The sequence below is a fragment of the uncultured Alloprevotella sp. genome (assembly GCF_963536905.1).
In the GTDB taxonomy this organism is placed as follows: Bacteria; Bacteroidota; Bacteroidia; order Bacteroidales; family Bacteroidaceae; genus Alloprevotella.
Genome location: NZ_CAUTBW010000013.1, coordinates 1 through 54,400, shown reverse-complemented (window position 1 = coordinate 54,400; position 54,400 = coordinate 1). Strand labels below are relative to the sequence as shown.

Below are 54,400 nucleotides of genomic sequence, written 5' to 3'. Positions count from 1 at the left end.
AGACGGGAGAGTAGGTCGCCGCCTTTTTTCAAATAAGAGACTCCTATCAGAGCAAAATCTGATGGGAGTCTCTTTTTTTTGTGTTTCAGGCAGAGGCTTGTAGATTCGTTTCTAAGTTTTATTGAAAGGCAATTATTTTAGAAGAGGTATCCAATGGAGAATTGGATGTTTCTATTTTGGGAGAGGGTTACATTTTTATATGTGTTATTTAGGCCATGGATATAACGTGCTTCTAAAAGGATATTGTTAGAAAATTTATAGCCAAGTCCGCAAAATAGGCTTAGATCAATATGGTTAGGTTTGAGTGGTATGTATTTAGTTATGTTTCCTTCACCTTGTATCTTATGCTTTTTTGAAATAAGGAAACCTATTTGGGGGCCCATTTCTATATATAAATGTTCTAAGGGATAGTACTTTATTGCTATGGGTAGGTTGATATAATTGCTGCGAATAGAATAAATTGTCCTATTGTTTTCTATTGAAAATAGATGTTCTTTGTATCCTTGTTGCGAATACATGAGGTTACCTTCTAATTCCCATTTTTTATTTATGGAGTAGGTTACGATTCCACCAATATGAAATCCCTTGCGGAACTCCTTATCAAAGTCCTGAACTTGTCGTTCTACTTCTGTTTTTGTTTCTTTTGAGAGGTTTATACCTGTCTTTATACCAAAATGAAAGTTTTGGGCTTTTACAGTAATTACTGCAGTTGCCATCAAGAATGTTATTACTATTTTTTTCATGACATAGGATGTTTTCTTTTAAATAACGTTCTATTATTTCTTTTTATTTTGTTATAAACTTTTATTTTTGTCTTTCTAAGTCCAGAATACATGCTCCTTGCCTTTTGATATCATGGACTTTTATGACTTTTTTATGTGCTTCTTTGATGAGTCTATTACGATAAAAGTCCGACAAAGAATTATCAATAATGATCAGTTTGGGGGTTATATGTTTTAGTGCATTATCGAGGTGTTGTTTATAGCCTTTGCAGATATAGAGAAGATCCACATTTATTTGTCCATTAGTTTTATATGACATATTTTCTTGTAGGACAATAATCGTTTTGCCACTAAAGTTGAAATAGCTATAATTTTCGTTCGTATTGCTTTTTGCTGTTATAATATATGGATTTAATTGATATTCTTTCCAAAACGTTTTTTTGATGAATGTGAGATTTTTACTGTTTTTTGCAGAATCGGATATCCATATTTGAGAGCGATGATTGTTACTTATGAAGTGTATATTAGGGCACTTGTATAGATTGTATATTATGATTTTAGGAGAAAGTTTGTGTTGTTCCGCATTTATGATTGTCCCGATGAAGAGTAATGTCACATAAAAACTTATTCCATATATTTTCCACGCTCTATGAGTAAGAAAGAATGAATAGATTTGATAAATGAGTAGGTATATAATGACAACTATAAAAATAGAAGGGTATATATCTATATGTGAGTAGGGAAAATCGTTGATAAATGTAAGACTAAGTTTTAGTATTCTTATAGAAGTGTGTAGTAAAAAAGCCAGAGAGGGTTGTGCAAAGGAGATGACGAAGAATAGAAGTGAGGTTAATAAGATGATGCTAGCAAGAGGGATGACTATAATACTAGATATAATGCTATACGTTGGGAATATGTGAAAGTATAGGCCTATTAGTGGTGCTGTTCCTATTTGTGCACATAGAGAAGTGGTGAGGAGTTTGTAGATGGCTTTTAGGACTTTGTATTTTTCTATGGATTGAAAATGTGGCAATATAGGACTTATTATGACAATGCCTATAACTGCTGAAACTGATAGTTGGAAACCTATATCAAAGAGTGCTTGTGGATAAAGCAGCAAAATAGTCACGACAGCCAGTGATAGGCAGTCGATAGCTGTCACATTTCGTCGGAGGCATCCAGCTATAAGACCTATTGTGGACATAAGTGCAGCGCGGCAGAGTGACATTGGTGCACCCACTAACCCCACGAAAATCCATATAAGTATTAGTGTTATGGTAGTAAGAATCACTCGTGCCCATTGTTTCCTTGTATGTCGAAGTAGGTAGAATACAAGCATAAAAAGAATACCTAAGTGCAAGCCGCTAAGAGCCAGAATATGAGAGGTCCCAGTTTCTGAGAATAAATCTTTCGTGTCCGAAGTTAGTAGCGACTTATCTCCAAGAGTCATAGCAGCAATCACTGCTAGATCCTCGCCATATAGATAATCTTTATACTGCCGAATGAGTTTTTCTCTAGCATTCTGAAGGAAAGATAAATTTTCTGCAGTTTCTGATATTTCCCAATTATCTGCATAACAAAAACAAACACCTTTATAGTCTTGTCGTCTAAGGTAAGTAGCATAATCAAATTCCCCTGGGTTGCCATTGTTGTATGGCTGTCTTATTTGCGTATTAAGCAAGATTTTATCTCCCAAATGCGGCCGATTTTTACCTTTTAATAGTGTTGCTCGTACTTTCTCTTTTCCTATCCATACATCTGCAATCCAGCTTTTCTCCTTTTCTTTTGGCACTTCACGAATGCTACCAATATAAGCTTGTTTCTCTTTTGGCCATTCGTGAATATCATCTATTCTATCAATACTTAATCGCATAGCCCCAAAAAGAATTAGAGCAGAACCAATGCAGAAAAGAGCTATTTTTTTAGAGTAGATAGCCGATAAAAGGAGACTGATGACAATACATGCAAGTGGCAAAAGCTGTGAACGAATATGTGGAAAAGCAATATCTCCAATCAGTATTCCTACTCCTAATAGTATGGATGTAGGAAGTAGGGGTGTGTCGAAGCAAATGTTGTTAAATGTAGGTTTCCTGAGATTTTGCATGGCTTGAAATTCCTTTAGGATGCGAACCTGCAACATAGGCAGTAAGCACACTAATTCTAACTCCTTCTACTTCACATAGTTTCTGAGCACACGAGAGTATTGTTGCGCCAGTTGTAATCACATCGTCAATCAGTAGTAGATGTTTCCCGCTTATTTCCTCTCTTCGTTGTATTTCAAAAATATTCTGCACATTTTCTTCTCTTTGCTGTGCCGTCAATCGAGTTTGTGTCGCGTTGTCAGTTTTTCTAATGATTAAGTCTGTAGCTATTGGTATTCCTGTAATTTTAGAGACACCCTTGGCCAACATCTCACTTTGGTTGTAACCTCTCTTTTTCAATCTGCTACTCGAGAGAGGTATGGGGACAATATAGTCAATAGCAGTAAAAAACTCAGAGTCGATGAGATCTTCTGCCATACATTGTCCAAGGTAAATCCCCATTTCTGCATTATTTGCATATTTGAGTTGTAAGATGGGAAGAATAGTGTAGTTGTTCGCCTGATAATGTATGAACGAATTTGCTCTGACAATTGGAATTTTTCCCCAAAATATTCTCTCGATGCCATTTCCTTGTTCTCCGTGTATGTTTGTAAATGGAAGTAGTGCCCAGCATTTTATGCAGAGTTGTTCTTCTTCTGCCTTGAGCCTTCTTCCACAGATGCAGCAATGGCGAGGTAGGATGATGTCAGCTATGTCTCTCAGTAAGGTTAATATGCGGTCTATCATATTGAGCAAATATAGGACTTTCTTTTCGTCTGACTTTAAGAAATGCTGAAAATGTTATAACTTCGCGAACCAAATGAATGAAAATGCAGAATAAGAGCCAACAACTATTTACAAGTTTTGTTGTAAAAACAGCTACAACACTTTTACCCTTTATTCAACACTGCTTGACTGGCATTAGCAGGAATAAGGCTAAATCCATTATGACAGGTGGAGGAGTAAGAGTGGATTGTGCGGTTGTAAAACAATTTGATTATGAGTTGCAGCCAGGAATGCGTGTGGAAATTAGTCGTCGTAAGCCAAAGAATGAGCTATCGAGTAAATTTGTACGCATTGTTTACGAAGACTCTCAAATCATTGTTATAGAGAAAGCTATTGGTATACTTTCAATGGCATCGATGAATCATCCCTATTGTGTGAAAACAATTTTGGATGAATACTTTCGCAGGACTCATCAAAAGTGTACAGCGCATGTTGTCCATCGTTTGGATCGCGACACTTCTGGGCTTTTAGTTTATGCTAAGACGCAGCGTGCAGAGCAAATATTAGAAAATAATTGGCAAAGCATTGTTACCGACCGCCGTTATGTGGCTTTAGTTTCTGGACGCATGGAAGAAAAAGAAGGCGTTGTTAGAAGTTGGCTAAAGGACAATAAGGCCTATTTCACTTATTCTTCAGAAACCGACAATGGTGGTAAGTATGCTGTCACACATTTCAAGACTATAAAGGCCGCAGATAGATATTCTCTGGTAGACCTAAAATTGGAGACAGGGCGTAAGAATCAGATTCGTGTGCATATGAAGGATTTGAATCATCCTGTATGTGGCGACATAAAATATGGTAATGGTGATGATCCTATAGGTCGTTTAGCTCTTCACGCTTTTCGTCTAAATTTTTTCCATCCTATTACAGGCGAACCTCTCCGTTTTGAAACTCCTTATCCCAAAAACTTTTTAAGTGTATTTCATTCGTCTGCTGACTGATGCGAAAAAGCTAGTAGCGATAAGGATAATTCTCTCGAAAATTACAATAAGGAAATTTGAAAATACAATAAGGCTGTCAGCTGACAGCCTTATTGTGTCAGTTGACACAATAAGGACTTTTTGAGTTTGCTCTAAAGTGTTGAAAAATGTTAGTTATTAGCTGATTTTCATTTTTTTTAGATCATGAGAGGGCATACTTCTGTTTTTTATTAGAGGTAGTGCAATCTTGAACAAAAAAATAGGCTTACAAGTTTTTCTTGCAAGTCTATTTTTTACGAGAACGCGGAAATATTTTTCTGAAGCTTTTAAATATTTTGTAGCCAAACAAGACACCGTCTACAATAGCTGCAGTTTGTTGTGCCTTGTTTATTAAATTTTCAATCATATTGTGGCTTGGAGGAGGTGGAGCAAAGAGAGTTGAGAAGTTTTGCTGAATATCTTCACGCTTTTTTTGCATTTTCTTTTCCAACTCCAATTGGCGTATGCGAAGCTTTTCGAAATCGAATTTATTCTGTGCCATCTAATTTTTCTTTTATTGATTCATCAGATTTAAGAAATAATTCTCCTATAAAATTAGCAATGGGGTTGAGAATCCAAGCTGTTCGCTTTGCATAAATTAGGCATCCTAAAAGTAGATAGCAAGCGGCCACAATTAAGCAAGATATAGCTGTTCCGCCAACATGGGGAGCCAATGCCAACGCCAAAGTTCCGGAAAGAAAAAAAATAATAATGGCGACAAATACGAAAGCTAAACCTCCCACGATAAGCGCTGTTATGAGGATGGACAACTTACGGATGATTCCAATCTGAACAGATTCGGCTTTGAACTCAGCGTATTCTTTCAGATTTAGGACTAATTCACGGATGGTCTGTATGTTCTGGTCGGATGATAACATTGCAAGTAAAAATGATTTATAAAAGGAAGAAGATGTCCATTATAGACACCCTCTCCCTATTTCTCTGCATTTTACTCGTTAACAGGTTTGAGTTCTTCTGCAATGTCGTCGACCATTCCTTCCATGTCTTCACGACTGAGCTTTATGCCATTACGCTTCAAAGTCTCGTTAACGCGATCTGCAATCTTTGTGCCCTGATCTAAAAGTTTTTTACGCGTATCAGCACCTTTCTCTGGTGCCAATAAAAGGCCTACTGCTGCACCTACAGCAGCACCGCCCAAAAATGATACAAGAATACTTAAACCTTTCATATTTAGAAATATTAAAATGTTTGATAGGGCGAAGATAAGGCTTTTTCGACAAATTGAATCAAAAAAACGAGTTATATTTTTGAGGAATGATATACTTTAATGTAGTTTAACGTACTAAAAACTTGAAAATACAGTTTTAGAATTGTATTTTTGCAAAATCAAAATGTAAATATGAGGTTTGTAAACGACCCCCTTTTATAAAAATACTAACAAAATATATCTATAAATGAAGAAAACTCTGTTTTTGGCTCTTGCGGTATGCTTTGCTACGGCATTGACATCTTGTAAATCAAAAGAAAGTGCTTGGCAACAAGCTTACAACCAAGCTACAGCAGCTCAGACTACTGACGATAATACAGTAGCCGTAGCTCCTGTAAACCATGATGTGACAGTAACCCCTGTTACTCCTACGCAGAATTCAAACGCTACAGTAAATGATCCTGACGTGCGCACTATCAATGGTCCGTTGACTGTTGTGAGTGGTAATCCGCTGAAGACATACAGCGTAGTAGTGGGTAGTTTTGTAAATCAAACAAACGCACTTAGTCTTAAGGAGCAGTTAGCAAATGGGGGGTATGATTCTCGCGTGGTTAAGACCAATGAAACAATCAATGGCCAGACAGGATGGTATCGTGTTATCGCTAGTTCTTTCAACGATAAAAATAGTGCGATGCAATCACGTGGCGAATTGCGTGGAAAATATGCTGGAGCTTGGTTACTCTATACAAGATAATTTGAGTTTTAACAGAATGTAAAAAAAGAACTACTTCTTGCCGAGAAGTGGTTCTTTTTATTTATTGTATTGACTTGATTATTCCGTCACAACAATCTTCTATCAAGTCTATCGCCCATTCAAAATCTTCTGGCCCTCCATAATATGGGTCGGGAATATTCAGTGTGTCGTATTGAGAAATAAATGCCGTGGCACGATATATTTTGTCCCGATCAGCATCATTACGCACAAGTTTTTCAAGGCTTCTCACATTGTTTTCATCCATTGCTATGATGATATCAAAATTGTCGAAGTCCTTAGTACGGACAGGCCTAGAGTGGTGTGTTAGTTGATACCCTCGTCGAGCAGCATGCGCCCTCATTCGTGAGTCGGGAAGCTCTCCCTCATGATAATCAATAATGCCAGCAGAGTCAACAAAGATATCTATGCCAGCTTTCTTTGCTTTTACCCTCAGTACTTCTTCTGCAGTGGCAGATCGACAGATGTTGCCAAGACAGATAAACAAGATTTTTCTTTTCATATTTGCAAAGATATAACATTTGTCAAAAAGAAATGAATGATACGTTTCCTTCTTTTTCCTTTTTGCTCTACAAGATAAAGTATTTGCGTATATTTTTGTAACTTCGCTCCCAAATGAATACTCGAATGACAGAGTCATTAGCAATGAAACCAGTTCTTCTTGGGTTAACATTGGAGGAACTGAAAACAATAGTTACAGACTTAGGTTTACCTGCTTTTGTTGGAAAGCAACTCGCAGGTTGGATTTATGGGCATAAAGTGAATAGTTTTGACCAGATGACCAATCTGTCTAAAAACGCTCGTGAACGCTTGGCTGCCAACTACGAAATTGGTAGTCGCGCTCCTATTGATGCTCAATACTCGAAAGACGGTACAATTAAATATCTTTATCAAACAGCCAAAGGAGATTATATTGAAACAGTATATATCCCTACAGCAGATCGCGCTACACTGTGTGTATCCTGTCAGGTGGGATGTAAGATGCATTGTGCCTTTTGTATGACGGGACGTCAAGGCTGGACCGCTTCCTTGTCTGCGGCAGATATACTGAATCAAATATATAGTCTTCCAGAGCGTGAGAAGTTGACGAACATAGTCTTTATGGGACAAGGGGAACCCTTTGATAATTTAGACAATGTGCTTCGTGCAACAACTGCTCTAACGGCTGAATGGGGATATGCTTGGAGTCCTAAGCGTATCACTGTAAGTAGTGTTGGATTGGCAAAAGGATTAGTACGCTTCTTAGAAGAAAGCCAGTGTAATTTAGCCATTAGTCTTCATCATCCAATACCTTCAGAGCGTTTAAAATTGATGCCTGCGGAACAAGCCTTCGGTATTACAGATGTTATAAATGTATTACGCCAGTACGACTTCTGTAGGAAAGATCCAGTTCGTAGGGATGCACCGAAACAGCGTCGCTTATCGTTTGAATACATCGTGTTCGATGGTATTAACGACTCTAAAGAGCATGCGCAAGCAGTTGTAGAATTGCTTCGAGGCTTAGATTGTCGTATGAACCTTATACGTTTCCATGATATTCCAGATACGTCGTTGCGTGGAGTGAATGACGAGCGCATGATCAAGTTTCGTGACTATCTGACTAACCATGGTGTTTTTGCCACCATTCGTTCGAGTAGAGGACAAGACATTTTTGCAGCTTGTGGACTACTCACTACAAAAAAACTAGAAGAAGAGAAGAATCAAAAATAGCAATTTCTTTATGGAACAAAAAAATATTGAGGCTGAGGTTTCTCGTAATATACTTGACGATTCCAGGCCGAAAATCAAAGTAGGTATCACACATGGCGACACCAACGGTGTGGGCTATGAACTGATTTTTAAGACCTTTGCTGATAGCGGTATGCTTGAATTGTGTACGCCAGTTGTTTATGGGTCAGCAAAACTAGCTTCTTTTCACAAGAAAGCGGTGGGAGCTGATGTAACCTACCACGTTGTTGAAAGTGGTGCAGAAGCTCGTCCGAATCATCTCAATCTCGTGAATTGTTTTGATGAAGAAGTGAAGGTGGAATTCGGTTCTTCTAATCCTGAAGCTGGGCATGCAGCTTTCTTAGCCTTAGAGCGTGCTACAGATGAGTTGAAAGAAGGTAAAATTGACGTACTCGTTACGGCACCTATCAATAAGAGTAGTATTCAGAGTAGCAATTTCCATTTTTCGGGTCATACGGAATATTTAGAAGAACGCTTAGGAAGTGAACACGGCACACTTATGATTCTCACGAATAGTTTGATGCGTGTGGCTTTAGTAACGACTCATCTCCCAGTACACGAAGTAGCGGAGGCGATTACACCTGAATTAGTGGAATTGAAGTTACGTCTGTTTCAATATTCCTTGCGTCATGATTTCCTTCTCTCAATGCCTCGTATCGCTGTTCTTGGTTTGAATCCACATAACGGTGATTCAGGAGTCATTGGGAAAGAAGAAAGTGAAATTATCAAGCCAGTGATAGAAAAACTGGTGGGAGAAGGTAAGCACATCTTTGGGCCGTATTCTGCAGATGGTTTCTTTGGTGCAGGTCTCTACCAGCATTTTGACGGTGTTCTTGCTATGTATCACGATCAAGGCCTGGCACCCTTCAAAGCACTTTCGATGGATGATGGCGTTAACTTCACGGCGGGGCTTCCTTTTGTAAGAACTTCTCCTGATCATGGGACAGCGTACGATATAGCAGGCACCGGTACAGCAAATCCAGATTCTTTTCGTCAAGCAGTCTTTTCTGCTATAGATATTTATCGTAATCGGCAGAAATACAAAGAAGCTACAAAGAATCCGCTTCCAAAACTGTATCGAGACAGACGTGAAGATGGTGAGCGTCCCCGTCGTTTTTCGCGCGAGAGAACAGATATGCCCTCAAGTAATAACGCTTCTGATCAGAATAGTAATACAGGGCAAGAATGAGGTATGCAATAATCGCAGCGGGAGAAGGTTCCCGTCTTGCGCAAGAAGGAATATCATTGCCAAAGCCGTTGGTGAAAATCAACGGCGAGGCAATGATTGATCGCCTTATTCGCATCTTCCAACTCAACAAGGCTGAAGAGATTGTCATCATTGTCAACACGCTGAATCCGATGACAGAGCAGCATATACGCAAGTTGATGGAAACAGATAAAATTTGTAATATCCGGCTTGTTGTAAAAAGCACTCAGAGTTCGATGCATAGTTTCTCAGAAATTGCTCCTTATCTGCGAGAGGGAAACTTTTGTCTAACAACTGTTGACACTATTTTCCGAGAAGAAGAATTTGCTGAATATATTCGAGCCTTTGAATCATCCTCTTGTGATGGTATGATGGCTGTGACAGATTTTATTGATGATGAATGTCCACTTTATGTAGAAGTAGACAATCAGATGAAAATCATAGATTTTCTTGATGTGAAAGGAGATGATTGCCGTTTTATATCTGGTGGTATTTATGCACTGACGGACAGATGCCTACTAACTCTTGATCGTTGTATGAAAGAGGGACAGAGTCGTATGCGAAATTTTCAGCGAGGCTTGATAGCAGATAATTGCCACTTGATAGCTCGTCCTTTCTCAAAGATTCTTGACGTCGACCATGCTGGCGATATTCAGAAAGCAGAGGATTTTCTCAACTCATAAGTATATGATTTTTTTAGGAGTAAGCAGATCTGCGATCTTCTCTCCTCACTCAGAGGAACGCGATGCCGCCATTTTTTTTGCTGTAGTGGATGGCCTAAAAGATGCGGGGCATACTGTTTATACGGTTTCGGAAGACAAGCTAACGCAGGTTCCTACTCAGTTGGATGGTGTCTTTACAATGTCGCGTAGTAAGAAGGCTTTGCAACTTCTCAAAGTTGCAGAGACCCGTGATACTCCCATTTTAAATTCTCCTACGAGTCTCTTGGAAAATACTCGAACAAAAATATCAGAACTTTTTGATAACGAGTGTATCCCAATCCCAAGATGTTATAGTATTACTCGCGCTGGCTTGTCTTCTTTATCTTATCCTTTTTGGATAAAGCGCGGAGATGCTTGTGCGCAAGATGCAACGGATGTGTGCTTTGTGGCATCAGAAAAAGAGTCTAAAGAAGCTCTTCGGCAATATGAAGAACGCAATGTAATGGACCTCCTGGCTGTAGAGCACCTTGAGGGAGATCTTGTAAAGTTTTATGGTGTTGAAGGAACCGACTTTTTCTTTTCATACTATCCTACTTTGGAGCAACAATTTAGTAAGTTTGGTTTGGAGGAAATCAATGGTCAGCCAAGATTGTTCCCTTTTGATGCGTCAGCTCTCAAGCAAGAAGCAGATAGAGCTGCGCGACTTACAGGTTTTGTTATTTATGGCGGCGATTGTGTGATAAGTGCCGATGGTTCTTTTAAGATTATAGATTTTAATGACTGGCCCAGTTTCTCTTTATGTCGAGAACTTGCTGCTCGAGCGATTGTTGAGCGAATAATAAGTAGTTATGGCAGATAAACAACTTAATTCCACTCTCAAGTCAATGGATACAGAAGAGTGGCTGGATATACATTTTACGCGCCCCTTAGGCTTTATGTGGGCAAAGTTTTTCAACTATTTTGGGATACATCCTAATGTTGTTACCATTTTAAGTATAATTCTTGGTGTCGCAGCAGGTGTTTGTTTTTATTTTGAAGATATACACATCACGCTCTTGGGTATCTTTTTGCTTGTATGGGCTAATCTCTACGACAGTTGCGATGGGCAGTTGGCGCGTATGACTGGGAAGAAAACGCGTTTGGGCCGTGTCTTGGACGGTTTTGCTGGGGATGCGTGGTTTTTTTCTATTTACTTCTTTATCTGTCTTCGCCTAGCTCCAATATGGGGTATTTGGATTTGGTTGCTTGCTGCTGTTTCGGGTTTGATTTGTCATGCTAAACAATGTCAGCTTGCAGACTATTATCGCAATATTCACCTCTTTTTCTTGAAGGGAGTAAGCGGGAGCGAACTTGATAATGCAGATAAGCTGACCAATGAGTTTCAAGGGCTTTCATGGAAGAGGGATTTCTTGTGGAAACTTTTTCTTTTCTTCTATCGCAACTATACCCGCTCTCAAGAGAAGTTAACGCCGAACTTCCAAAGCTTGAGCAAAGCTTTGAAAGAAAAGTTTGGCAATGAGGCCTTACCGCAAGCACTGTGCGATGACTTTCGCAAAGGGAGCTTGCCTTTGATGAAATGGACAAATATTCTTACGTTCAACACGCGTGCCATCTTTCTCTATCTCGTTTTGCTCTTGGGGCAGCCTTGGCTTTATTTTGTGTTTGAACTTACAATAATGAATCTGATATGTTTCTATATGCGTCAGAAGCATGAGCAGCTTTGTAAACAGATTCTTTCCCAACTTGGAATTTATTCAAACCCATAAATTATGCGTCCATTATATAGAAATTTATTTTTGCTCTTTGGCATCGTCAGTGTTATCATTATGATGTATGGTTTCGGTGTTGATTTCACCGACCTTCATCAGCGGATAGCCAGAGTAGGGCTCTATCTTCCTGCCGTTGTAGGTATTTGGGTTTTTGTTTATGCCTTTAATGCAGGGGCTTTTTATGAGATTGTCAATAGTGGAAACCATGATAAACATTTGTCCTACCTCCATGCCTACAAACTTACGGTGAGTGGCTTTGCTTTTAGTTATACTACTCCTTTTGGCTTTGGAGGTGCACCTTATCGTGTGATGGAATTGAGTAGCTACATTGGAACTCCGCGTGCAATGAGTTGTACTGTGCTGTATTCAATGATGCATATTCTGTCTCATTTCTTCTTGTGGATGACAGGAGTTATAATGTTTATTATTCTCTATTTCGACAAGATGAACCCCCTCTTTGCAGCACTGTTCGCTATCTTCACATTGGTGTTCTGTATCGTTATATATTTCTTCTACTATGGCTATAAAAATGGAATGATAGTAAAGCTTTACGGTATTCTGTTGCATATTCCTTTTGTGAAGAAATATGCTAAGAAATTTTATGAAAAGAATATCGAAAGCATGAAGCAAGTAGATCAAAACATAGCCTATTTGCATAGTCAGCCACATGCTTTTTATTCGGCACTGGTGATGGAATATGTTGGACGTGTTATTAACTCCTATGAATACTACTTCATTCTTCTGAGTCTTGGATTTCCTGTATCGTTCGGTGATGCTCTGTTGGTCTTGGCTTTTTCTTCTCTCATAGGCAATGTTTTATTCTTTTTCCCGATGCAGTTGGGTGCGCGTGAAGGGTCGCTAGCCTTTATTGTGAAACTTTTAGGTTTCGGTACTCTCTCCATTGGACTCTTTGCGAGTTTCTATACACGTATCCGTGAACTTTTTTGGATCATTGTGGGCGTATCGTTAGTGAAAGTAGGAACTAAAAAGATAATGAAGTGATTAAGTCTGTTATTTTCGATTATGGCGGCACGCTCGATACGAATGCACGGCATTGGGCTCATGTACTTTGGGATGGATTTCAGGCAGTGAAGGTTCCAGTTACAGAGGCACAGTTTCGTGAGGCCTATGTATTTGGAGAACGTGCCTTGGCAAAAGCACCTATTATAAACTCTGATGATGATTTCTACGCCTTGCTCTGCAAAAAAGTGCGTCAAGAACTGCTTTGGCTGGATTTTAAAGAGTATTTCATAACAACCAAGTCTGAACGCTTACAGCTCTCTCAACGTATTGCCACCTTCTGTAACGACTATGTTTTACAGCAATTACTACAGACTCGAAGTGTATTGGAAGAGTTGCAAAAGAAGTATAGACTTGTGTTGGTTTCAAATTTCTATGGGAATATAGAAACCATTCTGCGCTCCTATCAGCTGGAGTATTTTTCTGCGATAATTGAAAGTGCTGTGGTCGGAGTGAGAAAGCCAGATCCACGTATCTATCAGTTGGGAGTAGATGCCTGCTGCTGCAAGGCATCTGAAGTATGTGTCGTAGGAGATAGTTTCAGTAAGGATATTCTCCCCGCATCGAGTGTGGGCTGTCAAACAATTTGGCTGAAAGGCAAAGGTTGGACAGACAAAGAAGAAGATGAGTCAATCCCCAATGCCGTTGTGACAGATTTGAAAGACCTTCTGCAGTATCTCTGATAAGTTGAAAACTTCATTTGAACTATTCTATGAATAACTGTGATACTTATTTTGTAAAAAAATCTCGCATTCTATAGCCTCGAGAATCGCTTAAAATCCAGCGTTGTTGCCTGCGGTTGAAAATAACGTAATCTCGACGCAACATTAAATTAGGACTAAATTCATGCTTTCGGTAGAAAAATGCAATTTCTCGCCGAGAAATTTTATTTTCTATACTACAAATTTTATTTTCTATACTACAAATTTTATTTTCTATACTACAAATTTTATTTTGTCCTATAGAAAATTTGAATTACAATAAGGAAAAAATCAAACGCAATAAGGATATCAGCTGATTGCCTTATTGTATTTTTAGACAGAATAAGGAAAAAAGCGACTTTTCAGTACGTTTTGATTGCCATTTTTGTGTAAAATTATCATTCATCCCTGTCTTTTACCCTAAATTTTGGAGTAAGGTCTTCAATATTTCTTCCTTTTCTATTTCCTTTCGTGCTTTTTTTGAAAAAAATAGATTCTTTCACATCTATCTCAAGAAAATGGATTGTCAAATAAAAGGGCGGTAAATATAGTCGTTGGTGTGTAGAGATTTTACCTTTTGAATAGATAGATTTTAAGGAGCTTTTGTAATGATGAAAACGAAGTTTTTTCTCATAGTATAAAATGCACTATGATGCAAGTAGATAACAAGCAAATATTACTATTAGCCCCAATTCGATTTAATGAAATTTTCTATTGTGAGTCTCAAACCGAATTGGGGGAGAGTGTTTGTTTTTTTGTTTTTATTGGAGATACGGATTCTGTCGTTTTTCTTCTCCAACGGTTGTTGTGTCGCCGTGTCCTGGACATACGGTGACATCTTCTGGAAGCGTAAGGATATTGTTTTTTAGGCTACTGATAAGGCTGCCGTAGTTACCCCCAGGGAAGTCTGTGCGGCCAATTTCGTGATAGAAGAGACTATCTCCAGAGAAAAGGATACGTTCTTTCTCGCAGTAGAAACATACGCCTCCAGGTGTGTGTCCAGGTGTGGCGATTATGTCCAACTTATGTGTACCAAAAGTGATGGTTTCTCCAGCATCGAAGATTCTTCCTACGGGTGGTTGTATGATAGGTAATTCGCGGTGTAGGAACATTTCCAACTGTTTGGGAAGCTGCTTGTAGAGTTGTACTTCGTTGCGTGACATTTCCGGTAGTATATTGTAGGTTTTATAGATGAAACCATCGCCGAAAATATGGTCGAAATGACAATGAGTATTGATGAGGTGCGTAACTTTTAGTTCGTTGTCATTGATATAGCTGCGGAAAGCATCGGCTTCCTCGGGATAGAGGATGCCACAGTCGATAACAACCGCGTCTTTACTTTCATCGGAAAGAACATAGCAGTTCTCTTCGATCATATTGACCACAAATTTTTGAACCTTGAGCATATTGACTCTCTTTTATTCTAAAATGGTAGATAGGTAACTTTTTTTGTCTCGAAGAACTCATCTGCAAAGAAATCGGATAAGTTCCAAATCTTAACTTTATTGCCAAAAGGTTTGAGTTCCTCAGTAAGATCACCGCCTTTTAGGCAGATGAGGCCATTCTTGAGGGGATTACGTTGTGTTTTGGAGACATTCTTTTCTACCAATTTAGCTAAATCAGCCGTATTCATAACAGCGCGACTCACCACGAAGTCGAATTTACGCTTCTCTTCAATGACATTGCGATGCACGGCTTCTACATTTTTCAGTCCGATAGCTTCGGCAACGGCCGTAGCCACTCGTATCTTCTTCCCTATACTGTCCTCTAGTACAAATTGGCATTCGGGGAATAAGATGGCCAAGGGAATGCCAGGAAAACCTCCGCCCGTGCCCACATCTAAGATGGAGGAACCAGAAGTAAACTCAATTACTTTTGCAATACCAAAGGAATGAAGTACGTGGTGAACGAAAAGATTGTCAATGTCCTTGCGTGAAATCACATTTATCTTTGCGTTCCAATCGCGATAGAGGGCATCAAGTGCTTCTATCTGCCTTCGTTGTTTCTCTGTGAGGTTGGGGAATGTTTTGAAAATTATTTCAGCTGTCATTATTTTATAGTTATGGAGTGCGAAAATAGGAATGAATCATAGAAAAGCAAAATGCAATGATTGCTTTCCTTTAGAAAGAGAGGAACTTTCCAAAGCAAACAGTTTTATTGGCTTTAGAAAATTTTGCGCAAACTTTTAGAGAAGTTGAAAACTATCTGCATCTTGAAGAAATGGAAACTTTTGTCGGAAAGAGTTTAGTTCTTCAATGGAAATATCAGTTGTTTGAATGGTAGGAGAGCAACCTAAATCGAGAACGCGTTTACCTTCTGGACTGATAACACAGCTTCCTCCGTCGTAGTGTAAGGCCTTTTCATCTCCTGTCCTATTTACACAGATAACATAGCTTTGGTTCTCTATGGCACGTGCCGTCAATAGAGCATCTAACGCTGGTCGTCGGCTTGCAGGCCAGCAGGCTACATAAATAATTGCATCATAGTCGGTATTTGTATTGCGGGAGAATACAGGGAAGCGTAAGTCGTAACAGATTTGTAGTAGGAAACGGAAGCCTCCGAAGTGGACAATCTTACGTTCATGCCCACTGTCAAAATTTTTGTCCTCACCTCCAAAGCGGAAAAGATGGTGTTTGTCGTAGAAGGAAGAGCTGGCGGGTGTGACAAAATAGAAGCGATTGACAAATTTTCCATTCTCCCTACAAATGGGAAGCGAGCCTGCAATAGCACAATGGGATTTTTTCGCGATACGTTCCATCCAGTGAAGAGCTAAGGAAGTATCTTTTGCTCCTTCAGTACAGAAACCTGTGGCCCACATCTCGGGAAGGATATACAAGTCGGCTTTTTCTGTTTGCAAGATAAAATTTTCAGCTTGTTGGATGTTGGCTTCAATATCCTGCCAAATGCTGTTGAGTTGGATAAGTGCTATCTTCATTGTTTATAGAGTTGAATCGTTGATGGAAAGTCGCAAAAAAGTGCGGTCATCAAAAGAGGAATTCCCTTCGATGAGGCATTTTGTGGCGGGATTCTCATGTATGCAAAGAGGATCTTGCGATAGAACGCGCTCTAAATAGTCTTCTGATTCTTGCAATGTATCGAAAAGACGCGGATAACCATCGCTTGCCAAGATGAGCTGCTTAGCATCGCTCACAGAAACTACGGAGACGAGCTCGGGTGGGATAGGTGTGCCGTCGAGGACGGGATAGCGAAAAATATTGGCAGGATTCGTGTCATTTTGAAAATGACATTGTTCGCGAAGTTCGTTGAAGATAAAGTTACGACCAATATCGTTTTTGAGCAGCTCATTAGTGGAGTATCCTTTCTTTAAGGCATATTTCACAATGTCGCATCTGATTTGTGTCAAGAGAGTATCAATGAGCTTCGGGTGTGTATGCGTTATTCCGCAGAAGCGACTTTGACAATCTCCAATGAACCACAATTCTTTTCGCTGCTTACTAAAGATTACTGCCGAGCACGTAAGTCGATAAGCTGCCTCCTTGTGGAGTAAGTCAGGAACTGCTGAGGCAAGAGCTTCTGTAAGATACAAGAGCGCTTCGGACATAGAAATATTGGACGGCAAGTGAGATATGGCTTCTCGTATAGTTTCCGTGGCAAATTGTCCTTTGGATTTATTGCCAATGCGGAATTCAACTTTAGATGTACTACCATCAATGACCGCCGCGAAGTCGTTGGTTACAATCCATCCATCTTCGTTTGCAGCCTCGCTGTGCTTGCCTTTGGTGAAAACTTCTATGATGTGCATAATGAGAAGGGGAGTGGGGTAGATACAAGAAAAGAAAAACACCGCTAAGGCCTTGTGGAGGCTTAGGTCTGTAAGTGTCCACAAAATCTTAGCGGTGTTCAGTGAAAAGAAGCTACAAATTATTCGTAGCGACTATAGTTGGGTGCTTCGCTCGTAATCGTAATGTCGTGCGGATGACTTTCAAGAACGCCCGCATTAGTGATGCGTGTGAATTTAGCATTGTGAAGAGCTTCGATAGTGCCCGCACCACAGTAGCCCATACCGCTGCGTAAACCGCCGCAAAGCTGATAGATGACTTCCTGTACCGTGCCTTTGTAGGGAACTCGACCAGCAATACCTTCAGGTACTAACTTTTTCGCCTCTACTACGCCCGATTGGAAATAGCGATCCTTAGAACCATTCTCCATGGCTTCCAAAGAGCCCATACCTCTATAGGCTTTGAACTTGCGTCCGTTGAAGATGATAGTATCGCCTGGACTTTCTTCTGTACCAGCTACAAGCGAACCGATCATAACGCAGTGTCCCCCTGCAGCCAGAGCCTTAACAATGTCGCCACTATAGCGTAGGCCGCCATCTGCAATGAGAGGAACGTCTGTTCCTTTAAGTGCACAAGCAACATCATAGACGGCACTCAACTGTGGTACACCAACGCCAGCAACAATACGTGTAGTGCAAATACTTCCAGGACCAATGCCAACTTTGATTGCATCTGCTCCAGCTTGTGCCAGCATATGGGCAGCTTCGCCAGTAGCAACATTTCCTACTACAATATCTACATTTTTGAATGAAGCCTTAGCCTCTTTCAGTTTTTCAATAACAGCTTTGGAATGTCCATGAGCAGTGTCGATTACAATGGCATCTGCTCCTGCTTGAATCAGACTCTCCATGCGTTGCAGCGTATCTTGTGTTACACCAACACCTGCAGCAACACGTAGGCGTCCCTTCTCGTCTTTGGCAGCCATCGGTTTATCCTTGGCTTTCGTAATATCTTTATAGGTGATCAAGCCCACCAGATGATTGTCCTTATCAACAACGGGCAACTTCTCTATCTTGTTTTCTTGGAGAATACGAGCAGCACCAGCTAAGTCCGTTTGTTGCGTCGTTGTGACAAGATTTTCTTTTGTCATAACGTCCTCAACCTTCTTTTGCAAGTCGTTCTCGAAACGCAAGTCACGATTGGTAACGATGCCCACCAAATGCATTTCATCATCTACTACAGGGATGCCACCGATATGGTATTCAGACATAAGTTGTAAGGCACCGCCGACTGTGCTACCGCGGTGGATTGTCACAGGGTCGTATATCATGCCGTTTTCTGCTCTCTTTACGATGGCAACTTGTCGGGCTTGATCTTCAATACTCATATTCTTATGAATGACACCAATTCCTCCTTCTCGAGCCATGGCTATGGCCATGTTAGCTTCAGTAACGGTATCCATTGCTGCCGATACGAAAGGTATCTGCAACTCAATGTTCCGTGAGAAACGGGTAGCCAAACTCACAGTGCGCGGAAGGACTTCTGAATAAGCGGGAAGGAGAAGGACGTCGTCAAAGGTAAGACCGTCCATGACAATTCTGTCTGCAATAAAATCTGATTTCATAAATATAGGGCGATTTTAATTGCGCGCAAAAGTACTCATTTCTTTTTATTTTTCAAAATAATCACGATTGATTATATAAAAATGCATTTTCTTTTTCCTTCAAGTTAGGCGAATGTTTCCTTATCTCTGATTTGCGAAGATAACATTTGGTGTCGATGATATTCCTTCATCGTTAACTCTTGTAAATAAGGACAGTATTGGAAGTTATGGCACAAATAATAATCTTCATGCTGTATTAAATTGATAAAAGTCGCTATATTCTGCGGAGCATCTTATTATAATCATAGTAGGAGGCCTTTGGTTGCCTTTAGAAAATACTGTCTGTTTTTAATGATATTATATTTCTTAATGTCAAGATGTTACTATGTTTTATTCTATAACCCTTCAATATCTTCAATATAGCTCATTGAGAAGCATAATGAGGTGGAATATAAAATATCTAAAACGAATTGTGTAATTGATACATAAGGACTAAATTTGCACCAAATTCAAAATTGACTGAAAATGCATAAAATAGCAACCCTGCTGACTTTTTCGCTTACTTTGACTGTTGGGGCTCAAGTTGTTGACCCTGTCATTATGACTGTGAACGGAAAACAAGTGACGCGCTCAGAATTTGAGTATAGTTTTAATAAGAATGGGAACCCAGAAAAAGCAGTAGATATAAGGGCTATAGAGGACTATGTCCCGATGTTTATAAATTATAAATTAAAGGTTGCTGCGGCTGAGGCTGCACGTTTAGATACACTCAGTTCCTTCAAAAAGGAATTTATGACATATCGAGATATGCAGCTGACCCCCTATTTGGTGGATTCGACCTTTATAGACAGTGTTGCTACTTCTATTTATAAAGATTCGGAAAAACAATTGAACGGACATGACTTGTTGAAGCCATCGCATATATTGATTCTTGTACCAGCCTCTGCAACGGAGGCAGAGAAGGAAATATATAGACAGAGAATTGATTCAATTTATTCTGCTCTACAACATGGAGCTGACTTTGCTACTTTAGCTAAAGAAAAATCGCAAGATCCAGGTTCGGCGCTACAAGGCGGAAAACTTCCGTGGATAGGCCCAGGTAGTACTTTGAAGGAATTTGAAGATGCTGCTTATGCGCTTAAGGTTGGAGAGTTTTCTAAGCCTGTTGAAACAGCAGTTGGTTTTCATATCATTCGCATGGATGAACGTAAGCCGCTTGAACCGTATGCTGTTCTTCGCCCACAAATCTTTGCAGCACTTAAACAACAAGGAATCGACGAAGTTTCTGCCGAAGCGAAAATAAAAAAAATTGTAGCTGCCTCCAAAGGTCGATTGACGCGAGAACTTGTTTTAGATAGTGTTTTTGTTGCGAATAGTTCTGACTTGAATCTTCGTTATTTGGTGCAAGAATATCATGATGGCTTGTTACTCTATGAAGTGAGTAAGAGAGAGGTTTGGGATAAAGTAGCGCAAGATACTTCTGCTTTAGAACAGCAATTTAAGAAAAATAAAAAGCAGTATGCATGGACAGAACCGCGTTTCAAGGGTTTTGTTATTCATGCCAAGGATGAAAAAAAAATGAAGGCAGCTCAAACTATACTAAAGAAAACTGCTGATGGAGACTGGAAGAAAGCTATAAGAGAGACTTTTAATAAAGATAGTGTAACAGTAACTGTTTCTGGTCCTTATCTTGTAAAAAAAGGAGAAAATCGTTATGTGGATGCAGAGGTCTTTGGCGGAGAAACCGTGAAGTCAAATAGCAATTATCCATATTCGGGTGTGGAAGGTCAGGTCCTTAAACAGCCAAAATCTTATTTAGATGTTAAGTCAGCAGTGATTAACGATGTGCAGGATAAAAGAACAGAAGAATGGGTTAAGCGTTTACGCAACGAATATTCTTTTAATGTTAACCAAGATGTTGTTAAAACAGTAAATAAACACTAAGCTTACCTTTATGAAAAAGATATTACTGATGCTTATGTGCATCGCAGCTATGACAACATGGGCGCAGAACAATAATAATGTAGTGGACCAAGTGGTTTGGGTTGTTGGTGATGAACCTATTTTCCTTTCAGATGTAGAAGAAATGAGATTAGGAATGGAAGAAAGTCGTCAGACAATTACCAATCCTTATTGTACAATTCCAGAACAATTGGCTGTTCAAAAATTGTTTCTTCATCAAGCAGATATAGATAGCTTGTATGCTGATGAGGCCACGGTTATTGCCGATGCTGATGAAACAATGGATAGAGCAATGCAAGCTTATGGTTCACGCGAAGCTATTGAGGCCGTTTTCCATAAAAGCTATCAGCAGATGCGTGAAGAACAAAAACGCTTAGCACGAGATAGAGATCGAGTGAATCAAGTACAACGTAAATTAGTAAGTGGTGTAAAGGTAACTCCCTCAGAAGTACGAAATTATTTTCAAAAGCTTCCGCAGGATAGCTTGCCTTTTGTTCCTGAACAAGTTGAAGTGCAAATTATAACATCTCAACCACGTGTTAGTCGTGATGAAGTAGAACGAATTGAGAATACATTACGTGGTTATGCACAGCGTGTTAATACTGGCGAAACTGAATTCGCAACGCTTGCTCGCTTCTATAGTCAAGATGAGGGGAGTGCAAGAAATGGTGGGGAACTTGGTTACAAAGCTCGTGGGGAGCTAGTTCCTGAATTTGCTAATGTAGCATTTAGTTTAAACGATCCAAAGAAAGTGTCTAAAATTGTAAAGTCAGAATTTGGTTATCATATCATTCAATTGATTGATAAGAGAGGAGATAGAGTTAATTGTAGACATATCCTCCTAAAACCAGAGATACCTGATAGTCAGTTTGTTACTAGTTGCGCACGTCTTGATTCTATTGCAGGAGATATTCGTAAACACACATTTACCTTTGAAGCTGCTGCTAGAACTCTTTCCGATGATAAAGATACGCGCAACAACAATGGTTTAATGAATTTTTACTCACGTGAGAACAATTCATCCTCAGCTCGTGTTCAATTGAAAGATTTGAATGCGGATATTGCTAAAGTTGTTGATACACTAAAAGTAGGAGAAATATCTAAAGCTTTCACTTATACAAATGATAAGGGACAGAAAGTTTGTGCGATTGTAAAGTTGAAAGAGCGTATTGATGCTCATCGAGCTAATGTTACTGAAGACTTCCAACTCCTTCGTTCAGTTGTTTATGGCAAGAAGTGTCAAGATAAGATAGACGAGTGGATAGAAGATAAAGCACAGAAGACTTATGTGCGTATTATGCCAGGTTGGCGTAATTGTGACTTTAAGTATAAGTGGATGAAGTGACACGAGTCACTATGAAGAGGGAAGGAAAAAAACAAATATGTGTATTAGTCCTAGTTTCAATACTAGGACTTTTGTGGCTTGACGCTTTTGCTGCACGTCCTAAGAAAAGCATAAATGAACGTATCTTTTTAGTTCATGCTGATAACCTACGATATAATGAGTTTGAACAACCTAATGCACAACGATTGAGTGGAAAAGTTCATTTCCGACAGGGGAATATGAATATGTATGCAGATAGTGCTGTGTATTTTCAAGCTGCCAATTCTTTTGAAGCTTTTGGACATGTGCGTATATTGCAAGGCGATACAATGTCCTTGGTTGGTGAACACCTTTATTATGACGGCGAGGCGATGTTGGCACAAATGCGTCGCAACGTTACTTTACGTCATCGTAAGCAAATTCTGATGACTGATAGTTTGAATTTTGATCGGCTTTATGATGTGGGCTATTTCTTTAATGGAGGGCGACTTGTCGATGGGCAAAACGATTTGACTTCAGATTGGGGAGAGTATTATTTAGGTGAACAAAAAGCTTCGTTTAATTTTAATGTAAAATTGAAGAATCCTAAGTTTACCTTAACTACAGATACCTTGCACTATAATGTCCGTACAAAATGGGCTGAAGTTCAAGGACCATCCAATATATATCATGATAAAGACGTGGTATATACAGAGCGAGGGTATTACAATTCAGAAAAAGAAATATATCGTCTGTCTAATAGGTCTAAGCGTGCAGAATTATATCATAATGCGATCACTCATAATGGGCGGATAACTGACTATGAGAGTCGCTTACTTGGAGATTCTCTTGTTTATGGGAAGAATGATAAAATGAAAGTTTTTGGACATGTCTTCTACGAGGATAAAAAGAATAGAGGTCAGTTGATGGGAGACTATGGTGAGTATCATGAAGTTTTTGGGATAGCAATGGCTACGGGACATGCTTTAGCAAAAGAATATTCTCAAGGCAAAGATACGCTCTTTGTTCATGCAGATACTCTTCGCCTTTATTCCTATGATGTAGAGACAAATAAGCCGAAAACAAAAGACACAAAAAATATTTATCGTGTTCTTCACGGATATTTTCATGTTCGCTCTTTCCGTAATGATGTGCAAGCTGTTTGTGATTCTCTTGTCTTTAATTCTCAAAAGAAGTTACTTACACTTTATCGTGATCCGATAGTGTGGAATGACAACCGACAAGTGTTGGGTGAAGAGATTAATGTCTTCACGAACGATTCAACGATAGACAGTATACATGTTGATCGCCAAGCATTACTTGTCGAACAGTTGCAAACGGACTCGGCCATTGTCTATAATCAAATAGCGGGGCAACAAATGCGGAGTTATTTTATAAATGGGCAAATGGATCATAACGAAGTCCAAGGAAATGTTTGCATCGTATATTATCCTCTTGATAAGGATAGTATCTTAGATAATGTAGTCTATGCCGAAACCTCCAAGTTGCGTATGACTTTGGCTAATAAGAAACTGAAGCGCATTTGGGGCCCTGCAACAACAGGAACTGTATATCCCGCTGCACTTGCTCCGTCAGACAAAACGAAGCTGTCAAATTTTGCTTGGTTTGATTATATCCGCCCTCTAAATAAAAATGATTTGTTTACTTGGCGAGGGAAAAAGAAAGGTACTGAATTAAAAATAATGCCACGTCGGGAGCCTCCTTTACAACACTTCTCTAAAGAAAAGGACTTTTCTAAAGAATAGTGTATACTACAAATAAGAAGATAATGAGTGATATTATTCATCTATTGCCAGATACTGTTGCCAACCAAATAGCCGCAGGAGAAGTGATTCAACGTCCTTCCTCTGTTATTAAGGAATTGGTGGAAAATTCTATTGATGCAGGTGCTACTTTGATACAAGTTTATGTGGTAGAGGCTGGAAAAACAAGTATTCAAGTTATTGATAACGGTAAAGGAATGAGCGAAACTGATGCTCGCTTGGCTTTTGAGCGTCATGCGACATCTAAGATTCGGGAGGCATCAGATCTATTTAATCTCTGTACAATGGGATTTCGCGGAGAAGCTTTAGCCTCTATTGTTGCTGTAGCTCAGGTGGAATTGCGTACTCGTCAGAAAGAAAGAGAAATAGGAATATGTCTACAAGTAGAGGGAGGGAAATTTAAAGACGAGCAACCAATTGCTTGTCCTATCGGTGCAAACTTTCTAGTGCGTAATTTATTTTTTAATGTGCCGGCACGCAGGAAGTTCTTAAAATCTAACCAAACAGAACTGAGCAATGTTGTTCAAGAGTTTGAGCGTATAGCTTTGGCTCACCCTGCAGTTTCATTTAGACTTTATTCTAATGGAACTTTGATGCACGACCTTGTCAGTGGTAATTTTCGTCAGAGAATTTCTGGTATTTTTGGGCGTAAGATGGATCAACAATTGATCCCTGTTAATGCTGATACAGAACTGGCAAAAATAACAGGTTTTGTGGGGTGTCCTGAAAGTTCGCGTAAGAAAGGGGCTCGTCAGTATTTCTTTGTTAATGCTCGATATATGCGCCATCCATATTTTTCAAAAGCAGTACAAAGTGCATTTGAGCGTTTGATTCCTGAGAATGAGCAAGTTCCTTATTTTCTAAATTTCGAAGTAGATCCTCATCGGATAGACGTCAATATTCATCCGACAAAGACAGAGATAAAATTCCAAGATGAGCAAGAACTTTGGCAAATTGTATTGGCAGCAGTACGCGATGCTTTAAGCAAGTTTAATGCAGTTCCAACCATTGACTTTGATACCGCTAATCGCCCACAATTACCAGTCTTTGATGAAACAATACCTGTACAGCAACCGCGTGTTCATATAGACCATACCTTTAATCCATTCAAAGAGTCTGTAGCTCGTAAAACTTCATGGGAAGAAGAATATAATCGTGCTTTTGGATTGAATAGTTCTGTTCAAAAACAGCCCTCTTTGTGGGACCAAAAAATAGAACAACCTCAGGCCGTAATAAATGAAGTTTTGTCTGTTACTGAGTTCTCTGGAACGGACTATCTGCAGTTTCGTGGGCGTTACATAGTTGTCAGTGTGAAGTCCGGTCTTATGTTTGTTGATCAGAATCGTGCACATTTTCGAATTCTGTATGATAAATTTCGTCAGCAGTTAAAAGGCCATAAGGGAACTCCACAAGGTATTTTATTTCCTCCTACTCTTCATCTTACACCTATTGAGAAAATCCAATTTAATACAGTTGTCGAAAATTTAAAAGCGCTTGGTTTTGAGTTTTCAAATACAGATGAAGTATATACAATTAAATGTATCCCAGCAGATTCAGCAGGTGTTGATCCAGAGTTTTTAGTACACGAATTGTTAGAGGTTAGTTCTACTGATTCTAGCTCAATTGGAGAGAATATTGCTCATCGTTTGGCATTAGGCTTAGCTCGGAAAAGTGCGATGCCCGTTGGAGAATTACTCGATAAGAATCAAATGGAGAATCTCCTTTCACAGTTGTTTTCCTGTTCCATGCCCAATTATACACCAGATGGACTACCTACACTTTCAATATTGCAAAATGAACAGGTCGATGCTCTCTTCTTATAACGATATCTTGTAAATTAGTCATTTGTTTAGTATTTTATTGATATAAATACCTTACAAATGCTTGTTTTATAGATGAAAAAATGGCGTTTTATGAAAAAAGTACAAATATGTTAGATACATCTATAAAACTTTATCTAACTTTGCACCTAAATAATAGGTGTATCATAACACATAAAGTTTCAGATATTAATGTTTCACTAAAATAAAAATAAGTATGAGAAAGTTAATGATTGCACTTGCTTTCGTAGGTCTTGCTACGTCAAGCATGGCTCAGGACTACAATGTAGTTCCTACCAAAAAGTACAGCGTTGCTACCAATTCTTTTTGGGCAAACTGGTTCATTAGTGTAGGTGGTCAGTATCAGGCTAGCTATTCTTCAGAAGAAGTTAAAGGTTTAAAGTTTGATCCCTTCCAGAAGGCTCGTGGTGAGTTTGGTTTCAATGTCGCTGTTGGTAAATGGTTTACTCCTGGCCTCGGTCTCCGTACGAAGTTTGAAGGTGTTTGGGCTGATCGTGTAATTTCTGAGAACAACCACAAAACGTACAATTATTGGAATATCCACGAGGATGTAATGTTTAACCTCTCTAACATCTTCTGTGGTTATAATGAGAAACGTGTTTGGAACTTTATACCTTATGCAGGTATTGGTGTGGTTCATAGCATGACAGATCATAATTATGATATTTCTTATCAAGCTGGTTTGTTGAACAACTTCCGTCTCTCTAATCACCTTTCTGCTTTCGTTGATGTTTATGCAAATGCATGGGAAGGAACTGTTGACAAGGCAACGAAGTATGGTGTTGTAGACAACTGGGCTAACTATAAGAAGAGTCGCGCTCGTCACTGGGATAAGAACCTCGGTGTTGCTGTCGGTCTTACTTATAACCTGGGTAAGAGCAACTGGGATAAGGTACCCGATGTTGATGCTTTGATGGCAATGAACAAGGAGCAGATGGATGCTCTGAATGCTTCTCTCAAAGAGCAACAGGATGAGAATGCACGTCTTCGCGATATGCTTGCTAACCAGCCTAAGGGTGGTGAAACCATTACGAAAACAGAAGTTCAGACAGTAACAACGGCTCAGTCAGTATTCTTCAACCTTGGTAGTAGCAAGATTGCTAGTCGCAAGGATCTCGTAAATGTTAAGGAACTTGCTGACTACGCTAAGCAAAATAATTCTACAATTGTAGTAACGGGTTATGCAGATAGTAAGACAGGTTCTGCAACTCTCAACCAGAAGCTCTCTCAGAACCGTGCTAATACTGTTGCTGATGAACTTGTTAAGATGGGTGTGAGTCGTAGCAATATTGAAACTGTTGCTGCAGGTGGCGTAAATACGCTTAATCCATTCAGCTACAACCGCCGTGCTACAGTGAAGATCAAGTAATTGCAACATCTAAAGTTCTAATAGGGGCATCTTTATAAGGTGTCCCTTTTTTATTTTTTCTGTCTATACTATAAATCACCCGTATTTCCCATACGCAAACGGATAGTGTATTCCCTTTTAACCACAATCACTGCTAGTGTCCCAAATTCTAGGCAAGTCAAAATCTATGATCTAATGACTTTTAAGCAAAAAGAAATTATAGAAATCTTTGTGTAAGCCCTGTAGCAATATGTTGTTACAATACAGTTAATTTTTCTCATCTATGATACACTATCTTTAGATATAGAAGGAAATTCTTAGGTTTTTCTCTTCCTATTCTACCTTAGCTTTTGTGCTATATTGATTTTGCTGCCTTTCGAGTTCAATTAATTTGGAATTATTTATTATAAAAACCCCTCAAAAAGATTTATGAATCTCAGTGAGGGGCTTGCTTTTATGCTTTATGCCTATTAGCTCTGCGTCTGCGGATATCTGCTTTCTTTTTTGCTGCACCACTTCCGTGTAAGCCTGTTATATAGGTTTTCTTCTTAGCTTTAGTTTTCACTTTGGCTTCTCCGCTCTTTTTTGAAAGCTTCGAACCTTTAAAGACTATTCCAGTAGTGATGGCTTGTTGAACTTCTTCTTCTCCTACGTGTCTATTCATTTTATTTCATCCTTGTTTAATGATGGAAAAGACGGATACCAGTAAAGGCCATAACAATGCCATATTTATCGCAAGTAGCAATGACATGATCGTCTCTTACGCTGCCACCTGCTTGAGCAACGTAAGCAACACCACTTTTGTGAGCGCGCTCAATGTTGTCTCCAAAGGGGAAGAATGCATCACTGCCTAGACATACTCCAGTGTTCTTTGCAATCCATTCTTTCTTTTCTTCTCGCGTCAACATCTCTGGCTTTTCTGTGAAGAACTTTTGCCATTCTCCATCTTTAAGAACATCTTCCCATTCTTCACTGATGTATATATCAATAGTATTGTCACGGTCTGCTCTCCTTATCTTTTCCACCCAAGGTAGGTTCATCACTTTAGGATGCTGGCGAAGCCACCAAATATCAGCCTTATTTCCTGCTAGTCTTGTACAGTGAATTCGGCTCTGTTGACCTGCACCAATGCCGATTGCTTGTCCATCCTTTACATAGCAGACCGAATTACTCTGTGTGTATTTTAGGATGATTAGTGCAATCTTTAAGTCACGCTTTGCTTCTTCCGATAAATCCTTATTGTTTGTTGGAATATTATCAAAGAGGTTATCACTTGTCAAATCAACTTCGTTGCGTCCTTGCTCGAAAGTGATTCCAAAGACCTGTTTCTGCTCAATAGGCTCAGGTTTGTAGTTTGTGTCGATTTGAATAACGTTGTATGTACCCTTTCTTTTTTCGCGTAGAACCTCTAAAGCCTCTTCTGTATAACTTGGTGCAATGACACCGTCACTCACTTCTCGCTTGATAAGTAGAGCAGTAGCTTTATCGCAGGTATCGCTCAGGGCAATAAAATCACCATAGGATGACATACGGTCAGCACCTCGGGCTCTCGCATAGGCAGAAGCTATTGAAGTTAATTCGAAATCCACATCATCTACCCAGTAGATTTTACGAAGTGTTTCATCTAGTGGTAATCCGATGGCGGCTCCTGCAGGCGAAACGTGTTTGAAACTCGCTGCAGCAGGAAAACCTGTAGCTTCTTTGAGTTCTTTTACAAGTTGCCAGCCATTGAGTGCATCAAGAAAGTTGATGTAGCCAGGTCGACCATTAAGTACTGTAACAGGGAGTTCTCCGTTTTTAATAAAAATACGGGCAGGTTTTTGGTTGGGGTTGCAACCATACTTTAAAGCCAATTCTTGCATAATGAAGATTGAATGATAAATTCGTTGCGAAGTTAGTGAAAAATGTGCGATAATTCTTTTTTAGGAAACAAAAACAAAAGCGGATTCCTGGAAGATGAAATCTTCGGAAATCCGCTATATCTATTTTATTGAAATATTCTTTTATTTCTTCTTTGGGTTGCTCAATTCAACGGTGAAACTCTTGTTATATCCTGTCTGAGTTTTTGCGCGAATCCATAGGACGCGATCCGTTGACATATTTGCACGCTTCACAGCATCATAGAAGTCATCAGTAGAGTTCAAATCCTTATCATTGACGCGCATTAAAATGACACCTTTAGTGATTCCTGCTTCTTTCATTTTACCATCGCGTACAGCTGTTACCATAAGTCCATGGCTGAGTGCCAACTCTTCTTTCTCGCTAGCAGTGAGTTTTCTCAGCGCTATACCTAGCTGCTCATCATCGATATTTTCAACAGCTGTGGTAGTGCCTTGCTGGTTGCGAAGTGTGAGAGATGTTGTTGTGGCTTTCTTGTTTCTAAGATATGTTACACTGATTTTATCACCAGGACGATGATTCGCTAGGATTTCGTTTAGTTCTCCAAACTTGGTTACTTTCTTGCCGTCCACAGCTGTAATAACATCTCCCTCTTTGATTCCTGCAGCATGTGCAGCGCCATCGGAAGATACTTCGCCAACGTAAACTCCCTCGGTTGTACCCAGTTCAACTTCTTTTCCTTTTTCTTTTTGTGCATCGATATAGTTGATAACGTCTTGGCCACTAATTCCCATCAAAGCGCGTTGCACTGTTCCAAACTTTCGAAGATCAGCCACTACCTTGTTCATAATGCTTACGGGAATGGCGAAACCATAACCAGAGTAGGAACCTGTTTGCGAATAAATCATATTGTTGATTCCCACAAGTTCTCCGCGTGCGTTGACCAAAGCACCGCCAGAGTTTCCTGGGTTGATAGCAGCATCTGTCTGAATGCTTGATTCTACAGCATTTCCTCCTGTCGTACGAGCTTTGGCACTGACAATACCAGCTGTTACAGTTGAAGTTAAACTAAAGGGATTACCAATAGCAAGAACCCATTCTCCTAAACGAAGGTTGTCCGAATTGCCAATGGTGATAGGCTGTAGGTCTTTTGCTTCGATTTTGATTAATGCTAAGTCAGAATTCTTGTCTGTACCAATGATGCGTGCTTTAAACTCCCGATTATCATTGAGTTTTACAATCATCTCTGTTGCACCTTCCACAACGTGGTTATTTGTTACGATATACCCATCGCTTGTTAGGATAACGCCTGAGCCTGCCCCTTTGCGATCAGGTTCTTTATAGGTTCTTTGTTGAGAATCTCCACCGTTACCACGTCCAAAGAAGTCTCCGAAGAAATCCTCAAAAGGATTAGAATATTGTATAGTCCGTGATGAGCCCTCCACTGTCACTTTTATATAAACCACGGAATTGATTGCTTTTTCTGCGGCATAAGTTAAGTCTGGGAGGTTTTGATAAGTGGCAGGTACAGCATTTGTCTCAGAAATAGCAGTAGTGCCAGTTACTGCTGATTGTGCAGAACCATTGATGGTAGATTTAGCAACCATCGTTGCGGGCCATCCTAATGAAAAGGCCACTGCGGCTAACATAAATCCTTTTTTCATAATTAATTTGTTTATTATATGTTGATTTAGTTATGTGTAATATTCTTTTTTGTTTTTGTTCTTGCAAAAATAAACGTATTTGTTACTGTTATATTAAAAGATTTTTGAAAAATCATCAAACGGCCTTTTCTTTTAACAAATTTAATTTTTAAGTTGCTGGATTGATGCGTTTAGTGTTGATTTTGATAATTCTTTTCCATTCTTGCTCTATTTTTACTCGTTGTAGTTACTTTATTTATGATATTACTACTTACCCAACGTAAATATTCTTATTGCATTTGAAAATACAATAAGGATGCCAGTTGATACTCTTATTGCGTTTGAAAATGCAATAAGGATATTTGTATGCTTTCTGTATTTTTTAGAAGTCCCAGTGATTTTTTTCCCCTATGAAGAAATTGTCTATATATTTAGAGAAAAGTAGGCTATCGGCGATAATTAAACGTTGATAGCCTACTTTCTTATAAGTCTATAGAAATTGTATGTCAGAGAATTAGAGCGTGAACTCTTTTGATTGGAGTAATTCTTTTGTTGTCTTTTGTGGTTTATGAATAACGGGAATTTTTACTTTTTCTGTAACTGTTTTTATATGAACGTCTTTGATTTCTTTAGGAGTCCACCATCCTAAGAAAGGAGATGCTTGTTGAGACGGGATATAGGTTCTTGCTATTCCTTCAAATTTGAAAGCAGGGAGTACTATTGTTGTAATCTCATTGGCAGAAATGACATATTCTGCCCAAACTAAACTATTGAATGTTTGTCCTTTATAGTTACGAAATCCAAGCGTCTCATCACGATTAAAGTTGAGTCGGCGAACAGTGGCATTTTTTAGCTTGAGTGTTTGTGTGTTACAGCGTATCTGTTGTAAGTCGGCATCTGAGTAGAGAATTATAGAAACCAACATGCTATCGCCCTTGATGAGCGTGGGGGACTCAATAACTGTTCTCGCAAAGAAAATTGGCTTCTTTTGTGCAAATAGGGGGCAGGTATGGATCCAAAGAGCACTCAGGAATAATGCAAGAAGCACAGATTTAGTTGTTCTCATTGTTTGATTGCGTAATAGGATTGATTTGTTCTTTTAAATTTTCGCATTCTTCCAACCAAAGAGCTGCACAAGCATCAGAAGGCATACGCCAATCGCCTCGAGGGCTGAGAGAACAACTTCCTACTTTTGGACCATCGGGGAGACAACTGCGTTTAAATTGCTGGCTGAAGAAACGACGGCAAAATGTTTGTAACCATTTTAGAATGGTTGCATCATCGTAAGTAGATGAGTTTCTATTGCTGCTATTAAACGCCTTTTGTGCTAAATAGAAAACTTTACTTGGCCGGAAGCCATTGCGTAAGAAATGATAAATGAAAAAGTCGTGCAATTCGTATGGACCAACGAGGTCTTCTGTCTTTTGGAGAATCTCTCCGTTAGCAGTTGCTGGAATAAGTTCTGGACTAATGGGGGTATTGACAATATCGAGAAGTGTACTTTTGATATGTTCGTCTTCAACATGTTGTGCCACACAGTTTACAAGATGATAAACTAGCGTTTTAGGAATAGAAGAGTTGACGGCATACATAGACATTTGATCGCCATTGTAAGTTGCCCATCCTAAAGCCAGTTCACTTAGATCTCCGGTGCCGACTACAAATCCATTCATTTGATTGGCAGCATCCATAAGGATTTGTGTACGTTCGCGTGCTTGACTGTTCTCGTAAGTAACATCGTGCTTTGCTGGGTCGATTCCTAAGTCCTTGAAATGTACATTACAGGCATCCTTTATACTAATCTCTCTTATGGTAACACCCAACCCTTTCATCAAGTTAATGGCATTAGTGTAAGTCCGGTCTGTAGTACCAAAACCAGGCATAGTGATACCAACGATACCTTTTCTATTCTTTTTCAATTTGTCGAAAGCATTTACGCAAACGAGTAACGCTAATGTGGAATCTAAGCCTCCACTAATACCTATAACCACCGTTTCGGCGTGAGTATGGTCGATACGTTTTGCTAAGCCTTCACTTTGAATACTGAGGATTTCCTCGCAGCATTCGTCAATTTTGTCCGCACTAGGGATAAACGGGTGAGATGGAATATTGCGTGTCAGAGTGAAGCGCTCTTTATCAAGAATTGTAGGATTCATCTCGATTTGGAAGTAGGTACCTTTGTCAGATTGCTGCATTAAGTCCTTTACAGAGGCAAACGTGGTATTAACACGGCGTTCCTGTCGAAGACTATCAATATCGATTTCACTGACAATGAGCTGTTCTTGCATAGAGAAGCGTTTGCCTTCTTCTAATATATGTCCATTTTCTGCAATAAAGCCAAGACCACTGAAGACGATATCTTGTGTGCTTTCCCCATAACCACTACCGGCATAGACATAGCCGCTGATGCAGCGTGCGCTCTGATTACTGATAAGTCCTTTTAAATACGCATTTTTCCCTACAAGTTCATTGCTGCTACTTAGATTAAAGATGATTTCTGCACCATGTAAGGAGAGTTTAGAACTGGGAGGTATCGTAGCCCAGAGGTCTTCACAGATTTCTACGCCAAAGGTGAATCGGCCATTATTGAACAGGAGATGATCACCACAAGGAATTTGCTGTCCAAAGAAATTGATTTGTTCTTGTCGCCCTAAGCGAGAAGCAGAACTAAACCAACGAGCTTCATAGAACTCTTTATAGTTAGGGATGTATGTCTTTGGTACAATACCATAAATTTTTCCTCCCTGTATAATGGCTGCACAGTTGAGAAGCATACCGTCATAGGCCAGCGGCAGGCCCACTATGGTTGTGATATTGAGGTTGTGACTGAATTCCATAATTTTTAATAGAGAGGTTTCGGCCTCTTCTAAAAGAATTTGTTGCTGGAAAAGGTCCTGACATGTATAGCCCGTGATAGAGAGTTCGGGGAATACAATAATCTCAACGCCGAGCCCCTCAGCTCGAGCCATCATACCTTCAATTTGTGTCGTATTGAATTTGCAGTCAGCCACTCGTACGCTAGGGACAGCCGCAGCTACTTTGATAAATCCGTACATAAGTAAGTTATTGTTTTAAATTCGCAAAGGTAATGAAAAACTCATCACTTTAATAGAATACCTGTGTATATTCGACCTGAGTCTATACCAAGACGGCGTGCTGAGAAGAAAGTATCGTAGTCATTGTAGGTACAAATGTTTGCAACAGAAATATTTTCCATTTCTACGCCTGTTTCGACTAGAAGATTGAAATTTGCTGCCCACAAATCAATGTGCCATTTCTCTTGACGTTCTGCAATTTCCGACATCGTAAAACCTGCAGTAGCAAAAGCATCATATACTTCTTCACCGACCTCGAAGGCTTCTTTACTGATACTTGGACCTATAATAGCTTTGAGGTCTAGAGGGCATGAGTTATAATGCTCTTGCATTTTTTGAATGGTTTTGCACACTATTTTTCCAACAGTTCCTCGCCATCCTGCATGAACTGCACCGATTGCCTGTTTTTTTGTATCGTAGAGGAGGATAGGAACACAGTCGGCTGTTGATATACCAATGCATAAATGCCTCTTATTGGTAATAACAGCATCTATGCCTTCTAGATCTGTATTCTTTGTATGTGATGTAATTGCTTGTACTGCTGTTAGATGAACTTGTCGTGGTACAATGATACGCTCACTAGGAATGTCAAGGAGTAGGCTGAGTCGCTTGCGATTTTCTTGCACGTTCTCGAGCCTATCATTACAGTAGTGAGATATATTAAAGGAGGAGTAGTTTCCTGTACTTACTCCTCCTTTTCTTGTTGTAGAGAATGCTCGAACTCTATTGTCAAGCGAATACTCAAAAATATCAGTTTCAGTCATCAAGAATTTCTATGTCTTCTAAGTCAAGAATGTCTTCATCTGTTTCATCCTCAAAGTCTGGTTCCCATTCCTCAAAGTCTTGATCTAGAATACGTACTTCACGATCGCGATGGATGAGACTCCCTCCTTCAGAAACAGCTTGTAATTTGTTACTCTCGCTATTGAGTTCTTTCCAAAGGCAATCTTTTAATTCTTGGATTCCTTTGTCCGCAACTGCTGAAATGAATACGACTGGAAGATCTGTGGGTAATTCGACACTCAGCAAATCGATAAGCTCCTCGTCTAAGAGGTCGGATTTAGTGATTGCTAAGACTCTGTGCTTATCGAGCATCTGAGGATTAAACTTTCCTAGCTCACCTAAGAGTACCTCGTATTCTTTTTTGATATCATCTGTGTCTCCAGGAACCATGAACAGTAAGAGAGAATTACGTTCAATATGACGGAGAAAGCGAAGTCCTAGTCCTTTTCCCTCGGCAGCTCCTTCAATGATACCAGGAATATCTGCCATAACAAAGCTTTGGTTGTCACGATAGGGGACAATGCCTAGACTCGGTTCCATCGTGGTGAAAGGATAATTGGCAATTTTGGGCTTTGCAGAAGAAACTGCAGAGAGAAGTGTGGATTTACCTGCATTGGGAAAACCAACGAGGCCAACATCTGCTAGCAACTTCAATTCCAGGATAACCATCATCTCTTGCATCGGTTCTCCGGGTTGTGCATAACGTGGTGTCTGATTAGTAGCAGTTCGGAAATGCCAATTGCCTTTTCCGCCACGCCCACCTTTTAGCAGCATCACGACTTGTCCATCTTCTGTAACATCGCAGATATATTTACCTGTTTCAGCATCGTAGGCAACTGTGCCGCAAGGGACGTCTATATAGCAGTCTTGCCCATCGGCACCATGCAGGAGAGATTTTCCGCCATTACCACCATGTCCAGCAAAAACATGACGCTCATAACGCAGGTGGAGAAGAGTCCAGTAGTTGTGATTTCCTCTTAAATATATGTTTCCACCGCGTCCTCCATCTCCTCCGTCGGGACCACCATTTGGTTGATACTTCGCACGGTGTAAATGCATCGAGCCGCGTCCTCCTTTTCCAGAACGACAATAAATTTTTACGTAGTCAACGAAGTTGGATTCCATATTTTTTCTTCGAGTGAGACCAAAGAGGTTAGATAAAATTTGAATAAAAAGAAAACGAACTACACATCCTCACTATTGGTGAGGTATTGTGTAATTCGTTTGTGTATAATGATTTTAGAGTTCGTTAATAACTTTACAAAGAGCTGCTTCGATTTCTTCGAGAGAACCAATACCCTTGATAGAATGACAAAGTCCTTCAGAAGTGTACCATTCAATGAGAGGACTTGTTTGATTCTTATAGACATTTAAACGCTTTTGAATTGTTTCTTCGTTATCGTCAGCGCGGCCAGAAGTTTTGCCACGATTGATAAGTCGAGCGATAAGTTCTTCTTCTGGAACATCAAGCTCGAGCATAGCACTAACTTCAGTATTTCTGTCAGCTAACATCTTCTTTAATGCTTCTGCTTGAGGTATGGTACGAGGAAAACCATCAAAGATAATACCATCGCAGGGACATAGACTATCGTATGTACTTGCGAGAATGTCAATCATCAGCGAGTCTGGAATTAACTGACCATTATCAATGTAATTTTTAGCAGTATTTCCCAGCTCTGTGCCTTTTTTTATTTCTCCACGCAAGACATCACCTGTTGAGATGTGTTTAAAACCATATCTCTTAACCAAAAGATCACTTTGAGTCCCCTTGCCTGAGCCTGGAGCACCAAAAATAACTAAATTTTTCATATTTTGAATTATCCTTTTGTGTGTTTCTTCTTATTTGATGGTGTATATTTCTGGTAAGTTTCTACCTTCACCATCATAATCAAGCCCGTAACCTACAATAAAGTCGTTGGGGATTTTGAAGCAGCAATAAGGAATGTCGAGATCTACCTTCAAATTTCCTGGTTTTACTAAGAGTGAGGCTATTTTGATACTGGCTGGATGACGTGCCTGCAACATTGCTAATAATTCCTCCATGGTTTTACCTGAATCAATAATATCCTCAACGATAACAATATGGCGGTCTTCTATGTTCTCATTTAAACCTATAAGTTCTTTTACGATGCCTGTTGATTTTGTTCCTGTATAGGAGGCCAACCGAACAAACGTAATTTCACAATCGGTAGAAATTCCTCGTATTAAATCTGCTGCAAAAACAAAAGCACCATTCAGTACGGCAAGAAATAGCGGTTTTTTGCCGTTAAGGTCTTTACTTATTTGTGCTGCTACTTCTGAGACGCGCTTCTGAATCTCTTCTCGAGAAATTGAAACGGTGAAAGTTTTGTCCTTTACCTGAATAGTTTCCATACTTGTTTTAGAAAATTTGCTGCGAAGGTACAATAAGTATGAAGAAACTCCAAATTACTCTTATTTTTTTCTACGGTATTGGGATCTATAAAAAGAGCCCTCCAAGATGAAATGGAGGGCTCTTCGCTTTTTAGAAGTGTTATGCTTCTTCTTCGTTCTGTTTTGAGAACTCTTCAATGAGTTTCTTCTGCAAATCTGTAGGTATTAGTTCATAAGAAGCAAACTTCATAATGAAACTAGCACGACCACCTGTTAAACTACTTAATGTAGTGGCGTAGTTAGACATTTCTTTCAAGGGGACTTTTGCTGATAACTTCTGATAGCCATTTTCATCTACCATACCAATAATCATACCTCGACGACCTTGTAAATCGCTCATTACATCACCCATTGCTTCTACTGGTGTGAAAACTTCAACGTCATAGATGGGTTCAAGAATTTTAGGACCTGCATCGCGAAACGCTTGACTGAAGGCGTTTCGACCAGCTAAAGTGAATGAAATTTCATTGGAATCAACTGGGTGCATTTTTCCGTCAAAAACTACAACTCGAACATCACGGGCATAAGAGCCTGTTAATGGCCCTTGCTCCATTCTGCTCATGATACCTTTAAGAATTGCAGGCATAAATCGAGTATCAATAGCTCCGCCAACAACGCTGTTAATAAATACCAATTTGCCACCCCATTCTAACGGAATTTCTTCTTTACCCTTGATGTTAACACGAATTTCCTGTCCACCAAAGTTGTAGCTTGTGGGATCTGGCATTCCTTCATGATAGGGTTCAACAATTAAGTGTACTTCACCGAATTGTCCTGCACCACCGGACTGTTTTTTATGTCGATAATCTCCTTTTGCAGACTTAGTGATTGTTTCGCGATAAGGAATTTTTTGTTCATAGAATTCAACGGGTATTTTATCGAGATTTTCTAAACGCCACTTAAGTGTACGAAGATGGAATTCTCCTTGTCCTTTGATAAGAGTCTGTCTTAACTCTTTACTTTGTTCAATAACCCATGTTGGGTCTTCAAGACGCATGCGCTGAATGGCTTGCATCATCTTTTCTGTGTCAGATTCATTGACAGCTTTAATGGCTCGTATGTATTTGGGCTCTGGATATTTTATCCAATTGAAACGATTCTCACAATTTGCTCCGTTTAGAGTGTTTCCCGTTCGTACGTCTTTTAGCTTGACTGTACATCCTATGTCGCCAGCTAGCATTTTTTCTACTTTATCGCGTTGAGCTCCTGCGCAAGTAAATATTTGTGCTATGCGTTCTTTTGTGCCTCTGTCTGCATTTGTGAGTTCATCTCCTTCTTTTAGAGTACCACTCATGACTTTAAAGTATTGTACTTCTCCGATATGTGGTTCTACTCCTGTTTTAAAGAAATAAACGCTTGTTGGCCCTTTGGGATCTAATAAGACTTCTTCACCTCTTGTGTTATGTACTGCAGGCATTTCGTCAACGAATGGTACTACATTACCAAGGAATTCCATTAAGCGACCGACCCCCATATTCTTATACGCGCATACACAGAATATAGGGAAAATGCTGCGAGTGACCATTCCTTTGCGAATACCTTCACGCATCTCATCTTCAGTAAGTTGTTCTGTTTCAAAGAATTTTTCCATGAGGTTTTCGTCATTTTCTGCTGCAGCTTCTACTAATGCTTTATGCATTTCTTGTGCTCGTTCCTTTTCCTCTGCAGGAATGTCTTCTATTGTAGGTTGTCCACCTTCTTCTCCCCATGTTAATTTTTTCATGAGAATAACGTCTATCAACGAATTGAAGTCTGGCCCCGTTTTTACAGGGTATTGTACAGGAATAGCTTTTGATCCATAAATACCTTGTAGTTGCTCTACTATATTATTATAATCGCAGAGCTCAGAATCTAATTGGTTGACGAGGAAGATAACAGGCTTCTGAAGTTTGTCTGTGTAGCGGAAGTGGTTTTGCGTACCTACTTCTGGACCGTATTGACCATTTATAAGAAGTATCGCAGTATCTGTGACATTAAGTGCCGTAATAGCCGCACCAACAAAATCATCAGATCCAGGACAATCGATGATATTTAATTTCTTGTTATTTCTTTCTACATGGAATATAGTGGAGAAGACTGAATATCCATAGTCTTGTTCAACAGGAAAATAGTCGCTAACGGTATTTTTCATGGTGATGCGCCCGCGGCGTTTTATGCGACCACTCTCATAGAGCAAAGCTTCAGTTAGTGTGGTCTTACCTGAGCCGTCATTACCTAACAGGGCAATGTTCTTAATGTCGTGAGAATCGTAAACTTTCATAGTGATGGCTTTTTGTTTTATTGAATAGGTATTATGCGGTGTGCCCGCAGTTGTAAATTTGTTTCGGCCGCAAAGTAGTGAGAATTTTGAAGTTGGCAAAATATAAAAACCATGTTGTATAACATATTTTTGACTGTGAAATCTATTTGTATAAATATGAAGTTATACTTTTTTGAAAATTTATTCGCATTATTTGGAGAAACCAGTAAATCTCCCTACATTCGCCAACGAAATAATTGTTTAACTAACATCTAATTATTCAACGGACATGAAGAAATATAATTTTGGTGCGGGCCCTTCAATTCTCCCGCAGGAAGTTATGAAAGCTACTGCTGAAGCATGTGTGGACTTTAATGGCATAGGTCTATCTCTGATGGAAATGAGCCATCGTAGTAAAGAATTTCAGGCTGTGATTGATGAGGCTCGAGATCTTATGAAAGAGCTTTTAGGCATTCCTGACGGGTATAGTGTATTATTCCTCGGAGGTGGCGCAAGTCTAGAGTTCTGTATGATCCCATACAACTTTCTCGAAAAAAAAGCAGTTTATGTAAATACAGGTGTATGGGCAACAAAAGCTCTAAAAGAGGCGAAGTTGTTTGGAGATGTTGTGGAAGTTGCGTCATCAAAGGATAAAAATTTTACATATTACCCTAAGAATTTTGAGATTCCACGAGATGCGGACTATTTACATGTTACTTCTAATAATACTATTTATGGTACTGAATATCTGAAAGATTTTGAATCTCCCATTCCTCTTATCTGTGATATGTCTAGTGACATTCTTTCTCGTCCAGTAGATGTAAGTAAGTATACGATGATATATGGGGGAGCACAAAAGAACATATCTATGGCAGGCGTAACCTTTGTAATTGTAAAAGATGAAGCTCTTGGTAAGGTTAGTAGAACTATTCCTACAATGCTAGATTATCGTACTCATGTTAAGAAGGGTTCTATGTTTAATACACCTCCTGTGATTCCTATTTATTCAGCTTTGCAAACACTTCGTTGGGTAAAAGCTCAAGGCGGTGTTTTAGAAATGAACCGTCGTGCTCAAGAACGTGCAGACTTACTTTATGCCGAAATTGATCGTAATAAGTGTTTTACGGGAACAGCAGTAAAAGAAGATCGTAGCCGTATGAATATTTGCTTCGTTATGGTAGACGAGTATAAAGAGCTAGAATCCGAATTCCTTGCTTTTGCCCTAGAACGTGGTATTTGGGGAATCAAGGGACACCGTGATGTGGGTGGCTTCCGTGCTTCATGCTATAATGCAATGCCATTAGAAGGTGTTAAGGCTTTAATTGCTTGTATGCAGGATTTTGAAGCAAAGCATTAAAAATAATTACAGAATGACAAGTTGAACAGTTCTTAGTATCTGTTCACTTGTCACTCTCTTATCCTTTACTAACTTTTATTTATTATTGACTATGAAAATTTTAGTTGCAACGCAAAAGCCCTTCGCCTCTGTCGCAGTTGAAGGTATTCGAGAAATTGTAGAAAAGGCAGGATTTGAACTAATTTTGTTAGAAAAATATACAGAAAAGTCAGAGTTACTTGAGGCAGTCAAAGATGCGAATGCAATTATCATTCGTTCTGATAAAATTGATGCTGAAGTCATGGACGCTGCTCCAGAATTGAAGATTATTGTCCGTGCTGGTGCAGGTTTTGACAATGTTGATTTGCAAGCTGCAACGCAACATGGTATTGTTGTAATGAATACTCCTGGACAGAATTCAAATGCTGTTGCAGAACTTGTTTTTGGCCTTCTTCTATTTACTGTTCGTAATCATTATAATGGCAAATCCGGAACGGAATTGATGGGTAAGAAATTAGGACTTTTAGCTTTTGGAAACGTTCCTCAAAATGTGGCTCGTGTGGCTAAAGGATTTGGAATGGAAGTTTATGCTTATGATGCTTATTGTCCGCAAGAAATTTTTGTTCAGCACGGCGTAATACAAGTGAATTCCGCAGAAGAATTATTCCGTATATGTGATGTTGTAAGTCTTCATATTCCTTCTACTCCAGAGACCAAGAATAGTATTAATGCTAAGTTGATTGCTTCCATGAGACCAAATGCAATTCTTGTTAATACAGCTCGTCAAGATGTAATTAATGAATCTGAACTCATTAGTATTTTACAAGAGCGTACAGATTTGCGCTATATTAGTGATCTTCAACTTGCAGCCGATAAGGAGGCTTGCGAAAAACTCGGCGATCGCTACTTTGCAACTCCTAAGAAGATGGGAGCTCAAACTGCAGAGGCTAATATCAATGCAGGGCTTGCAGCTGCAAATCAGATTGTTGATTTTTTCAAAGACGGAGTGACTCGTTTCCAAGTTAATAAGTAAGTATTATACAATGTGTAAGATGAGATATTTAATGAACTCATCTCCTTTTATCCTATCTTTTATCTTTAAAATAATTCATTTCAAAATCTTATGGCAAGAATCAAACCTTTCAAGGGAATTCGTCCTCCCAAAGAATTAGTTGAGCAAATAGAATGTCGTCCTTATGATGTACTAGATTCTGATGAGGCACGTGCCGAAGCTGGCGATAATGAAATGTCGCTTTATCATATTATTAAACCTGAAATCAATTTTCCTGAAGGAACTAGTGAGTATGACTCTCGCGTTTATAAAAGTGGAGCAGAACAATTCTTAAAATTTCAAGCAAAAGGCTGGCTTCTACAAGATAAAAAGGAAAACTACTACCTTTATGCGCAAACAATGAATGGGTATACACAATATGGTTTTGTTGTTTGTTGTCATGTCCAAGATTATCTTAATAATGTAATTAAGAAGCACGAACTAACTCGTCGTGATAAAGAGGAAGATCGAATGAAGCATATCCGCAATACACGTGCAAATATAGAGCCTGTATTCCTTGCTTATAAAGAGCGTCCTATACTTACGGAAATCATAAATCGTTATGCCACTCAAAAGCCTGAGTATGATTTTATTGCTCCTATAGATGGGTTTGGACATCGTTTTTGGCTAATTGAAGACGAGAAAGATATTTTTATGATTACTGCTGAATTTGAGCAGATGGATGCTCTTTATATTGCTGATGGGCATCATAGATCTGCAGCTGCAGCTCTAGTAGGCCAGGAGATAGCTAAGCAGAATCCTAAAAATACAGGTGAGGAAGAATATAATTTCTATATGGCTGTATGTTTCCCTGAAAATCAACTTACAATCCTTGGTTATAATCGTGTTGTTACAGATTTGAATGGACTTACTCCACAGGAGTTTCTTGCAGCACTTGATGCTGACTTTATTGTTGAAGATCTCGGTATTAAAGAATATGCTCCGCAACAATTTCATGAATTCTCTCTTTATTTAGAAGGGCATTGGTATAAGCTTCAGGCTCGTCCTGGTACCTTTGAACCGTCAGATCCTATAGGCGTCCTTGACGTAGATATTTCGTCTAGATTGATTCTTGATAAACTGCTTAATATTACAGATTTACGTGGGGATCATCGTATAGATTTTGTTGGTGGTCTCCGCGGCGTAGGCGAATTGAAGCGTCGTGTAGATAGTGGTGAAATGAAAGCTGCACTTGCTTTATATCCTGTTACGATGCAGCAAATTATTGCTATTGCAGATGCAGGTCGGATTATGCCCCCTAAGGCTACATGGTTTGAGCCAAAACTTCGCAGTGGCCTTATAATTCATAAGCTCGACAACTGACTTTCGTAAATAATTCTACGTTGAGCATATAACTTTCGTGATATATATTATTAATTTTGCAGAGTTAATGTGGTATCACTTAATGAAATAAAGAAGGCAAAGCTTTGATGAACTTTGCCTTCTTTTTATTACATGACTTTATGCCATTTCTTTAACTTCTCTCATATCGATTTCTTCGCCTTTGTCATTATAGAATTGATACTGTAAATAGGCTAGTCCTTCATCGGGAGTGAGTTGTATGCTTGTTTTATATTTAAATTGCCACTTTCGTTTAAGAGAAATTAAACCTTTATTGAGGTAAGCAGCAACATAAGGATGAACGTGTAGTCGGATTCGCTTGAAATGAAGCTGTTGTGATAATTGTCGTATTTTTCCTTCAAGTAAGTCAGTAAAGAGGATGCTTGGCTTTATTTTACCTGAACCTCCACAAGTAGGGCAGATCTCTTCAACATTAGGCTCTTCTATGGGGCGGACGCGTTGTCTCGTAATTTGCATAAGTCCAAATTTAGACAAAGGAAGGATATTATGACGGGCGCGATCGCCCTTCATATTTTCTACCATGCGTTCATATAACTTCTGTCTGTTTTCTGGTTGAGCCATGTCAATAAAGTCAACAACAATAATTCCCCCCATATCACGTAGACGTAATTGGCGGGCAAGTTCATCGGCTGCACCTAAGTTTACATCAAGTGCATTCACTTCTTGTCCTTCAGGAGAACGCGAACGATTACCGCTATTGACATCGACCACATGAAGAGCTTCAGTGTGTTCGATAATTAGATATGCACCATGTTTGTAAGTTACAGTACGACCAAAGGAACTTTTTATCTGTCGAGTAACGGAGAAATTATCAAAAATAGGGACATTTCCTTGATACAATTTTACGATATCTAGGCGCGTAGGAGCAATCATGGAAACATAAGCACGAATATCATCAAAAACTTCTTTATTGTTAATATAGATGTTTTCGTAAGAGGGGTTGAAGAGATCACGAAGCAGAGCCACAGCTCGACTCGTTTCTTCATAGCAAAGGGTTGGTCTATAATTTTGTAAGGCTTGTTGCGGAGATTTTGCTTCAGCTTCTATTTTCTTTTGTGCTTGACGTGCTTTCCGCACCTTGTTGATAGTCTCTTCCCAACGTCGGTGAAGGATTTTGATTTCCAAGTCGAGTTCGCTTGCTCGTTTGCCTTCTGCAACAGTTCGGATTATGACACCAAACCCTTTTGGCTTAATACTGTGAATAAGTTGTTTGAGGCGAGCACGCTCTTGACTACTCTTGATTTTTGAGGAAACGGAGATCTTGTCACTAAAAGGAATTAGGACAAGAAATCTTCCTGGGAAACTAATATCACAACTTACACGAGGGCCTTTTGTAGATATTGGCTCTTTTTGAATCTGAACGAGTACTTCTTGTCCTTGTTTTACAATATTCTGAACGCTTCCTTCCTTTTCAAGATCGCTTTGTCCCAGAGCTTTTGTGATGGAAACGTCTTTTGTTCCATCCCCCAGTAGGCTCATGTATTTATCTAATGAGCGATAGCGAATACCCAAATCTAGATAATGGAGGAATGCATCCCGCTCATATCCGACATTCACGAAACAAGCATTAAGCCCTGGCATGATTTTTTTGACTTTTGCAAGATAGATATTACCCACAGAAAAATGTGCTTCACGTCCTTCTTGTTGATATTCGACGAGGCGCTTATCTTCAAGTAGAGCGATCGATATTTCTTTGGTGCGAACATCTACTATTACTTCACTTGTCATAATCTTTTGTGAGGTTTAATGTTTTAGTTCGTAGTTTACAAAAAAGAGAATTGAGAAATAGGATGACTCTATGAAGGTGTCTCCATGAAGTTTGAATCCTGTTTCGCAATCCTCAATTAATGAGTCGTCTTTGGAGACTACTTGCTCTTATGACGATTCTTTCTCAGGCGTTTTTTACGCTTGTGTGTAGACATCTTGTGTCTTTTTTTCTTCTTACCGTTTGGCATAATCTTATATTTTTTACCGTTAAAATGTGAATAATCTTATTTTACTAGTTGACTGAATTCTTTCGAGGGTTTGAACGCAGGAATATTGTGTTCAGGAATAATGAGCGTTGTGTTCCGAGTAATGTTTCGTCCCGTCTTCTGTGCACGTTTCTTGAGTATGAAACTACCGAATCCACGGAGATAAACATTTTTCTCTTCAGCGAGAGAATCTTTCACTGTCTCCATAAAGGCTTCAACGATATTGAGAACAGTGCGTTTATCCAAGCCTGTTTTTTCAGAAATGGTGTATACTAAATCTGCTTTAGTCATTTTTGCATCAATTGTTTGTTTCTACTTATTTTTAGCGAGTGCAAAGATAGTGCAAAAGGCTTGAAGCACAAAGAAGAAGCTCGAAAATCACGCTTTCGGAATGGGAATTTTCTCAATTCTGCGTGTGTGGCGTCCTCCTTCAAAAGCAGTGTAGAGGAATTCGTCCATGATATTCTTGGCCTCTTCTTCATTGATAAATCTACCTGGCATACACAAAACGTTCGCATCGTTATGCTGCCGGGTGAGATGAGCAATTTCTGGAATCCAAACGAGTGCAGCTCTGATTTTTTGATGCTTATTGAGAGTCATGCTAATACCTTCTCCACTACCGCAGATGGCAATGCCGCGTTTTATTTCTCCCTTTTCAATTGCAGTGGCTAAAGCGTGGGCATAGTCGGGATAGTCGCAGCTTTCTTCTGAGTTCGTCCCAAAATCTTCCCATTCTAATCCTTTTTGTTTTAGATAAGTTTTGACAAATTCTTTTAGTTTGAAGCCTGCATGATCGCAGGCTAGTCCTATTTTTTCTGACATAATTATATGATTTGTATGTTATTTTTTTTGAAGAAATTCTTCTGTTTCTGATACTGAGTAATTAAGCTCACGAGCTATTTTATACAAATAAATTTTTTCATTGACACTGATTTTATTACTGATATGAATGATCTCGATAAGTAGTCTCATTAGTTGAGTGGAGCAAATAGGGTCGTCCTTAAATTTACTGAAATCTACTTTGAATACATGTCCTTCACGAAGATTCTCTGCAAAGGATTCCTTTTCTGTATTTATAAGTGTAGTATGCTGTATATAGTGGAAGATAAAATGTTGTTTCTTCTCTTTATTCAGCTCATTCATAGAGCTCATATTAATCAGTGCTTTGACAACGAGGTGCTCAATGTCATCTGTTGGCATCTGCATCTTTGTTTTAGAAGTCTCTGCTCCCAATAAATCGAATTGAGTGTGTAAGGTCTTTTGCAAACGTTGTGCACCAGGATAAAATGTTGCGTAGGTGACGGTTCCTGAAATAATGCCGCCAATAATTGGAATGAATTTTCCAATGGTTTTTGGTACTGAGTTTTTAGAGAGATCAACGCCTATGTGTTGAGCCACTTGTCTGACTAGTGGGTAGTAGATAGAGCGGGTAAGAACTTTTTGAGGTACTTTCTTCGATATTTGTATTGTAAGGTCTAAACAAATATCGCGCAGTGCTTTGTTTGCAATCTCAGTCCCCATCATCGTGCCAACGAAGAGGGTAAGCATATCCATCATGTCGTCCGTGACTTGTGGATTTCCTTTTTCATCTGTTTCTCTAAGGTCAGGAAAGCCATATAAGTATGCAAGCTTTTGTGCAAGAACAAAGACGTGGTAATAATATTGTGCTAAATCCGTTGGGATAGATGCCAAGATGGTCGGTCCACCAGGAATTCCCGTTAGAGTTGAAAGTGTTGTAACTGCACGAGTGTGGTATTTTATAAGGCGTGTTGCTAAATTATCAATGACAGAACATTTAATGACTGCGGCAGGACGTAACTCCAGTACTTTACTTATCTTGTCTGGGGGGAGCGCTTCGTTGAGAGTGGAAGAGAGAAACTCTTTACGATCAACGCATACACCAGGAATAGTTAGTGCAGCTTTCATTATTTTATTCCATAAATTTGCTTTTCTCATCATAGCCTTGTTCGATTTCGTTTGTTGCAAAGTTATGCTTTCTAAACTTGAAATACAAATAATTACTTATTTCTTGTCAAGTGCTAATAGCTCATCTCGTATTTGAGCAGCCAAGATAAAATCAAACTTGTGAGCTGCCTCCGTCATCATTTTCTGAAGACGTTCCTTCCGTTGTTCGAGCGGTTCTTCTGCTCCGTAAATAGCATCAGCTTCTGCTGCAATACTTGTGGTATTATTAAAATCTCCTGATAGCGCTTCTCTATAAATGTCTTTCTCCTGCTGTTGTTCTTCTGAAATCTTGGCTAATTCATTCCTACCAATGCTCTTCTTGATTGGAGAAGGTTGGATACCATGTTTTTGATTATATTCTATTTGTTTGGCCCTGCGACGATTTGTTTCATCAATTGTTTGTTGCATAGCTCCTGTAACCTTGTTGGCATACATGATGACACGACCGTTTACATTACGGGCTGCACGTCCAGCTGTCTGTGTGAGGCTTCGAGCATTTCTAAGAAAACCCTCTTTATCTGCATCAAGAATAGCTACAAGAGCAACTTCAGGAAGATCTAGTCCCTCACGCAATAGGTTAACCCCCACTAGAACTTGATACACTCCTCGGCGAAGATCTTCCATGATTCGCACTCGTTCTAGGGTGTCGACATCACTATGTATATAAGCCGTTCTAATACCTGCTTCAATGAAATATTCGCTTAATTCTTCTGCCATCTTTTTCGTTAGTGTAGTTACAAGTACACGTTCGTCAAGATGGATACAGGTTCTAATTTCATCCATTAGATCGTCTACGGGGAAATCATTAGAGCGTACCTCTATAGGTGGATCCAGCAGGCCAGTAGGTCGTATTATTTGTTCAACAACAACTCCTTCAGCTTCCTGCAGTTCATAATCTGCAGGTGTAGCTGATATGTAGATTACTTGATTCGCCATATCATGGAATTCATCAAAACTTAGTGGTCGGTTGTCGAGTGCTGCTGGCAAACGAAATCCGTAATTCACTAAAGCTTCTTTTCTGCTACGGTCTCCTTCGCGCATGGCTCTAATTTGGGGGACTGTCACATGGCTTTCATCTATGACAATGAGGAAGTCTTTTGGAAAGAAATCCAACAGACAGTAGGGACGAGTTCCTGCTTTTCGACCATCAAAGTACCGGCTATAATTTTCAATACCACTGCAATGTCCCAATTCTCTAATCATTTCTATATCATAGTTCACACGTTCACTCAGTCGTTTTGCCTCTAATGTTTTTCCCATGTTTTCAAAGTTCTCACATTGCAACATGAGATCATCCTGTATCTGTCGGATGGCCAGTTCTTGCGTCTCTTTTGATGTTAAGAAAAGATTTGCAGGATAAATCTTGTATTGATCGAAACTTCCTAAGCGAATTCCACTTTGTGCATCAATTTCTTCGATTGTTTCTATTTCGTCTCCCCAAAATGTTATGCGAAGAAGATCATCAGAGTAAGCTAAAAAAATATCGACAGTGTCACCGTTTACACGAAAATCTCCAGCTTTTGGAGCAACATCATTACGGATATATTGTCCGTCTACTAATCTTCGTAATAAGGTGTTGAGTACAAATGCTTTGCCTACTTTTAATTCTATCACATTTTCATAAAATGCTGCGGGATTTCCCATACCATAAATACAACTAACAGAACTAACTACGACAACATCCTTCCTACCGCTAAGCAAAGCTGAAAGAGATGCTAATCGCAACTTATCGATTTCTTCGTTGATCGCTAAGTCTTTCTCAATATATGTGTCAGTCTGAGCAATATAGGCTTCTGGCTGATAATAGTCATAATAAGATACATAATATTCTACTGCATTTTCAGGAAAGAATCCTTTAAATTCGTGATAGAGTTGTGCCGCTAATGTTTTATTGTGACTCAATACCAACGTAGGTTTGTTGAGATTTTTAATAACATTAGCTACTGTAAAAGTCTTTCCCGATCCAGTTACACCTAGAAGGACCTGTGCGCGGGCTCCTTCTCTAGCACAGGTTGTAAGCTGGTGGATAGCCTCAGGCTGATCACCCATTGGCTGATAGGCGGAATGTAATATAAACTCATTCATTATGTTTTTATCCTTAGAACCCACAAAGGTAAGACATCTTTTCTAATTTAATTATAAACTGTCTGCTAGAACGTGTGCAGATATTGAGAGGTAAATGCAACTCAGGCGATGCAATGGGGACAAATGATATTCTTATCATATTTTCTGTCACCATAAGGATATCTTCGATTATCTATATTGCTTTTCTTTATTTTCTTCAGAAGTGTTTTAGCTTTAGAAACTTTACTCTTTGAAGTTTGTCGGTTCTTACTAATAACCCCAATTCGGTTTAAGAAACTCATGAAAGGGAATTTCTTAAACCGAATTGGGGTTAAAATATTCTTGGAAGAGTTTAATCAAGCCGCAAAAACTGCCCTCATCAAAACACGCAAACCATCAATACCTATCGCGCATTAAGCAAAGGCAATTGCAAAGGCGATATAGAAGTGAATGGATATTGCTTTTTAGGTTACGAATATCCAGCAATGCACCCTATACAGACGGATAGGGCTAAGAAAGTGTGGGATATACTAAGTGGAGTTATCGATCATTATATGCCTAGCTATAACGACGGTATTTCGATACCGGGGTATCGTATTCAAAGCATGGCCGACTGCGAAAGGATAATCAAAGAAGATGAGGAGATATGGATGTCGGATAATGATAATTAGAACGAGGGATTGGATTTGGAATGGAGTAAGGACATGCACCTTATCCACGCTTGCAGTAAATTGAACGATATATTAGATTTTTCAATCTTCAATTCATTATGGGTGAGGAAGTTTGAAGTAGAAGTTACGGTAGATATAGACTTAACCGTATAGCCCAAAGTGGTCTTTATAAACAGAACACTTTAGGCTGATGGCACATTTTATAATGGTCGTCAAGAATTGCAGCATTTGAGAATGTTGTTTCTCCATGCTTTATTGTACCGTATGCCTCGTGCGCATGACCAAAAAAGTGGTACTTAGGGCTTATATCCATCACCTTGTTTTTCAATGGAGCATTGCCCCAATGTGTCCCGTTGGATTTGTCTAAAATCATACATGGAGGCTCATGCGTTACAAGGATGTCTATGTCGGTTGGTATCAATTGTTCTGAATGGTTGTAACCTAAGCCATAGAACTTCATCCCTTCTATCTCACAACCTCTATCCTGAAGAAAATGCACGTTGCTGGGCAAACCCTCAATATCAGCTGCTTCCCATAAACAAAGGTCATGATTACCAGTAACAAAAACTTTGTGCTTATATGGCAATTCTATCAGCCAGTTAAGGAAATCGAATACCTCTTGCTCTGTACCCATATCGGTAAAGTCGCCACAATGCACAAGAACATCGGCAGCTGGCAGATTAGCCAGTTGCCGATGACAGTTGTGTGTGTCAGAAATCTGAACAATAGTCATACTCTTAGTCCATTTGTTCTATTCTGCCTATCAACTCATCTAAGACATCTCGAACTTTTCCGTTGTCTAATTTATAATCAATCATTTTCTTCCATCGCTCTCCATTCCATTCCCATTCAGGCGTTGAGCAGATAGTGCTAAAGTACTCTCTTATGTTCTCTTCATCTGTTTTTCTACGGAAGAGTGTAATTGTACATTCTGTAACAGAGCAAACAACATCTATTGCTACATTTCTTTCAGTATTCTCTATTACAACACAATTGCCTATTTGTCCTTGATAATACCAAACCCTCCACTGAGGATATTTCTCATCGAACAATATGTTACCATTCTGCCACGTTGCACCTAATGAATACAATAAGTGGGCATTCTTTACTGCAAATGGCTTGCTCCAAGAGTTTTTGACCAAAATATGGTTTTTGCCATCATTACAAATAGTGTGTTTCGTGTTGCAATACTCAAGCAGATAAGGACAATGCACAAATTCTGCCCAATCTTGCTCTAGTGGGAACTCGTCGCACAATGATTTCAAATAGGTTTCAAGATCTGTTTCTGCGTTCTTTATACAATCATCAAAAAACTTTCTGAACGCTTCCGAGTTCTCCCATATCAGTTGATGCCAATCAGCCCAGCCCCATCCGAAGTTAAATTCATTACCTTGTTTAATTGGGTAGTTTGCCAATGAGCGAGTTAGCAGCGCACGCCTAACAAGATCGATGTTATCTTCGCAATTGCCTTCAAACAATCTATCAAACATATTTAAATAGCCATTGAACGCGTCAAGATGAAAACCGTTCTCAGCAGTAGCCCAGTCGATAAGTGGTTTTATTTCGCCTGCCCAGATGTGATGGCTCTTTATCTCATCTCTATTTTGAGCCTTCCAAAAAGCCTCTTCTATCGCTTCTCTATCACCAATATTCTCCTTCAGGATGGTTAATTTCAGCCTTTCTTCGTCTGTCAGAATGGTTTCAGAGATTTTAAGACACTTCTTGTTTTCTATTAGCTCCAAAACATCTTGATAGCTTTTAACCATCTCGATAGCATCATAAACCAAATCATTGACCGCTTTACCTACATCGCTTTTCCTTGCAATATTGTGCAAGAAATGATACCAACGCAGCAAGTTGCTATCTTTTGCTTCGGTAACATTCCATTGTAGACAGTAGGTCATTAACGGAAGTAATTGGAAGCAATCAAGCTGACTGATGGCTTTCTCACTCTCTTTAGGCGAAAGAAAATCTTTCTTTGGATATTTGGTGTTACCCCATTCATTAAACAGAAATTGTGTAACCTTCCAACACTCATAAACTTTTTTAAAAGCTATCTTCTCGTAAGGAAAGTGAGCTGTCTTTTGCTTCAAAACTTGTTGTAATGTTTCTTTATCAGCGTAAGACATTGTCACCCATCTCAGAAACTCATCAAACCCAGCTTCTGCCGTATCGTTGCCGTTACCTCTATTTTTCCAAAACCATGTTTCTATCTCTTCCCAGTCGATAGCTATTGTAGATGTATGCCCATCGGCATCAGTTCTCGCATATCCCTTATTGATGTCAGCATGAATAACCAATGGTTTCAGATTTTGGGTTGCCGTCAGTGGTTCGCCCGTTGTATTGATTACAACAAAGGTTTCTTCTCCGTTCTTACGGTTGCCCATATCATAATACATAAAGGTGAGTTGTGTAGTGAGGAATTTTCCAAACTCATAACACCATTCGGCTGTCTTATCCCCAAGTATGGTTTCCATCTTTTTCAATGCCCTCAACATACTTTGGATACTTGCATCGTCCTTGTAATCGTTGAAAAACCATTGTGCGCTTTCGATATTCTCTACATACTTTACATTCTCCTTGTCATTCGCTTCTTCGATAAAGAAATGGCAAACTAAATCGCTAAGAAAGTAGAGCGACGACTCGCGAATGGAATATTGCAAGTAAGGTTCTTTATCATCTTTGAGATATTCATAATCAGAGATGAGGAGTTTTCTAAAAGGATTACCCTCTACCTTTTTATTAAGCATTCCTATCAAGAGGTACAAGGTTGTGATGCGTTGCTGCCCATCACAAAGCTGAATATGGCTTTCGAGTGATTCATACCCATATATTAAGCCAAGGTTGAGTTTATTGTGTTGCTCTTGCTCAAATGATTGTATTAGATTGGTTGTAAAATCACTAACCAATTCAATCTTGTTTTTGGTATGCACCTCATCTCCCCAGCAATAATCTCGCTGCAAATCGGGTATGATAATTTTTCCTTCATCAGAGAATAGCTCTGACAAAGTGTAGTTTGTCCCTGTTATAAAGTTTATCTTATTCATCATACTTTTCTTTCAATTCTTGGTAATCGTTTTCGAATTTCTCTATCATTGCCTTCTTATTTTCTGATATGGCTGTTCCGTTCCAACCGCCTCTTTCAGCAAATACACATATTGTGTGTAAAAGATGACGGCTCTTGAACAGTTCTTTTCGGCTTGGGTTGAAGAACATTATTTTTTTTTCCTCAAAATCACTGTTGTTAAACATCGAATTTTCATTCTTATAGAGCAGTACCAAGTTGCCGATGCTATGCTCAGTTGTTGTAAGTCCGTCTGCGGTCGTAATATCCTCACGTTTTAGCGTAATATCTTCCTCGCTACATTCTTTATCATCGCCTCTAAACCATTTGCCCTCTTCGTCTTGATGTCCTACTTTCGATTTAGGATAGATATGCTCCAAAGAACGATTGCTCCATATATCAAAAATGAAGGCTCTCTCCTGCTTGATGTCTTCATCTATATTCAGCCTAAGCAAGAATTGAAAAGCTTTTTCAGAATTTTGTATATACAGGAAGTCATCGTTCAAAGCTTTCAAAGTATTCTCATATTTCTCGCTAAAGCTTTTTGCATCTTTCTTTATAATTTCATCGTGCGTCATACCCAAGAAAGCAAGCATATAATAATCCTTCAAGACTTTTTCATCATTTTGCTTATTTACAAAATAATGTTGAACAAACTTTATTCTGTTGTTCTCTCTCATTATCAATAAGATAGCACCTATTTGGTTGTGGGTAACAGGGTTGGTAAAAGCATCTTCAAACTGCTTTTGTAATCGTCGAAGCCCATCAAACGCCATCTTTGCATCGTGGGGAGTGCCATTTGGTAGACAAGAATTTCTGAAACTTTCAAAGTTGAGTACTTCTTTTGTCTTCATCGAAAGATAAGTGCTGATGAGCAGTCCCATAGTGTTATCGCACCTAAACAAGCGTTTCACGTCTTCTCTGTTCCACCAGTGTAGCCACTTATCCCATTCACGAGCATAACGACTTCTAAGCAAATTTAGTTCCCATTCGTGCGCTATACCGCCTGATTTCTCTTCACTTAATGATGCAAGGCGCAGTATCTCTGCTTTGATTATTTCTTCTTGCTGCATAACAGCCTTATTGCCATTCATCATGGTAAAAACTCTCTTGGCTTGCTCTTCATTGGGAACATTGATGTACAAGAATGTTACTTTCTTGAGTACGAAGGCTAAGAACGCCTCTTTATCTATATCCTGAAGCTTGTCTGCAATGATGCGAAGCGTTTTCTTAAAGAAATAATGGTCTTGATAAGGTTCATTTTCATCAGCCTCAATATCTTCCAAGTTAAGTTCTTTAAGAAACTTGCTCGATGCCTCACGAACCTTGTACATTATATCAAACTTCTCGCTATATCCCAACCATTTCAGTAAAAGATAAAGAAAGGTGGTGCGTTGCTGCCCGTCAATGAGTATGATTTCATCTTCGTACTCCGTAACAGTAACCCCTTGAAGGAATACCTCAAATTTGTTCTTATACCGTTGTATCAAATCATTCATCAGATACTCTACGGCGTTTGTCTTGCTCCTACCTTCTTGTCCCCAGATATAGCCACGCTGATAATCAGGAATGACAAAGGTTTTACCTTTAGAAAGGTATTCTTGTAAAGTAATAGTTGTTTTCATTTTATCATCAAGTTTTATCTACCTTGCAGACCCCCAAAGTGCTTTTTAAACACAGCACATATAGTGTATCTATAACTTTAATAATTAGATTTTTACGTTAGTGCTACAAATATAATAAAAAT

Annotated in this window: 48 protein-coding genes; 18 read left to right on the top strand and 30 right to left on the bottom strand. The window is 39.3% G+C overall.

Annotation, left to right across the window (positions count from 1 at the left end; all coding sequences use genetic code 11):
* Positions 1–137: 137 nt before the first annotated feature.
* From ABLA33_RS03755 to ABLA33_RS03745, 3 genes are all read right to left on the bottom strand, one after another.
* Positions 138–743 carry a porin family protein gene (locus ABLA33_RS03755; RefSeq protein WP_347719295.1) on the bottom strand — a complete coding sequence of 202 codons (606 nt, stop codon included), beginning with the start codon at positions 741–743 and terminating at the stop codon, positions 138–140.
* 61 nt (positions 744–804) lie between these two features.
* On the bottom strand, positions 805–2,826 hold the full coding sequence (locus tag ABLA33_RS03750; RefSeq protein WP_347719294.1) for a ComEC/Rec2 family competence protein: 2,022 nt from the start codon (positions 2,824–2,826) through the stop codon (positions 805–807).
* The gene (locus ABLA33_RS03745; protein WP_347719293.1) at positions 2,798–3,550 is read right to left on the bottom strand and encodes a phosphoribosyltransferase family protein; all 753 of its coding nucleotides are present in this window, start codon (positions 3,548–3,550) and stop codon (positions 2,798–2,800) included. The genes ABLA33_RS03750 and ABLA33_RS03745 overlap by 29 nt, the downstream gene beginning before the upstream one ends.
* A 77-nt stretch (positions 3,551–3,627) precedes the next feature.
* Between ABLA33_RS03745 and ABLA33_RS03740 the strand changes: the two genes are divergently transcribed.
* Positions 3,628–4,530 carry an RluA family pseudouridine synthase gene (locus tag ABLA33_RS03740; RefSeq protein ID WP_347719292.1) on the top strand — a complete coding sequence of 301 codons (903 nt, stop codon included), beginning with the start codon at positions 3,628–3,630 and terminating at the stop codon, positions 4,528–4,530.
* Between the two features lie 265 nt (positions 4,531–4,795).
* Here the strand turns inward: ABLA33_RS03740 and ABLA33_RS03735 are convergent, their stop codons facing one another.
* The 3 genes from ABLA33_RS03735 to ABLA33_RS03725 all read right to left on the bottom strand — a co-directional run bounded on the left by ABLA33_RS03735 (position 4,796) and on the right by ABLA33_RS03725 (position 5,737).
* A complete protein-coding gene (locus ABLA33_RS03735; protein WP_347719291.1) occupies positions 4,796–5,050 on the bottom strand; it encodes a hypothetical protein in 255 nt (84 codons plus the stop codon).
* Positions 5,037–5,426: a hypothetical protein gene (locus ABLA33_RS03730; RefSeq protein ID WP_347719290.1), complete on the bottom strand. Its 390-nt coding sequence runs from the start codon at positions 5,424–5,426 to the stop codon at positions 5,037–5,039. Before ABLA33_RS03730 ends, ABLA33_RS03735 begins: the two co-directional genes overlap by 14 nt.
* A 71-nt stretch (positions 5,427–5,497) precedes the next feature.
* Positions 5,498–5,737, bottom strand: coding sequence for a YtxH domain-containing protein (locus ABLA33_RS03725; RefSeq protein ID WP_311490986.1), 240 nt, complete (start codon positions 5,735–5,737; stop codon positions 5,498–5,500).
* Between the two features lie 226 nt (positions 5,738–5,963).
* Between ABLA33_RS03725 and ABLA33_RS03720 the strand changes: the two genes are divergently transcribed.
* Complete coding sequence (locus tag ABLA33_RS03720; RefSeq protein ID WP_347719289.1) at positions 5,964–6,470, top strand: SPOR domain-containing protein; 507 nt, start codon at positions 5,964–5,966, stop codon at positions 6,468–6,470.
* Positions 6,471–6,531: 61 nt separating this feature from the next.
* On the opposite strand, the gene ABLA33_RS03715 is transcribed toward ABLA33_RS03720, so the two are convergent.
* Positions 6,532–6,990 carry a low molecular weight protein-tyrosine-phosphatase gene (locus ABLA33_RS03715; RefSeq protein ID WP_311490984.1) on the bottom strand — a complete coding sequence of 153 codons (459 nt, stop codon included), beginning with the start codon at positions 6,988–6,990 and terminating at the stop codon, positions 6,532–6,534.
* Positions 6,991–7,115: 125 nt separating this feature from the next.
* Here ABLA33_RS03715 and rlmN point away from each other — a divergent pair, with 125 nt between their 5' ends.
* From rlmN to ABLA33_RS03680, 7 genes are read left to right on the top strand one after another with little or no spacing between them, the layout of a single operon-like run.
* On the top strand, positions 7,116–8,198 hold the full coding sequence (gene rlmN, locus ABLA33_RS03710; protein WP_311490983.1) for a 23S rRNA (adenine(2503)-C(2))-methyltransferase RlmN: 1,083 nt from the start codon (positions 7,116–7,118) through the stop codon (positions 8,196–8,198).
* A gap of 10 nt (positions 8,199–8,208) precedes the next feature.
* On the top strand, positions 8,209–9,405 hold the full coding sequence (gene pdxA, locus ABLA33_RS03705) for a 4-hydroxythreonine-4-phosphate dehydrogenase PdxA (RefSeq protein ID WP_347719288.1): 1,197 nt from the start codon (positions 8,209–8,211) through the stop codon (positions 9,403–9,405).
* Positions 9,402–10,106: an NTP transferase domain-containing protein gene (locus tag ABLA33_RS03700; protein ID WP_347719287.1), complete on the top strand. Its 705-nt coding sequence runs from the start codon at positions 9,402–9,404 to the stop codon at positions 10,104–10,106. Before pdxA ends, ABLA33_RS03700 begins: the two co-directional genes overlap by 4 nt.
* A gap of 4 nt (positions 10,107–10,110) precedes the next feature.
* Positions 10,111–10,944 carry a hypothetical protein gene (locus ABLA33_RS03695; protein WP_347719286.1) on the top strand — a complete coding sequence of 278 codons (834 nt, stop codon included), beginning with the start codon at positions 10,111–10,113 and terminating at the stop codon, positions 10,942–10,944.
* Positions 10,934–11,851, top strand: coding sequence for a CDP-alcohol phosphatidyltransferase family protein (locus ABLA33_RS03690; protein ID WP_347719285.1), 918 nt, complete (start codon positions 10,934–10,936; stop codon positions 11,849–11,851). Before ABLA33_RS03695 ends, ABLA33_RS03690 begins: the two co-directional genes overlap by 11 nt.
* A 3-nt stretch (positions 11,852–11,854) precedes the next feature.
* The gene (locus ABLA33_RS03685) at positions 11,855–12,856 is read left to right on the top strand and encodes a lysylphosphatidylglycerol synthase transmembrane domain-containing protein (protein WP_347719284.1); all 1,002 of its coding nucleotides are present in this window, start codon (positions 11,855–11,857) and stop codon (positions 12,854–12,856) included.
* Entirely contained in the window at positions 12,853–13,557 is a 705-nt protein-coding gene (locus tag ABLA33_RS03680; protein WP_311490977.1) for an HAD family hydrolase, read from the top strand. The genes ABLA33_RS03685 and ABLA33_RS03680 overlap by 4 nt, the downstream gene beginning before the upstream one ends.
* Before the next feature lie 779 nt (positions 13,558–14,336).
* Here the strand turns inward: ABLA33_RS03680 and ABLA33_RS03675 are convergent.
* The 5 genes from ABLA33_RS03675 to guaB form a co-directional block, all read right to left on the bottom strand.
* Positions 14,337–14,981, bottom strand: coding sequence for an MBL fold metallo-hydrolase (locus tag ABLA33_RS03675; RefSeq protein WP_347719283.1), 645 nt, complete (start codon positions 14,979–14,981; stop codon positions 14,337–14,339).
* A 17-nt stretch (positions 14,982–14,998) separates the two neighbouring features.
* Positions 14,999–15,625, bottom strand: coding sequence for a 16S rRNA (guanine(527)-N(7))-methyltransferase RsmG (rsmG, locus tag ABLA33_RS03670; protein WP_347719282.1), 627 nt, complete (start codon positions 15,623–15,625; stop codon positions 14,999–15,001).
* Between the two features lie 135 nt (positions 15,626–15,760).
* Positions 15,761–16,510, bottom strand: coding sequence for a nitrilase-related carbon-nitrogen hydrolase (locus ABLA33_RS03665; protein WP_347719281.1), 750 nt, complete (start codon positions 16,508–16,510; stop codon positions 15,761–15,763).
* Between the two features lie 3 nt (positions 16,511–16,513).
* Positions 16,514–17,338 (bottom strand): hypothetical protein, encoded by an 825-nt coding sequence (locus ABLA33_RS03660; RefSeq protein ID WP_347719280.1) that lies wholly within the window; start codon positions 17,336–17,338, stop codon positions 16,514–16,516.
* Positions 17,339–17,457: 119 nt separating this feature from the next.
* On the bottom strand, positions 17,458–18,939 hold the full coding sequence (gene guaB, locus ABLA33_RS03655) for an IMP dehydrogenase (protein WP_311490972.1): 1,482 nt from the start codon (positions 18,937–18,939) through the stop codon (positions 17,458–17,460).
* 504 nt (positions 18,940–19,443) lie between these two features.
* Between guaB and ABLA33_RS03650 the strand changes: the two genes are divergently transcribed.
* From ABLA33_RS03650 to ABLA33_RS03630, 5 genes are all read left to right on the top strand, one after another.
* Entirely contained in the window at positions 19,444–20,862 is a 1,419-nt protein-coding gene (locus ABLA33_RS03650; protein ID WP_347719279.1) for a peptidylprolyl isomerase, read from the top strand.
* Between the two features lie 10 nt (positions 20,863–20,872).
* The gene (locus ABLA33_RS03645) at positions 20,873–22,225 is read left to right on the top strand and encodes a peptidylprolyl isomerase (protein WP_311490970.1); all 1,353 of its coding nucleotides are present in this window, start codon (positions 20,873–20,875) and stop codon (positions 22,223–22,225) included.
* 11 nt (positions 22,226–22,236) lie between these two features.
* Positions 22,237–23,949 carry an OstA-like protein gene (locus ABLA33_RS03640; RefSeq protein WP_347719278.1) on the top strand — a complete coding sequence of 571 codons (1,713 nt, stop codon included), beginning with the start codon at positions 22,237–22,239 and terminating at the stop codon, positions 23,947–23,949.
* A gap of 23 nt (positions 23,950–23,972) precedes the next feature.
* Positions 23,973–25,790: a DNA mismatch repair endonuclease MutL gene (gene mutL, locus ABLA33_RS03635; RefSeq protein ID WP_347719277.1), complete on the top strand. Its 1,818-nt coding sequence runs from the start codon at positions 23,973–23,975 to the stop codon at positions 25,788–25,790.
* A 214-nt stretch (positions 25,791–26,004) separates the two neighbouring features.
* Positions 26,005–27,177 carry an OmpA family protein gene (locus ABLA33_RS03630; RefSeq protein WP_311490967.1) on the top strand — a complete coding sequence of 391 codons (1,173 nt, stop codon included), beginning with the start codon at positions 26,005–26,007 and terminating at the stop codon, positions 27,175–27,177.
* A 433-nt stretch (positions 27,178–27,610) separates the two neighbouring features.
* Here ABLA33_RS03630 and ABLA33_RS03625 read toward each other — a convergent pair whose 3' ends face one another.
* The 10 genes from ABLA33_RS03625 to ABLA33_RS03580 form a co-directional block, all read right to left on the bottom strand.
* Positions 27,611–27,820 carry a hypothetical protein gene (locus ABLA33_RS03625; protein ID WP_311490942.1) on the bottom strand — a complete coding sequence of 70 codons (210 nt, stop codon included), beginning with the start codon at positions 27,818–27,820 and terminating at the stop codon, positions 27,611–27,613.
* A 16-nt stretch (positions 27,821–27,836) separates the two neighbouring features.
* Entirely contained in the window at positions 27,837–29,018 is a 1,182-nt protein-coding gene (locus ABLA33_RS03620; RefSeq protein ID WP_347719276.1) for a phosphoribosylaminoimidazolecarboxamide formyltransferase, read from the bottom strand.
* Between the two features lie 141 nt (positions 29,019–29,159).
* Positions 29,160–30,659 (bottom strand): Do family serine endopeptidase, encoded by a 1,500-nt coding sequence (locus ABLA33_RS03615; protein WP_347719275.1) that lies wholly within the window; start codon positions 30,657–30,659, stop codon positions 29,160–29,162.
* A gap of 493 nt (positions 30,660–31,152) precedes the next feature.
* Positions 31,153–31,563: a hypothetical protein gene (locus ABLA33_RS03610; protein WP_347719274.1), complete on the bottom strand. Its 411-nt coding sequence runs from the start codon at positions 31,561–31,563 to the stop codon at positions 31,153–31,155.
* Positions 31,564–31,690: 127 nt separating this feature from the next.
* Positions 31,691–33,694, bottom strand: coding sequence for an NAD(+) synthase (locus tag ABLA33_RS03605; RefSeq protein WP_347719273.1), 2,004 nt, complete (start codon positions 33,692–33,694; stop codon positions 31,691–31,693).
* Between the two features lie 44 nt (positions 33,695–33,738).
* A complete protein-coding gene (gene pgeF / locus ABLA33_RS03600) occupies positions 33,739–34,497 on the bottom strand; it encodes a peptidoglycan editing factor PgeF (RefSeq protein ID WP_347719272.1) in 759 nt (252 codons plus the stop codon).
* Positions 34,490–35,641 (bottom strand): GTPase ObgE, encoded by a 1,152-nt coding sequence (gene obgE / locus ABLA33_RS03595; RefSeq protein ID WP_347719271.1) that lies wholly within the window; start codon positions 35,639–35,641, stop codon positions 34,490–34,492. The genes pgeF and obgE overlap by 8 nt, the downstream gene beginning before the upstream one ends.
* A gap of 114 nt (positions 35,642–35,755) precedes the next feature.
* Positions 35,756–36,325 carry an adenylate kinase gene (locus ABLA33_RS03590; RefSeq protein ID WP_311490949.1) on the bottom strand — a complete coding sequence of 190 codons (570 nt, stop codon included), beginning with the start codon at positions 36,323–36,325 and terminating at the stop codon, positions 35,756–35,758.
* A 30-nt stretch (positions 36,326–36,355) separates the two neighbouring features.
* Entirely contained in the window at positions 36,356–36,889 is a 534-nt protein-coding gene (gene hpt, locus ABLA33_RS03585; RefSeq protein ID WP_347719270.1) for a hypoxanthine phosphoribosyltransferase, read from the bottom strand.
* 139 nt (positions 36,890–37,028) lie between these two features.
* Entirely contained in the window at positions 37,029–39,188 is a 2,160-nt protein-coding gene (locus tag ABLA33_RS03580) for an elongation factor G (RefSeq protein WP_311490966.1), read from the bottom strand.
* 268 nt (positions 39,189–39,456) lie between these two features.
* Between ABLA33_RS03580 and serC the strand changes: the two genes are divergently transcribed.
* The 3 genes from serC (at position 39,457) to ABLA33_RS03565 (ending at position 42,877) form a co-directional block, all read left to right on the top strand.
* Positions 39,457–40,524 (top strand): 3-phosphoserine/phosphohydroxythreonine transaminase, encoded by a 1,068-nt coding sequence (gene serC / locus ABLA33_RS03575; protein ID WP_347719269.1) that lies wholly within the window; start codon positions 39,457–39,459, stop codon positions 40,522–40,524.
* Positions 40,525–40,615: 91 nt separating this feature from the next.
* Positions 40,616–41,536, top strand: coding sequence for a 3-phosphoglycerate dehydrogenase (locus ABLA33_RS03570; protein WP_347719268.1), 921 nt, complete (start codon positions 40,616–40,618; stop codon positions 41,534–41,536).
* A gap of 90 nt (positions 41,537–41,626) precedes the next feature.
* Positions 41,627–42,877, top strand: a complete 1,251-nt coding sequence (locus ABLA33_RS03565; protein ID WP_347719267.1) for a DUF1015 domain-containing protein — start codon at positions 41,627–41,629, stop codon at positions 42,875–42,877.
* A gap of 138 nt (positions 42,878–43,015) precedes the next feature.
* Here ABLA33_RS03565 and ABLA33_RS03560 read toward each other — a convergent pair whose 3' ends face one another.
* The 5 genes from ABLA33_RS03560 to uvrB all read right to left on the bottom strand — a co-directional run bounded on the left by ABLA33_RS03560 (position 43,016) and on the right by uvrB (position 48,939).
* Complete coding sequence (locus ABLA33_RS03560) at positions 43,016–44,644, bottom strand: Rne/Rng family ribonuclease (protein WP_347719266.1); 1,629 nt, start codon at positions 44,642–44,644, stop codon at positions 43,016–43,018.
* Positions 44,645–44,907: 263 nt separating this feature from the next.
* Positions 44,908–45,180, bottom strand: coding sequence for an HU family DNA-binding protein (locus tag ABLA33_RS03555; RefSeq protein ID WP_311490955.1), 273 nt, complete (start codon positions 45,178–45,180; stop codon positions 44,908–44,910).
* Between the two features lie 87 nt (positions 45,181–45,267).
* On the bottom strand, positions 45,268–45,711 hold the full coding sequence (gene rpiB / locus ABLA33_RS03550; protein WP_311490956.1) for a ribose 5-phosphate isomerase B: 444 nt from the start codon (positions 45,709–45,711) through the stop codon (positions 45,268–45,270).
* Between the two features lie 18 nt (positions 45,712–45,729).
* Complete coding sequence (locus tag ABLA33_RS03545) at positions 45,730–46,848, bottom strand: hypothetical protein (RefSeq protein WP_347719265.1); 1,119 nt, start codon at positions 46,846–46,848, stop codon at positions 45,730–45,732.
* Positions 46,849–46,911: 63 nt separating this feature from the next.
* Positions 46,912–48,939, bottom strand: a complete 2,028-nt coding sequence (gene uvrB / locus ABLA33_RS03540) for an excinuclease ABC subunit UvrB (RefSeq protein ID WP_347719264.1) — start codon at positions 48,937–48,939, stop codon at positions 46,912–46,914.
* A 464-nt stretch (positions 48,940–49,403) separates the two neighbouring features.
* Here uvrB and ABLA33_RS03535 point away from each other — a divergent pair, with 464 nt between their 5' ends.
* On the top strand, positions 49,404–49,589 hold the full coding sequence (locus ABLA33_RS03535) for a hypothetical protein (protein ID WP_347719263.1): 186 nt from the start codon (positions 49,404–49,406) through the stop codon (positions 49,587–49,589).
* A 166-nt stretch (positions 49,590–49,755) separates the two neighbouring features.
* Here ABLA33_RS03535 and ABLA33_RS03530 read toward each other — a convergent pair whose 3' ends face one another.
* From ABLA33_RS03530 to ABLA33_RS03520, 3 genes are read right to left on the bottom strand one after another with little or no spacing between them, the layout of a single operon-like run.
* Positions 49,756–50,322, bottom strand: a complete 567-nt coding sequence (locus ABLA33_RS03530) for a metallophosphatase domain-containing protein (RefSeq protein ID WP_347719262.1) — start codon at positions 50,320–50,322, stop codon at positions 49,756–49,758.
* Between the two features lie 4 nt (positions 50,323–50,326).
* On the bottom strand, positions 50,327–52,639 hold the full coding sequence (locus ABLA33_RS03525) for a DUF262 domain-containing protein (protein WP_347719261.1): 2,313 nt from the start codon (positions 52,637–52,639) through the stop codon (positions 50,327–50,329).
* Complete coding sequence (locus ABLA33_RS03520) at positions 52,629–54,278, bottom strand: DUF262 domain-containing HNH endonuclease family protein (protein WP_347719260.1); 1,650 nt, start codon at positions 54,276–54,278, stop codon at positions 52,629–52,631. Before ABLA33_RS03520 ends, ABLA33_RS03525 begins: the two co-directional genes overlap by 11 nt.
* Positions 54,279–54,400: the final 122 nt, after the last annotated feature.

Coding starts and splice junctions, on each gene's coding strand:
- ABLA33_RS03755 (WP_347719295.1), bottom strand. CDS start 743: ATGAAAAAAATAGTAATAACATTCTTGATGGCAACTGCAGTAATTACT.
- ABLA33_RS03750 (WP_347719294.1), bottom strand. CDS start 2,826: ATGCAAAATCTCAGGAAACCTACATTTAACAACATTTGCTTCGACACA.
- ABLA33_RS03745 (WP_347719293.1), bottom strand. CDS start 3,550: ATGATAGACCGCATATTAACCTTACTGAGAGACATAGCTGACATCATC.
- ABLA33_RS03740 (WP_347719292.1), top strand. CDS start 3,628: ATGAAAATGCAGAATAAGAGCCAACAACTATTTACAAGTTTTGTTGTA.
- ABLA33_RS03735 (WP_347719291.1), bottom strand. CDS start 5,050: ATGGCACAGAATAAATTCGATTTCGAAAAGCTTCGCATACGCCAATTG.
- ABLA33_RS03730 (WP_347719290.1), bottom strand. CDS start 5,426: ATGTTATCATCCGACCAGAACATACAGACCATCCGTGAATTAGTCCTA.
- ABLA33_RS03725 (WP_311490986.1), bottom strand. CDS start 5,737: ATGAAAGGTTTAAGTATTCTTGTATCATTTTTGGGCGGTGCTGCTGTA.
- ABLA33_RS03720 (WP_347719289.1), top strand. CDS start 5,964: ATGAAGAAAACTCTGTTTTTGGCTCTTGCGGTATGCTTTGCTACGGCA.
- ABLA33_RS03715 (WP_311490984.1), bottom strand. CDS start 6,990: ATGAAAAGAAAAATCTTGTTTATCTGTCTTGGCAACATCTGTCGATCT.
- rlmN (WP_311490983.1), top strand. CDS start 7,116: ATGACAGAGTCATTAGCAATGAAACCAGTTCTTCTTGGGTTAACATTG.
- pdxA (WP_347719288.1), top strand. CDS start 8,209: ATGGAACAAAAAAATATTGAGGCTGAGGTTTCTCGTAATATACTTGAC.
- ABLA33_RS03700 (WP_347719287.1), top strand. CDS start 9,402: ATGAGGTATGCAATAATCGCAGCGGGAGAAGGTTCCCGTCTTGCGCAA.
- ABLA33_RS03695 (WP_347719286.1), top strand. CDS start 10,111: ATGATTTTTTTAGGAGTAAGCAGATCTGCGATCTTCTCTCCTCACTCA.
- ABLA33_RS03690 (WP_347719285.1), top strand. CDS start 10,934: ATGGCAGATAAACAACTTAATTCCACTCTCAAGTCAATGGATACAGAA.
- ABLA33_RS03685 (WP_347719284.1), top strand. CDS start 11,855: ATGCGTCCATTATATAGAAATTTATTTTTGCTCTTTGGCATCGTCAGT.
- ABLA33_RS03675 (WP_347719283.1), bottom strand. CDS start 14,981: ATGCTCAAGGTTCAAAAATTTGTGGTCAATATGATCGAAGAGAACTGC.
- rsmG (WP_347719282.1), bottom strand. CDS start 15,625: ATGACAGCTGAAATAATTTTCAAAACATTCCCCAACCTCACAGAGAAA.
- ABLA33_RS03665 (WP_347719281.1), bottom strand. CDS start 16,510: ATGAAGATAGCACTTATCCAACTCAACAGCATTTGGCAGGATATTGAA.
- ABLA33_RS03660 (WP_347719280.1), bottom strand. CDS start 17,338: ATGCACATCATAGAAGTTTTCACCAAAGGCAAGCACAGCGAGGCTGCA.
- guaB (WP_311490972.1), bottom strand. CDS start 18,939: ATGAAATCAGATTTTATTGCAGACAGAATTGTCATGGACGGTCTTACC.
- ABLA33_RS03650 (WP_347719279.1), top strand. CDS start 19,444: ATGCATAAAATAGCAACCCTGCTGACTTTTTCGCTTACTTTGACTGTT.
- ABLA33_RS03645 (WP_311490970.1), top strand. CDS start 20,873: ATGAAAAAGATATTACTGATGCTTATGTGCATCGCAGCTATGACAACA.
- ABLA33_RS03640 (WP_347719278.1), top strand. CDS start 22,237: ATGAAGAGGGAAGGAAAAAAACAAATATGTGTATTAGTCCTAGTTTCA.
- mutL (WP_347719277.1), top strand. CDS start 23,973: ATGAGTGATATTATTCATCTATTGCCAGATACTGTTGCCAACCAAATA.
- ABLA33_RS03630 (WP_311490967.1), top strand. CDS start 26,005: ATGAGAAAGTTAATGATTGCACTTGCTTTCGTAGGTCTTGCTACGTCA.
- ABLA33_RS03625 (WP_311490942.1), bottom strand. CDS start 27,820: ATGAATAGACACGTAGGAGAAGAAGAAGTTCAACAAGCCATCACTACT.
- ABLA33_RS03620 (WP_347719276.1), bottom strand. CDS start 29,018: ATGCAAGAATTGGCTTTAAAGTATGGTTGCAACCCCAACCAAAAACCT.
- ABLA33_RS03615 (WP_347719275.1), bottom strand. CDS start 30,659: ATGAAAAAAGGATTTATGTTAGCCGCAGTGGCCTTTTCATTAGGATGG.
- ABLA33_RS03610 (WP_347719274.1), bottom strand. CDS start 31,563: ATGTTGGTTTCTATAATTCTCTACTCAGATGCCGACTTACAACAGATA.
- ABLA33_RS03605 (WP_347719273.1), bottom strand. CDS start 33,694: ATGTACGGATTTATCAAAGTAGCTGCGGCTGTCCCTAGCGTACGAGTG.
- pgeF (WP_347719272.1), bottom strand. CDS start 34,497: ATGACTGAAACTGATATTTTTGAGTATTCGCTTGACAATAGAGTTCGA.
- obgE (WP_347719271.1), bottom strand. CDS start 35,641: ATGGAATCCAACTTCGTTGACTACGTAAAAATTTATTGTCGTTCTGGA.
- ABLA33_RS03590 (WP_311490949.1), bottom strand. CDS start 36,325: ATGAAAAATTTAGTTATTTTTGGTGCTCCAGGCTCAGGCAAGGGGACT.
- hpt (WP_347719270.1), bottom strand. CDS start 36,889: ATGGAAACTATTCAGGTAAAGGACAAAACTTTCACCGTTTCAATTTCT.
- ABLA33_RS03580 (WP_311490966.1), bottom strand. CDS start 39,188: ATGAAAGTTTACGATTCTCACGACATTAAGAACATTGCCCTGTTAGGT.
- serC (WP_347719269.1), top strand. CDS start 39,457: ATGAAGAAATATAATTTTGGTGCGGGCCCTTCAATTCTCCCGCAGGAA.
- ABLA33_RS03570 (WP_347719268.1), top strand. CDS start 40,616: ATGAAAATTTTAGTTGCAACGCAAAAGCCCTTCGCCTCTGTCGCAGTT.
- ABLA33_RS03565 (WP_347719267.1), top strand. CDS start 41,627: ATGGCAAGAATCAAACCTTTCAAGGGAATTCGTCCTCCCAAAGAATTA.
- ABLA33_RS03560 (WP_347719266.1), bottom strand. CDS start 44,644: ATGACAAGTGAAGTAATAGTAGATGTTCGCACCAAAGAAATATCGATC.
- ABLA33_RS03555 (WP_311490955.1), bottom strand. CDS start 45,180: ATGACTAAAGCAGATTTAGTATACACCATTTCTGAAAAAACAGGCTTG.
- rpiB (WP_311490956.1), bottom strand. CDS start 45,711: ATGTCAGAAAAAATAGGACTAGCCTGCGATCATGCAGGCTTCAAACTA.
- ABLA33_RS03545 (WP_347719265.1), bottom strand. CDS start 46,848: ATGATGAGAAAAGCAAATTTATGGAATAAAATAATGAAAGCTGCACTA.
- uvrB (WP_347719264.1), bottom strand. CDS start 48,939: ATGAATGAGTTTATATTACATTCCGCCTATCAGCCAATGGGTGATCAG.
- ABLA33_RS03535 (WP_347719263.1), top strand. CDS start 49,404: ATGCACCCTATACAGACGGATAGGGCTAAGAAAGTGTGGGATATACTA.
- ABLA33_RS03530 (WP_347719262.1), bottom strand. CDS start 50,322: ATGACTATTGTTCAGATTTCTGACACACACAACTGTCATCGGCAACTG.
- ABLA33_RS03525 (WP_347719261.1), bottom strand. CDS start 52,639: ATGATGAATAAGATAAACTTTATAACAGGGACAAACTACACTTTGTCA.
- ABLA33_RS03520 (WP_347719260.1), bottom strand. CDS start 54,278: ATGAAAACAACTATTACTTTACAAGAATACCTTTCTAAAGGTAAAACC.